This window comes from Pseudomonas sp. Z1-29 (assembly GCF_051131995.1).
Taxonomy (GTDB): Bacteria; Pseudomonadota; Gammaproteobacteria; order Pseudomonadales; family Pseudomonadaceae; genus Aquipseudomonas.
Genome location: NZ_CP071645.1, coordinates 2684446 through 2741488 on the forward strand (window position 1 = coordinate 2684446; position 57043 = coordinate 2741488).

The 57043-nt window shown below is 60.9% G+C and carries 52 protein-coding genes (2 of these 52 running past the window's edge); 23 read left to right on the top strand and 29 right to left on the bottom strand.

Annotated features, from left to right (window positions below; genetic code table 11):
* Positions 1–937, bottom strand: the 5' end (the start) of a protein-coding gene (locus J3P84_RS12370) for a methyl-accepting chemotaxis protein (protein ID WP_434630530.1). It extends 1058 nt beyond the left edge of the window; only the first 937 of its 1995 coding nucleotides appear in the window; the start codon lies at positions 935–937; its stop codon lies off the left edge, out of view.
* A 246-nt stretch (positions 938–1183) separates the two neighbouring features.
* On the opposite strand from J3P84_RS12370, the gene J3P84_RS12375 reads away from it, so the two are divergent.
* Positions 1184–1372, top strand: a complete 189-nt coding sequence (locus J3P84_RS12375; RefSeq protein ID WP_186631798.1) for a hypothetical protein — start codon at positions 1184–1186, stop codon at positions 1370–1372.
* A gap of 7 nt (positions 1373–1379) precedes the next feature.
* Here the strand turns inward: J3P84_RS12375 and J3P84_RS12380 are convergent, their stop codons facing one another.
* Complete coding sequence (locus J3P84_RS12380; protein ID WP_434630532.1) at positions 1380–1760, bottom strand: fe2+ zn2+ uptake regulation protein; 381 nt, start codon at positions 1758–1760, stop codon at positions 1380–1382.
* Between the two features lie 214 nt (positions 1761–1974).
* Here J3P84_RS12380 and pvdQ point away from each other — a divergent pair, with 214 nt between their 5' ends.
* Positions 1975–4323, top strand: coding sequence for a bifunctional acylase PvdQ (gene pvdQ, locus J3P84_RS12385; RefSeq protein ID WP_434630534.1), 2349 nt, complete (start codon positions 1975–1977; stop codon positions 4321–4323).
* 49 nt (positions 4324–4372) lie between these two features.
* Here pvdQ and J3P84_RS12390 read toward each other — a convergent pair whose 3' ends face one another.
* Both J3P84_RS12390 and J3P84_RS12395 read right to left on the bottom strand, forming a co-directional pair.
* Positions 4373–5374 carry a FecR family protein gene (locus tag J3P84_RS12390; protein ID WP_434630537.1) on the bottom strand — a complete coding sequence of 334 codons (1002 nt, stop codon included), beginning with the start codon at positions 5372–5374 and terminating at the stop codon, positions 4373–4375.
* Positions 5375–5553: 179 nt separating this feature from the next.
* A complete protein-coding gene (locus J3P84_RS12395) occupies positions 5554–10353 on the bottom strand; it encodes a dermonecrotic toxin domain-containing protein (RefSeq protein WP_434630540.1) in 4800 nt (1599 codons plus the stop codon).
* Positions 10354–10579: 226 nt separating this feature from the next.
* Between J3P84_RS12395 and J3P84_RS12400 the strand changes: the two genes are divergently transcribed.
* Positions 10580–11611, top strand: coding sequence for an Ldh family oxidoreductase (locus J3P84_RS12400; protein ID WP_434630543.1), 1032 nt, complete (start codon positions 10580–10582; stop codon positions 11609–11611).
* A gap of 17 nt (positions 11612–11628) precedes the next feature.
* Here the strand turns inward: J3P84_RS12400 and J3P84_RS12405 are convergent, their stop codons facing one another.
* Positions 11629–11946 carry a DUF883 family protein gene (locus J3P84_RS12405; protein ID WP_434573816.1) on the bottom strand — a complete coding sequence of 106 codons (318 nt, stop codon included), beginning with the start codon at positions 11944–11946 and terminating at the stop codon, positions 11629–11631.
* 161 nt (positions 11947–12107) lie between these two features.
* Between J3P84_RS12405 and J3P84_RS12410 the strand changes: the two genes are divergently transcribed.
* Positions 12108–12362 carry a hypothetical protein gene (locus tag J3P84_RS12410; protein WP_003181187.1) on the top strand — a complete coding sequence of 85 codons (255 nt, stop codon included), beginning with the start codon at positions 12108–12110 and terminating at the stop codon, positions 12360–12362.
* Between the two features lie 2 nt (positions 12363–12364).
* Here the strand turns inward: J3P84_RS12410 and J3P84_RS12415 are convergent, their stop codons facing one another.
* Complete coding sequence (locus J3P84_RS12415) at positions 12365–13273, bottom strand: LysR family transcriptional regulator (protein ID WP_434630546.1); 909 nt, start codon at positions 13271–13273, stop codon at positions 12365–12367.
* Positions 13274–13357: 84 nt separating this feature from the next.
* Between J3P84_RS12415 and J3P84_RS12420 the strand changes: the two genes are divergently transcribed.
* Complete coding sequence (locus tag J3P84_RS12420) at positions 13358–14281, top strand: carbon-nitrogen hydrolase family protein (protein ID WP_434630549.1); 924 nt, start codon at positions 13358–13360, stop codon at positions 14279–14281.
* 163 nt (positions 14282–14444) lie between these two features.
* The gene (locus J3P84_RS12425; RefSeq protein WP_434630552.1) at positions 14445–14864 is read left to right on the top strand and encodes a hypothetical protein; all 420 of its coding nucleotides are present in this window, start codon (positions 14445–14447) and stop codon (positions 14862–14864) included.
* Positions 14865–15364: 500 nt separating this feature from the next.
* On the opposite strand, the gene J3P84_RS12430 is transcribed toward J3P84_RS12425, so the two are convergent.
* A complete protein-coding gene (locus J3P84_RS12430) occupies positions 15365–15835 on the bottom strand; it encodes an LEA type 2 family protein (protein WP_434630555.1) in 471 nt (156 codons plus the stop codon).
* 247 nt (positions 15836–16082) lie between these two features.
* Between J3P84_RS12430 and J3P84_RS12435 the strand changes: the two genes are divergently transcribed.
* The 4 genes from J3P84_RS12435 (at position 16083) to J3P84_RS12450 (ending at position 19042) form a co-directional block, all read left to right on the top strand.
* On the top strand, positions 16083–16799 hold the full coding sequence (locus tag J3P84_RS12435) for a helix-turn-helix transcriptional regulator (RefSeq protein WP_434630558.1): 717 nt from the start codon (positions 16083–16085) through the stop codon (positions 16797–16799).
* Positions 16800–16851: 52 nt separating this feature from the next.
* Complete coding sequence (locus J3P84_RS12440; RefSeq protein ID WP_434573825.1) at positions 16852–17193, top strand: nuclear transport factor 2 family protein; 342 nt, start codon at positions 16852–16854, stop codon at positions 17191–17193.
* 179 nt (positions 17194–17372) lie between these two features.
* Positions 17373–18494: a cell division protein ZapE gene (gene zapE / locus J3P84_RS12445; RefSeq protein ID WP_434630562.1), complete on the top strand. Its 1122-nt coding sequence runs from the start codon at positions 17373–17375 to the stop codon at positions 18492–18494.
* Positions 18495–18547: 53 nt separating this feature from the next.
* Complete coding sequence (locus J3P84_RS12450; RefSeq protein ID WP_434573829.1) at positions 18548–19042, top strand: GNAT family N-acetyltransferase; 495 nt, start codon at positions 18548–18550, stop codon at positions 19040–19042.
* A gap of 88 nt (positions 19043–19130) precedes the next feature.
* On the opposite strand, the gene J3P84_RS12455 is transcribed toward J3P84_RS12450, so the two are convergent.
* A complete protein-coding gene (locus J3P84_RS12455; protein WP_434630566.1) occupies positions 19131–20870 on the bottom strand; it encodes a phosphoethanolamine transferase CptA in 1740 nt (579 codons plus the stop codon).
* A gap of 275 nt (positions 20871–21145) precedes the next feature.
* Positions 21146–21319, bottom strand: coding sequence for a DUF6026 family protein (locus J3P84_RS12460; RefSeq protein WP_305500661.1), 174 nt, complete (start codon positions 21317–21319; stop codon positions 21146–21148).
* Between the two features lie 273 nt (positions 21320–21592).
* Between J3P84_RS12460 and gnd the strand changes: the two genes are divergently transcribed.
* The 3 genes from gnd to J3P84_RS12475 are packed head-to-tail and all read left to right on the top strand — an operon-like array spanning position 21593 to position 24908.
* On the top strand, positions 21593–22573 hold the full coding sequence (gene gnd / locus J3P84_RS12465) for a phosphogluconate dehydrogenase (NAD(+)-dependent, decarboxylating) (RefSeq protein ID WP_434630569.1): 981 nt from the start codon (positions 21593–21595) through the stop codon (positions 22571–22573).
* On the top strand, positions 22570–24090 hold the full coding sequence (zwf, locus tag J3P84_RS12470; RefSeq protein ID WP_434630572.1) for a glucose-6-phosphate dehydrogenase: 1521 nt from the start codon (positions 22570–22572) through the stop codon (positions 24088–24090). Before gnd ends, zwf begins: the two co-directional genes overlap by 4 nt.
* A complete protein-coding gene (locus J3P84_RS12475; protein ID WP_434630574.1) occupies positions 24087–24908 on the top strand; it encodes an HAD family hydrolase in 822 nt (273 codons plus the stop codon). The genes zwf and J3P84_RS12475 overlap by 4 nt, the downstream gene beginning before the upstream one ends.
* A gap of 173 nt (positions 24909–25081) precedes the next feature.
* Here J3P84_RS12475 and nhaB read toward each other — a convergent pair whose 3' ends face one another.
* Positions 25082–26584 carry a sodium/proton antiporter NhaB gene (gene nhaB, locus J3P84_RS12480; RefSeq protein WP_434630576.1) on the bottom strand — a complete coding sequence of 501 codons (1503 nt, stop codon included), beginning with the start codon at positions 26582–26584 and terminating at the stop codon, positions 25082–25084.
* 147 nt (positions 26585–26731) lie between these two features.
* On the bottom strand, positions 26732–26998 hold the full coding sequence (locus J3P84_RS12485) for a hypothetical protein (protein ID WP_030142711.1): 267 nt from the start codon (positions 26996–26998) through the stop codon (positions 26732–26734).
* A gap of 340 nt (positions 26999–27338) precedes the next feature.
* On the opposite strand from J3P84_RS12485, the gene J3P84_RS12490 reads away from it, so the two are divergent.
* Positions 27339–28664, top strand: a complete 1326-nt coding sequence (locus J3P84_RS12490) for a sigma 54-interacting transcriptional regulator (protein ID WP_434630579.1) — start codon at positions 27339–27341, stop codon at positions 28662–28664.
* 139 nt (positions 28665–28803) lie between these two features.
* On the opposite strand, the gene J3P84_RS12495 is transcribed toward J3P84_RS12490, so the two are convergent.
* The 9 genes from J3P84_RS12495 to J3P84_RS12535 all read right to left on the bottom strand — a co-directional run bounded on the left by J3P84_RS12495 (position 28804) and on the right by J3P84_RS12535 (position 37155).
* On the bottom strand, positions 28804–30087 hold the full coding sequence (locus tag J3P84_RS12495) for a hypothetical protein (protein WP_434573842.1): 1284 nt from the start codon (positions 30085–30087) through the stop codon (positions 28804–28806).
* A 47-nt stretch (positions 30088–30134) separates the two neighbouring features.
* Positions 30135–30881, bottom strand: coding sequence for a hypothetical protein (locus J3P84_RS12500; protein ID WP_434630581.1), 747 nt, complete (start codon positions 30879–30881; stop codon positions 30135–30137).
* 56 nt (positions 30882–30937) lie between these two features.
* Entirely contained in the window at positions 30938–31618 is a 681-nt protein-coding gene (locus J3P84_RS12505; protein ID WP_434600967.1) for a C39 family peptidase, read from the bottom strand.
* A gap of 136 nt (positions 31619–31754) precedes the next feature.
* Positions 31755–32726, bottom strand: coding sequence for a heme utilization protein (locus tag J3P84_RS12510; RefSeq protein ID WP_434630584.1), 972 nt, complete (start codon positions 32724–32726; stop codon positions 31755–31757).
* Positions 32727–32786: 60 nt separating this feature from the next.
* Positions 32787–33365, bottom strand: coding sequence for an adhesin (locus J3P84_RS12515; protein ID WP_434630586.1), 579 nt, complete (start codon positions 33363–33365; stop codon positions 32787–32789).
* Between the two features lies 1 nt (position 33366).
* Positions 33367–33816 (bottom strand): hypothetical protein, encoded by a 450-nt coding sequence (locus J3P84_RS12520; protein WP_434630588.1) that lies wholly within the window; start codon positions 33814–33816, stop codon positions 33367–33369.
* Between the two features lie 308 nt (positions 33817–34124).
* Positions 34125–34649 (bottom strand): AAA family ATPase, encoded by a 525-nt coding sequence (locus J3P84_RS12525; protein ID WP_434630591.1) that lies wholly within the window; start codon positions 34647–34649, stop codon positions 34125–34127.
* Positions 34646–35209 carry a nicotinamide riboside transporter PnuC gene (gene pnuC, locus J3P84_RS12530; protein ID WP_434630594.1) on the bottom strand — a complete coding sequence of 188 codons (564 nt, stop codon included), beginning with the start codon at positions 35207–35209 and terminating at the stop codon, positions 34646–34648. The genes J3P84_RS12525 and pnuC overlap by 4 nt, the downstream gene beginning before the upstream one ends.
* 311 nt (positions 35210–35520) lie before the next feature.
* The gene (locus tag J3P84_RS12535; protein ID WP_434630597.1) at positions 35521–37155 is read right to left on the bottom strand and encodes a methyl-accepting chemotaxis protein; all 1635 of its coding nucleotides are present in this window, start codon (positions 37153–37155) and stop codon (positions 35521–35523) included.
* Positions 37156–37424: 269 nt separating this feature from the next.
* On the opposite strand from J3P84_RS12535, the gene J3P84_RS12540 reads away from it, so the two are divergent.
* A complete protein-coding gene (locus tag J3P84_RS12540; protein ID WP_305500687.1) occupies positions 37425–38255 on the top strand; it encodes an undecaprenyl-diphosphate phosphatase in 831 nt (276 codons plus the stop codon).
* Complete coding sequence (locus tag J3P84_RS12545) at positions 38252–38674, top strand: DUF1294 domain-containing protein (protein ID WP_434630601.1); 423 nt, start codon at positions 38252–38254, stop codon at positions 38672–38674. Before J3P84_RS12540 ends, J3P84_RS12545 begins: the two co-directional genes overlap by 4 nt.
* 140 nt (positions 38675–38814) lie before the next feature.
* Here the strand turns inward: J3P84_RS12545 and J3P84_RS12550 are convergent, their stop codons facing one another.
* Both J3P84_RS12550 and J3P84_RS12555 read right to left on the bottom strand, forming a co-directional pair.
* Complete coding sequence (locus J3P84_RS12550) at positions 38815–39165, bottom strand: MmcQ/YjbR family DNA-binding protein (protein ID WP_434573856.1); 351 nt, start codon at positions 39163–39165, stop codon at positions 38815–38817.
* A complete protein-coding gene (locus J3P84_RS12555) occupies positions 39162–40070 on the bottom strand; it encodes a LysR substrate-binding domain-containing protein (protein WP_434630604.1) in 909 nt (302 codons plus the stop codon). Before J3P84_RS12555 ends, J3P84_RS12550 begins: the two co-directional genes overlap by 4 nt.
* A 128-nt stretch (positions 40071–40198) precedes the next feature.
* Between J3P84_RS12555 and J3P84_RS12560 the strand changes: the two genes are divergently transcribed.
* Together J3P84_RS12560 and J3P84_RS12565 are read left to right on the top strand one after the other, a co-directional pair.
* Positions 40199–40807 carry an FMN-dependent NADH-azoreductase gene (locus J3P84_RS12560; protein WP_305500692.1) on the top strand — a complete coding sequence of 203 codons (609 nt, stop codon included), beginning with the start codon at positions 40199–40201 and terminating at the stop codon, positions 40805–40807.
* Positions 40808–40989: 182 nt separating this feature from the next.
* Complete coding sequence (locus J3P84_RS12565) at positions 40990–42027, top strand: alpha/beta hydrolase family protein (RefSeq protein WP_434573861.1); 1038 nt, start codon at positions 40990–40992, stop codon at positions 42025–42027.
* On the opposite strand, the gene J3P84_RS12570 is transcribed toward J3P84_RS12565, so the two are convergent.
* Positions 42021–43214, bottom strand: a complete 1194-nt coding sequence (locus tag J3P84_RS12570; protein WP_434630609.1) for an MFS transporter — start codon at positions 43212–43214, stop codon at positions 42021–42023. The genes J3P84_RS12565 and J3P84_RS12570 overlap by 7 nt on opposite strands.
* Before the next feature lie 306 nt (positions 43215–43520).
* Entirely contained in the window at positions 43521–45110 is a 1590-nt protein-coding gene (locus J3P84_RS12575; protein WP_215005954.1) for an ABC-F family ATPase, read from the bottom strand.
* A 407-nt stretch (positions 45111–45517) separates the two neighbouring features.
* Between J3P84_RS12575 and lpxO the strand changes: the two genes are divergently transcribed.
* Positions 45518–46417 (top strand): lipid A hydroxylase LpxO, encoded by a 900-nt coding sequence (gene lpxO / locus J3P84_RS12580; protein ID WP_434630611.1) that lies wholly within the window; start codon positions 45518–45520, stop codon positions 46415–46417.
* Between the two features lie 5 nt (positions 46418–46422).
* Here the strand turns inward: lpxO and ligD are convergent, their stop codons facing one another.
* Together ligD and J3P84_RS12590 are read right to left on the bottom strand one after the other, a co-directional pair.
* Positions 46423–48411: a DNA ligase D gene (gene ligD, locus J3P84_RS12585; protein ID WP_434630614.1), complete on the bottom strand. Its 1989-nt coding sequence runs from the start codon at positions 48409–48411 to the stop codon at positions 46423–46425.
* 33 nt (positions 48412–48444) lie between these two features.
* Complete coding sequence (locus tag J3P84_RS12590) at positions 48445–49335, bottom strand: Ku protein (RefSeq protein WP_434630617.1); 891 nt, start codon at positions 49333–49335, stop codon at positions 48445–48447.
* Positions 49336–49559: 224 nt separating this feature from the next.
* On the opposite strand from J3P84_RS12590, the gene J3P84_RS12595 reads away from it, so the two are divergent.
* The 4 genes from J3P84_RS12595 (at position 49560) to J3P84_RS12610 (ending at position 53133) form a co-directional block, all read left to right on the top strand.
* Positions 49560–49901: a hypothetical protein gene (locus J3P84_RS12595; RefSeq protein WP_434630620.1), complete on the top strand. Its 342-nt coding sequence runs from the start codon at positions 49560–49562 to the stop codon at positions 49899–49901.
* 40 nt (positions 49902–49941) lie between these two features.
* A complete protein-coding gene (locus tag J3P84_RS12600; protein ID WP_434630623.1) occupies positions 49942–51093 on the top strand; it encodes a PQQ-dependent sugar dehydrogenase in 1152 nt (383 codons plus the stop codon).
* Between the two features lie 370 nt (positions 51094–51463).
* Positions 51464–52471, top strand: coding sequence for a threonine ammonia-lyase, biosynthetic (ilvA, locus tag J3P84_RS12605; RefSeq protein WP_434630626.1), 1008 nt, complete (start codon positions 51464–51466; stop codon positions 52469–52471).
* 377 nt (positions 52472–52848) lie between these two features.
* Positions 52849–53133, top strand: coding sequence for a DUF1652 domain-containing protein (locus J3P84_RS12610; RefSeq protein ID WP_434605157.1), 285 nt, complete (start codon positions 52849–52851; stop codon positions 53131–53133).
* 75 nt (positions 53134–53208) lie between these two features.
* Here the strand turns inward: J3P84_RS12610 and J3P84_RS12615 are convergent, their stop codons facing one another.
* The 3 genes from J3P84_RS12615 to J3P84_RS12625 form a co-directional block, all read right to left on the bottom strand.
* A complete protein-coding gene (locus tag J3P84_RS12615) occupies positions 53209–54147 on the bottom strand; it encodes a carbohydrate kinase family protein (protein ID WP_434630629.1) in 939 nt (312 codons plus the stop codon).
* A 12-nt stretch (positions 54148–54159) separates the two neighbouring features.
* The gene (gene xylB / locus J3P84_RS12620; RefSeq protein ID WP_434630632.1) at positions 54160–55647 is read right to left on the bottom strand and encodes a xylulokinase; all 1488 of its coding nucleotides are present in this window, start codon (positions 55645–55647) and stop codon (positions 54160–54162) included.
* 207 nt (positions 55648–55854) lie between these two features.
* Positions 55855–57043, bottom strand: partial view of a mannitol dehydrogenase family protein gene (locus J3P84_RS12625; protein ID WP_434630635.1) — the 3' portion only. 293 nt of this gene lie beyond the right edge of the window; only the last 1189 of its 1482 coding nucleotides appear in the window; the start codon falls outside the window, past its right edge; it ends in the stop codon at positions 55855–55857.

A 57043-nucleotide genomic window follows, 5' to 3' on the forward strand; every position in this document is an offset into this window, starting at 1 on the left:
TCAGCGTGCTCAACACGTCGTCACGCTGGGCGGTGATCAGGCGGGTCGGCAGGGCAGTGGCGAGGAACCATGGGGAGCCTTCGATGGGGCGCATGAAAAACGTGCTGGCCTCACCCTTGTTGTCGAACTCGAGCCGTTGCAACGGCTGGTCACGGTTGGCCAGGCCTGCCTTGACCTGAGCGGCGAACGGCGAGGTAGCCGCCAGCTCGCTGATGTTCTTCAGCACGATCGGCCCGCTGATACGCGAGCTGTTGCTGATGATCTTGCCGTCGGCTTCGACGATCAGCATCTCGGCGCTCAGTTCCGCTTCCTTGCGCGCGATCAGATCGTTGAAAAAGCCCAGGGTCACGTCAATGGTGGAAACGCCGTAAGGCGCGCCGTTCTTCTGGATCGCCATGGCGCAGTTGGTCCGTGGCTCGGCGCTGGCGTCGTCCTTGTAGGCGGCGGCCCAGGCGCATTTGCCGGGAGGGGTGGCCATGCCGCCCTTGTGCCACGGTTGTTCGAAATAGTTCGGCGCAGCGTCGCTGTTCCAGAAGGTGTTGACCGCCAGTTTGCCGGATGCGTCGCGGTGCCAGAACGTGCTGAACTTGCTGCGACCCTCGGCGCGCTGGTTGGGCAGTGGCCAGATCCCGCCGCCGAACACCTTCAATTCGCCGTATTGATCCACCAGGCCAGGCAATACCTTGTCGATGGCGTCGCTGTCGAGCAGCGGGATGGTCTGGGTGATGCTCCGCTGCTGCGCCTGCACCTTGCTCAGCTCGCCCTGGATCTGTTCCGCGACCTCTTCGATGCGGTTCAGCGCTACTTGTTCCTCGGTCTGGCGCAGCTTTGGCGCGACCAGATAGCTGATACCGACCACCGTCAGGATGGACAGCACCAGGATGAACAGAACCAGGAACAGCGTATAGCGGGCTTGAATGGTGCGGAATGCGGGCATGTAGAGATTCCTTGCACGATGGCGGCTTTCTAGAGACAAGTGGAACGGACGTACTTGTCTTTATCGGCCTATCGCCAGCGGTCTTGAACTCCATGGCGCACTTTGTTGGTTCAGGACCCGTCGTAACTGCGCCAAAAACGCTCCGACGGCTGTACCATGGGCATCCGTTTGCGGCCTCGCCATCGCACTGGGCACGAGCCTGGCAGGCGCGCGGAAACAGCACGAATACATTCAGGAAATTGGCAAATGACTCATTCGCAACGTTTGAAATACTCGATCCTGGTGGTCCTCGTTGTCCTGGCAATCATGCTCGGGCTGTCATGGATGCAAGGTAAAGGCATGATCAGCGAGCAGCTGTTTCAATACATTGCTATTGCCGTGGCGGTCATCGTGGTGGTGATCAACGGGGTGATGAGGCGCAAGGTCAAGCCTTGAGCCCCGGCTACTGCTTGGCGTTGAGCACGGCCACCGCACTCGGGTGCAAGCTGTAGCTTTTATCCGGATGGAGGCTGACGACCCCCTCGCTGCACAGGCGCTTGAGCACCTCGCGTACACTGAGGAAGGACAACGGAATGTCCAGCCCCAGCAACTGGCTATGCACGCCCCGCACCCCCAGTTGCCGATTCTCTTCGGCGGCCTTGAGCAGCGCATCGATCACCTTCAGGCGGATCAGGCTCGTTCGCAGCCCGTAGCTCTTGAGCAGGCGCCTGATGTGGTCATTGCCGCCGCGTTCCGTTGGCTTGGCGAAAACGTTATTGGTGGTGCTCATTGACACACGTGCCGATCCTGGCTTGCCCTCCATGGGCATCGGTGCGTTATGCATGTAAAGACTCCTTAACAGCCTGATCAGAAAAGGTCATGAAATGCTCTCTTCTATAAGACGAACGAGGAGGGCGAATCATGAAGGGGGCGATGTGAAAAAAATGCCTGAAATCAGCAAAGCCCCGCAGTCAGGCGGCTGTCTGCGGTTAAATTTTTTTCATCCGGTTCGTTCCCAAGGGAGGCGTATTGGTTTTCGATCAGGAGTGAGCGTGAGAATGTCCGGGCAGTTATCGAGGTTTTGCCTTGCGGGTGCGTTGCTGGGGATGGCCCTGGGTGTCAGTACCGTTGTCAGCGCGCGAGGAGAGGTGGAGCAGGCCACCGCCGAGATTCGCCGCACCAGTTTTGGCGTGCCGCACATACGCGCCCAGGATGAGCGTGGATTGGGCTACGGCATCGGGTACGCGTATGCGCAGGATAATCTTTGCCTGCTGGCCAATGAGATCGTGACGGTCAACGGCCAGCGCTCGCGTTACTTCGGCCCCGAACAGGTCACCCTGGAGCAGCGGTCCAACCGGGCCAGCGACCTGTTCTTCAGCTGGCTCAACACGCCTCAGGCCGTATCCGGTTTCTGGCAGGCCCAGACGCCCCAGGTGCAGCAACTGGTCGAAGGCTACGTGGCCGGTTACAACCGCGCACTGGCCGAGCGCAAGGCACAGGGCTTGCCCGCACAGTGCGCCAGCGAATGGGTGCGGCCAATCACGGCGCTGGACCTGGTCAAGCTGACCCGGCGCCTGTTGGTGGAAGGTGGCGTCGGCCAGTTCGCCGAGGCCGTGGCGGGCGCGCAGCCGCCCAAGGCGACCACACAGGCCGACACCTCGATGTCCGGCTTCGAGGTCGCCGCGACCCGCCAGCAGCGCTTCGCCCTCGACCGCGGCAGCAACGCCGTGGCAATCGGCAGCGAACGTTCGTTCAACGGTCGCGGCATGTTACTCGCCAATCCCCATTTCCCCTGGGTGGGCGGCATGCGCTTTTATCAGATGCACCTGACCATTCCCGGCAAGCTGGATGTCATGGGCGCCGCGTTGCCCGGCTTGCCGATGATCAATATCGGTTTCAGCCAGCACCTGGCCTGGACCCATACCGTCGACACCTCCAAGCATTTCACCCTGTACCGCTTGCAGCTCGACCCGAAGGACCCGACCCGCTATCTGCTGGACGGCAAGTCAGTGCCGATGAGCCAACAGGTGGTCACGGTGGACGTCAAGCAGGCCGGCGGGCAGGTCAAGCCGGTTTCGCGGGTGGTGTACGGCTCGCAATTCGGGCCGGTTGTGCAATGGCCTGGCAAGCTGGACTGGGACAACCGCTTCGCCTACAGCCTGCGGGACGCGAACCTGGAGAACGATCGCGTGCTGGCGCAGTGGTACGCCATGAATCAGGCCGTCACGCTCAAGGATCTGCAGGCGTCGGTCCAGCGGATCCACGGAATTCCCTGGGTCAATACTCTGGCGGTGGACGACCAGGGACAAAGTCTCTACATGAACGTTTCGGTGGTGCCCAACGTTGACGCGGCCAAGCTGGCGCGGTGCAGTGATCCGAGGGCCGGGCTGAAACTGATCGTGCTGGATGGCTCGCGCAGCGAATGCAACTGGAGCGTGGACCCCAAGGCCGCGCAAAAGGGCATCTATGCCGCCGACAAACTGCCGCAGTTGTCGCGTCGTGATTACGTGCAGAACTCCAACGATTCGGCCTGGATGGTCAATCCCGCTCAGCCCTTGTCCGGTTATTCGCCACTGATCAGCCAGCAGGACCAACCGCTGGGGTTGCGCGCACGTTTCGCGCTGGATCGACTGGGCCAGTTTGGCAAAGACGGGCCGGTGCAAGTGGATGAGTTGCAGCGCATGGTCATGGACGACCAGGTTTACCTGGCGGAACAGTTGATGCCGGACCTGCTGGCCTTCTGCGCCGGGGACCTGAAGGCTGATGCCGCCGCTCTGACTGCAGTATGCACCCGCCTGAAGGCCTGGGATCGCACGGCGAGCCTGGACAGCGGCGTCGGCTTCGTGCATTTCCAGCAGATCATGAAAACGCTGCAAGCCGTGCCTGATACCTGGCGCGTCGCGTTCGATCCGAAAGATCCGCAACACACTCCGCGGGGCCTGGCAATCGAGCGGCCTGCGGTGGCCGAGGCGCTGCGCCAGGCCATGCTGGCTTCACGGGAGTCGGTGAAATCGGCGGGGCTGTCAGCGGACAGCCGCTGGCGGGACGTCCAGGTTGCCAGCCAGGGCGGTCGGCAGACGCCGATCCACGGCGGCCCGGCGGAGCTGGGAATCTATAACGCGATCCAGAGTGTGCCGGGGGCGAACGGCAAGCGGGAAGTGGTCAGCGGCACCAGCTATCTGCAAGTGGTGACATTCGATGGCAGCGGCCCGCAGGCCCAGGGACTGCTGGCGTTTTCCATTTCCAGTGACCCGGCCTCGCCTTACTCGGCGGACCAGACCCAGGCATTCTCGAAGCGGCAGTGGAGCACGCTGCCCTTTACCGAGCAGCAGATCAAGGCCGATCCGAACTACCAGGCCAAGGTCATCCGCGAGCGTGATGAGGCGGGCAGGGTCGCGACGCAGTAAGGCAGCTTTGTCGTGAAGAAAAGCCGCGACCCGAATGGGCGCGGCTTTTTTAATGTTTGGCCGGATGATGACCGATGGAATTGAGGACCAGGTTGCCGTCCTGGTTCTGGGTCAGATAGATCGGCAGGACCTTGGGCAGCGAGGGCACGAGGTTCTTCACTTCGTTGAGGTTGTAGATGCCGCCGACACGCAGGGTGCCGGTAGCATGGTCGGCCAGCATGACGGGACGTTCGAGGTAGCGATTGATCAATGGCAGTGCGTCGGAAAGGGCCAGGTCATTCAGCACCAGCTTGCCGTTGCGCCAGGCCAGGGAGCTGTCGCCGGGTTCGATCTCGCGTACCTGCGGCTGGTAGTCGCCCGCCTTGTAGCTTGCCTGCATTCCCGGTGACAGTTGCGAGCCGCCCGCAGTGGCGTTCATGTTGCTGGTCACCCATACCGAGCCTTCCACCAATGTGACCCGAACCTGGTCCTGATACATCCACACGTTGAAACGGGTGCCTGTCACACGCACCTGGCCCTGGCCCGCCCGAACGACGAAAGGATGCCGGGTGTCGTGACTGACATCGAAGAACGCCTCGCCTTTTTTCAGCGTGACCCGACGCTCATGCTTGTAGTTGGCGAACACCAGTTCGCTGCCAAGGTTGAGCTCCACCTGGCTGCCATCGCCCAGCGTGACATGACGTACGCTCGCGCCGGCTTCCAGGCGCTGGTACGAGTTAGGCAGCCACCCCATGTTCCAACCGGTAATCGCGGCCAAGGGCAAGCCCAGCGCGATCACCGCGGCGGCGACAGCCAGACGGCTCCAGCGCGGCCGTGGCCGCCGGGCTGGCAGGGTCGGCGCGGATTCGACACGCGGCAGATGCTCGGCCACGCCCCAGATTTCCAGCATGGCCTGGTATTCGAAAGCGTGCAGAGGGTCGGCGTCATGCCATTGCTTGAACGCCAATCGGTCGGCATCGGTGCAGTCATCAGCGTGCAAACGCATGCACCAATGCGCGGCCGCATCGCTGATGGCGTCGTATTCGGCTTCCGAGAGTATTCGTTCGGTCATTGGCTGTTCCTGGTTTGCCGCATTCTAACCTTCGACGGCAGCTGCCGAGAACAACCGACATGGCGATTAAGCATCAAATACCCTTGTTTTTCATGTGATAAAACCGGGCGTTGCCCCGTATGGCCGTACCGTCGCACAAACGGCGTGAAAAAAAGATCAAACGCGTTCCAGCGATGATGCTATGGCGTAGCCACCGGAGGCGGATCCATTTGTCGCCCCAGCTCACAAATGAGCAGCGCTATAGAGTCGGCATTTTTAAACATGACGTCGATCCGTCGATCCGCTGAGTTCAGGTCCAGAAATGCGTCGCGGGCTTGCTCCAGATTTGCAGTGCTGGTGATTTGCAGGATTTTTCTGACGGTATCTTTGTGCTTGGGCAGGAGGTCGAGGCTCTTGAACGAATGGGTTGCACGGTCCCAATCCGTGAACAGGCGTGCGCGCGGCGTGGTCCACGAAAAACCGTTGAGTTGCAGGTCCTTTTGTTCATCGGCTTTTTTTTGTGCCAGTTGAGTCACTGTTGAAATGAGGTCGTGGAATGGTAAGTAGGCGCCCAGGTAGACGATATCCAGTGTGTCGCACAGCAGATGGGACAGTTCATGAATGAAGGTTGAGCCTTGGGCGTGCGCGTCGACATTGAATGTATCGGGCACGGCACTGCTGTACCAATGCGGCACCATGGCGAAAAACTCCTGGGTGAGATAAATCCTGCCGCCCTTGCCGGCCTCGAATACGAAGGCACTCGCATCATAGTTGGCGCTTTTGGCGATGCCGATAACGATGCGACTGCCGTTTTTATGAAGCCACAACGGATCCGCCAGCGTCTGGCAGATCGGGGCGATGGCGGTGTGTATTTTTTCTACAAGGCGCGCGTCGATCACCCTGACGCCGAGAAAAGTCGTCAGGAAGGTGTCCAGTCGGGACCCGGCAGGCATGCCGCCTTTGACCTGCTCAAGATTTTGCAGCGCGTTGCGGGAGTAATGCCGTGCCGTTTCCAGGGCTTGCTCGATCATGTTCGCGCGGGAGGGGGACATCCGGCGTATCTGCTTCATACCCCGTGCTTCAATATTGATGACTTCCTTCGCGTTGAAGTCGCTATGCATATCAGTCAAGGTTGACATCACTTTTCCGTAGCGAATGTGCCGCGAGTCTGGATCGATCAACCACTGCCCGGACTCAGACGAGCGCTTGAGCACTGGCCCCTCGGCGTGGCCATGGGTGATGCGCCAGTCATGGGCAGCTTTTGCTACCTGAAAGACTTTGCCGAACACCGGTGCGTAGTGCTTGCCGGACGCCAGGGCTTCGTAGGTTCCATCGAACGGGTGTTTCTTGAGGTCGGCCAGGCTGACCTTGAGGGCTTCGAATGGCTGCAGGTCTGTACGCGCTGCGCTGGTCAGGTGCTGCCAGTGAGATGCTTTTACCGCGGGGCGAGGCAGGGCGGCGGGACCCACCGGATCGAGCAGGCCGAAGGTATCGTCCCGATTGAGCCAGCCCAGGGAGACCATTTCCGCTGCGCCACAGATGAAATCATGCAAGCCTGCCCCCCAATTGCCCTGCTGGAAATCCTCGGAAGACGCCTTGAAATCCTCATAGGCATCTTTGAGAGTCTCGATCAACGCCAGTTTGCCAGGCAGTTCCCGGCCAAGGGCCTTGATGCCGGTACTGAACAAATGCACCACGGTTTGCCAGTCGAACTGGCGCGTGCCATCGGTGTGGGTTTTCAGCATGCCTGCCAGTAATGAGGTGTTGTCGTTGAACAACGTACCGAGCAGGTTGGCAATCGGGTTCGAAGCCAGGGTTATCTCCGAGAGTTTTCCTGCCGTGGACGCGAACAGATTTCGGAACGTGGCTTGCTGGCTTTCGGGGAGCCGGTGAATCAGCATGTCCTGAAGCACCCCTGGCGCATTGACTGCAGCGATGACCTTCGTTTCGTTCTCGAACTCGGTGAAAACATTCCCTTCGTGGTAAGGGGAATACAGGATATGCGGGGCTTTTGCATCGACACTCGACCCGATCAGATAGAGCCCGGTAGCCTTGACGGCTTCGGCGCCTTGCGTCTTGATCAGTTCCATCGGGCGGATGATTGCCTCGGCCCCGTCTGCTTCCAGCCGGGCGATGCTGTCCGGCATATCGAACACTTGGCTGATCAAGCTGAAGGCAAACGGAGAGAGATTCTGTTGCAAATATCTGGCGTGGGCGTGTTGCAGCAGTTGCCAGGGTAGTTGTTGATAAAATCGACTTTTCCTTTGCTCTATGCCCTCTGCGCTGTCGGACAGCTTGTCCAGCACATGCGCCCTGTAGCGGGTTGACGTACCCAACGACAGCAACATTTGCCTGAGAGCGGCTTCGTTCAAGTGGTTGGGTAGTTTTTGCGAGAGCATCGACGAAATCGTGAAGCCGGGTCGCTGGCGACTGTCGAGATGATTCAGGGCGAAATCGGTCAGGCTGCTTGCCGGGCCTGCCAGCGCAAGATGGGGCGAAATCAGCAGTGTGGCAGGGTCAAGGCCCGTATCGGGAAAACGTGTTTCCAACAGCGCCTTCAAGGTTCTGTCGACGTAGTTACGTAGAGGTTCTATGCCGTCCAGGTAGTCTTTGTCCTCGGTTACGCTGTTTCGATATTGTTCAAGCAGTTCGATGTGCTGTCGTTGGTCCTCGAGCGAGGCGGCACCCAACCAGGCGGGAAGCTTTTGCTGGAACCGGTAGGCATGGGCGATGCGCTCGGCAACTGGCAGGTTGGTAGCGGCGCCCTTGTCCAACAGTGCTTTCAGGCTTTCGAGCATTGCCGGTTCGGTCAGTCGCCAGTCACCTATCTGTAATGCACGCAAATACGCGTGTTCGGCCGCAAAGTGTTCGCTGAACGAAGTCATCCGATTCATCAGCACATTGCCTTCGATCAGTTCAAATGCCTCGAGCTGGTAGCGGGCATGGGGATTCCGTTGCGCGGGCGTGAGATTGGTCAGCACATCGAAACGCGACCGGGAGTTGGACAGGTATTGATTCAACTGTTGGCTGGCAAGGGCGATGGATGGAAAAACCTTGAGTCCGCAAGTGGGGAACCACAGGATTGCCATGCCGGAAAAAGGCGTATCCAGCCCGCCACGCTCGGTCAGCAGGAAGCAACTGGCCGGAGAAACGACGGTCGTGGCGCCTTCCGTTGTGCAGGTCAACTTCAGCGAATATACGTCCGGGCGGAAACCTTTGACGCTGGGGCGTTGTTCGCGGTCGGGGTAGTTTGCGTCGAAGGCAAACACGCTGTTGATGAGCTTGTGGGCGTCGGTCGACAGCGTCCCGTTGAGCTGCCGCAGCTCAGCCTCCTCCCGGATGCCCAGGGAAAAAGTGCTGCATAGCTTGGGAAGCAGCTTCCTCAGCTCGCTGTCGAGGAGCTCCGATTCGCTTGAATGGGGTAACTCTGTGAACTCGCTATCGAAAGCTTTTTGCACGCTGTCATAGGTCTTGAGCTTTCTGTGCAGCACATCGGCGATGAAATTGGAGGGGCGCAGGTTTCCATAAAACGCAGCGCGCGCGCCCCAGTGTCCGTCCACCTTCTGGTCGAGCAGGCCGTTGTCGATCAGGGTGCGTATATCGAGCGCCTTGTCCAACAGCGCATGGATATCGACCTCGCCCTGGCGGGACATTTCCAGTGCGAAATGAATATTGTCCACCTGTTTGGCAATGATCGCCTGGCCCAGGGACTCGGCTACGGGCAAGCTCACCTCCTTGCCGGAGACCTGCGGAGCGTCGAAGCGCAGAATACGGTTGCGTTCCTCAAGGCTCAGCAGTCCATAAAGGGCGTCCATTTGCGGGGCCGCAGTGGGCGGGCCCAGCAACGTATCCCTGAAGCCCAGATGATGGTCAACTTGCTGAATGCCTTTGCCAGGGGTGTAAAGGTAGTGCCCATTCGCGCTGATCATCAACGAGCCCGCCAGTTCGACGCTATGGGTTTCATGTTCCCAGAGGCGAATCGTTTCGATGAACATCAGCCTCTCGTCGTGGCGAGATGGCCGGAACAGACGATGCAGCTCGCTGCTTTGTGCTTCTGTCAGTTGGCCTTTTTCGCCTTCGATAACGATCGCTGACCGTAGCTTGTCGTCGATGACACGGGACAGAAACTGTCGCCGTGAAATGTTCAGGGCACTCGCAGCGTCCCAGTAGGCCTCGAGGCGATCAGTGAGGTGGCGCACCAGATTCCTTGCGGTGAGCTTTACCATGGTCTGCCAGTGCAAGGCGTTTGCGGGCGATTCCTCGGTGGAGGGGTGAGTGAAAGCCGCCTCGTATCCGTCAGGCCAGCCCTGATGATGGAAGTAGATCAGCACTGCATCACTCAGTGGCATGTTCCGGGTCCACTGCTGTAACGGGACGTCCGCGCCCTTGATGAGACTGAGCGAGACGCGTGCCTGCTTATGATCGAAGTTGTCCAACAGCTCCTGCAATATCTGGTCAAGCATCGCTGCCAACGACGGAACCTGGAGCAACTCATGCACCATTGCCTGGGCGTTGAGTTCCTGGGCATTGCTGATCGATGCCAATCGTGTCTCGAGCGGATCTCCGTAGACTGTTCGGCGGGTTTTCTGAAAGGATGCGCCATAGAGTTCGTTGCGCTGGGAGAGCGAAAGGAGGCAAAACAGCTCATCCCGTTCCAGCGGTGTCGCCAGCATTTCATCAAGCCTGTGCTCGAGGGTCTCCGGGCTATCGAACTTTGCGATGCCGCCGTACGGTGTATAGAGGAACGCAGGGTGATCGCCCTGCGCGCTGAGCACCAGGCAACCGGCGAGCGGGATAAAGGGTTTGCCCTGGACATCCAGGGTAATTGTTTCGATCGTCATTGCGGGTGACTGCTCGCCGCGTTGCGTGTAGTTGGGCAGGGCAGCGTGATGCAGCCAGTCAAGATCTGCCTGGGTCAACCCGTGGGGCGCGGTCAATTCATTCAGGCGCCGGGCTTTGAATATTTCAGGAAATAGCAGGGGCGGGTTTGCACTAGTCATCGTTGCTTCTCGATCAGGCGCCTCAAGGCGATACGGCCATCAGTGAGGGGCCAGAGTAGGCAACGAGGAACGGGCGAAGGTGGTACATAGTTACCGCACGCAAGCTGCAGGCCTGTCGGACCACGGCGCGGGCGTTGCACGGTTGACATGGCGGCCGTGAAGCGGTAATCAGCGAGCTCGCCTCTTCACGCTGTTGCTACCTCCAATAATCATTCTGGAGCTTCAGATGCCCGCGCTACCCGATCCTGCCGGTCCTTGCACATTGTCCTATGAAGCGTTGGTGAGTTTGCTGGAGCAGATTTTCCTGCGCCATGGCACCTCGATCGATGTCGCCCGCACCCTGGCCGAGAACTGCGCCGGCGCCGAACGCGATGGCGCCCACAGCCATGGGGTGTTTCGCATGCCCGGGTATGTTTCGACGTTGAACAGCGGCTGGGTCAACGGCCAGGCCGTGCCGATCGTCGAGGATGTTGCGTCCGGGTTCGTCCGGGTCGATGCCTGCAACGGCTTTGCCCAGCCCGCCCTGGCCGCCGCCCGCCCATTGCTGGTGGACAAGGCTCGCAGCGCCGGTATCGCGGTGCTGGCGATACGCAACTCTCACCACTTCGCCGCGCTGTGGCCGGATGTCGAGCCGTTCGCCTATGAAGGCCTGGTGGCCTTGAGCGTGGTCAACAGCATGACCTGTGTGGTGCCCCATGGCGCGGATCGGCCATTGTTCGGTACCAATCCCATTGCTTTCGCCGCCCCACGCAACGGCGGCGAGCCGATTGTTTTCGACCTCGCTACCAGCGCCATCGCCCATGGCGACGTGCAGATTGCCGCGCGCAAAGGTGAGCGATTGCCTCCCGGCATGGGGGTGGACAGTCTCGGTCAGCCGACCTGTGATCCGAAGGCGATTCTGGAGGGCGGCGCGCTACTGCCGTTTGGCGGTCACAAAGGGTCGGCCTTGTCGATGATGGTGGAACTGCTGGCGGCCGCGCTGACGGGGGGCAACTTTTCGTTCGAGTTCGACTGGCACAACCATCCCGGAGCCAAGACTCCCTGGACCGGACAGTTGTTGATCGTGATCGATCCGAGCAAGGCCGCCGGCCAGGATTTCGCTTCACGCAGCGAAGAATTGGTCAGGCAGATGCACGGTGTCGGATTGCGTCGGTTGCCAGGGGATCGCCGACACCGTGAGCGCAGCAAGTCCAGCGAACAGGGGATTGTGCTGGACGAGCAGACGCTGGGCCAACTGCGCGAGTTGGCGGGGCTATAGGCTTTTTTGGCTGGGGCTTAACGGCGTCCCAGCAACAAGCCCACCACGAGCCCGAAACCCGCGGAAATCGCTACGGTCTGCCAGGGATGGCCGCCGATATAGGCTTGCGTGGCATCAACCATCGGGCGCGTGCGCTCCCGTGCGCTGGCGACCGAATCCAGGGCTTGGCGCAGTTTCTGTGAAATCTGCTCGCGCAGGTTCTCCGCGTCCTCGCCAACCAGGGCGGCACCGCTCTTGAGCAGCTTCTCCGACTCTTCAATCAATGCTTTCAGTTCGCTGAAGGCTTGATCCTTGATTTGCTCTCCGTTCGCTTGCGCGGCGCTTGTGCGAGCCATTGAAGTACTCCTTGAGGTTGATGGCAGTGAACAATGGAGTGTTGCGCTTGGGCAAAAGTTGCAGCAGTTGGCATGGCCCAGGGCCGCTGGCAAAAATCATGGTTAAGACGTTTCTGTGCAAGGTGTAAGATGGCGCCTATTTACGCAACAGGAAATTCCCCATGAGTTTCAATCTGGCTGACAAGCCCCTGGCCGAGCGTGCGGCGCTGGAAGATGAAAAATCCCGACTTTTCGAGCTGTGGCAAAACAATCTGGGCAAGGCCAAGGGTGACGCTGCGCGGTTGTTTGGCGAACGCTCCAAGCGCAAGGGCAAATGGGCCGAGTGGGTGCGCGCCGAGCTGGACGGCATGTCGCCTCCGGAGTACGCCAATATGGTGCGCAGTGAGGTCAATCGACTGATGGCCGCGAACAAATAACCTCAGTTGAAGGTCGCGACAATGGCCTCGCGCACTTTCTCCACGGCCGGATCCCGCTGCGCATGGGTCCGCCACCCTAGCTCGATCGGGTAGCGCGGCAACGCCAGCGGGCAGGGCAACAGCGACAGGCCGCTGAGCGCCGCAATGGCCGTGGCGGCATGGTCCGGAATGGTCGCCACGGCCTGGCTGCCCTTGAGCAGGAACGGCAGCGCGGCGAAGTGAGTGGTCGAGGCGCTCACCCGTCGGCGCAGGTCGAGTGCGGCCAGTCCTTCATCAGTGATGCCGATGAAACCGCCCGATGAAACCAGCAGATGCTCGCGCGCCACGAACGCTTCCAGGCTCAGGCCCTGCTGGTCCTCCGTCAGGCTGGCAGGGTCCACCAGGCAGGCGTAGCCGCCTTCGCCGAGGACTTGGCGACTGAGCAGCCGCTCGGTAAATCCTCCCGCTGTAATCGCCACGTCCAGGCTGCGCTCCATCAAGGCGCGACCGACGATCTGGCTGTGGGTCTGGCGAAAGATCAAGCGCAGGCCCGGCGCTCTTCGCGCAACTTCCTCGATCAATCGCCGGCCATAGGCAATTTCAAAATCATCCGACAGCCCGACGATGACTGAGCGGCCCTCGTAGTGGCTGGCGCCCGGATCGATCATCGCCAGGCTCTGGCGGCATTTGTCCAACGCTTCGCTGATCACCGGTTTCAGTTGGTTGGCCCGCAATGTCGGCGCCAGGCCGCGGCCGGTGCGCACGAACAACTGATCGTCGTACACGCTTCGCAGCCTGCGCAGCGCCGCGCTGATGGCCGATTGAGTGACGCCCAGGCGCAGGGCGGCGCGGCTTGCACTGGATTCGTCGTGCAGGGCTTCGAAGGTCTTCAGCAGGTTCAGGTCTACATCGGCGATATTCATTTGCTTCATATCTTTTAGCAGCGGGCAGGGCTTTATTCATGATCCGTCGGCGCCTGAGAATCAGCAACACTTGAAATCACGGAGTTGAAGACCATGCCCAAATCCATTGTGGCTGCCTTGCAGATCGGCTCGCTGCCAGGCGGCAAAGGCGAAACCCTCGCGCAGATTCTTTCCTACGAAGACGCTATTCGTGAGGCCGGTGCACGCCTGGTGGTCATGCCCGAGGCGCTGTTGGGCGGCTATCCCAAGGGCGAGACATTTGGCACCCAGCTCGGCTATCGGCTACCGGAAGGGCGCGAAGCGTTTGCCCGCTACTTTGCCAACGCCATCGACGTGCCCGGTGCGGAAACCGAGGCGCTGGCGGGTCTTTCGGCGCGAACCGGGGCAAGCCTGGTGTTGGGCGTCATCGAGCGCGCCGGCAATACGCTGTACTGCACCGCGCTGTACTTTGAACCGGACGCCGGCCTGGTCGCCAGGCATCGCAAACTGATGCCCACCGGCACTGAGCGGCTGATCTGGGGCAAGGGTGACGGTTCGACGTTACCGGTGATCGACAGCCAGGTTGGGCGCGTGGGCGCGGCGGTGTGCTGGGAAAACATGATGCCGCTGCTGCGCACCGCGATGTATGCCAAGGGCGTGGACGTCTGGTGCGCGCCGACGGTGGATGAGCGGGAAATGTGGCAGGTGAGCATGCGGCATATCGCTCATGAAGGGCGTTGCTTCGTGGTCAGTGCCTGCCAGGTCCAGGCCTCGCCGGCAGAGCTGGGTATCGAGGTGGCGAACTGGCCGGCGGAGCGGCCGTTGATCGCGGGCGGCAGCGTGATTGTCGGACCCATGGGCGACGTGCTGGCCGGGCCGTTGAGGGGCTCCGTCGGATTGCTGACTGCTGAAATCGATACCGATGAGCTGGTGCGGGCGCGTTACGACTATGACGTGGTCGGGCACTACGCCCGGCCCGATGTATTCGAGCTGGTGGTGGATGAGCGCGCCAGGCCGGGTGTGCGGTTTACTGCATGATTCACCAGGAAGGCTGCACCTTATTGCGAAAACCAGCTAGATAAAAAATTACTGATAAAAAGATATAAGCACCTGTCATTTCTTACAGGTGCGTAAGATTTTGTTTGTATCTAATCTGTAGTTGCATTAACGGAAAATCTCAACTTTAGAAAAGGATGACAAAATGAACAGTTTAAAAACGGGCGTGATCATCAGTACTGTACTGGCATCATTGGGCGCAAGCGTTTATGCTCAAGCGGCGTCCGACAGCAAATGTTACGTTGTGTATTCGTCAAAGTATAAAGAACCGGCAAAAATTACGCCTGTGGTAAAAAAACCGGTGGAAAAAGGAGTGGTGGGCAAGGAGTACATATTAGATGCCAGTAGCTCTATTACACCGAGTGGGAAGAAAGGGTACAAGTGGGCCGTGGGCACAGGGGGGTACGAGTTCGCTGGGCCAACCGATCAAGCAACAGTCAAAATCAAGTCAGACAGAAAAGAAGGGGTGGATGCGGTTTACAGTCTTACAGTAAGCGACCCAGACTGCCCAGATTCACCGGCAGGCACGCTGGGCGCGGAGGTATTTACGATTGAGAAAGGATAAGGTTAGAGGTTAATTTCCCTCCCCATAGTGGGTCTTGGGAACCTCCGGAAAAATGACATTCTGGAGAAGGTATTGAACGGGGGTCGGGTATTTCCTGACCTCTTTTTTATAAAGGGTTTTTCAGGCCGTAACTTAGATATGACAGCACAAAAAATTGTCTTGTCGTCTTAGCTTAACAAGCGCAGATTATTGCGCTTGTTCGAACGGTTGAGTTGGTTGGAGTGACCAGGTGGTGCACCTAAAAACCAATGGTTCAGACGATTCTGCGCACAAGTGCAAGAAGCGCCTATTTACGCAACTCTAAATTCACCATAAGTTCAATCTGGCTGGCAGGACCCTGTCGAGTGCGAGTGCTGAAAGGTAAAGTCTCGACTCTTCGAGCTGTGACAGGCCAACCTGTAAGACCAAGGATTACGTGGTCGGGCACTATGCCCGGCCCGATGTATTCGGGCTGGTGGTGGATGAGCGAGCCAGGCCGGTTGTGCGTTTCATTGCATGATTCACCAGGCGGCTGCGGAATTCGGTAGATCAAGGGTTCCGCGATCGACGAAGCGCAGGGTGCCGAACAAGCCGCCGGCGAGTTTGCCCTTGAGCACGTAGGGCAGGTTGTCCAGGCTCTGGGTCTGGCTCAGGCCCAGGGTCTGGCGGATCACTGAAAACGCCGAGATGCTCACCGGTATGCTCAGGATTCCTTCGGAAAAGCGTGGGATCGAGCCGCTCTGGTCACTGACGCCGGTCGCCAACGTGCGGCCGTTGACTTGCAGATCCAATGCCGCACCGCTGTAGTCGATGGCGGTTTCGTTCGGGTTCTGCAAGCGCAGTTTCACCGCGAAGCGCATCTCCAGACCCTCGCTGGGCAGTGGCTCGATACCGACCACGTTGATATTCAGCGGGTCGCGGTGCGGGAAGAGGGCGCAGGCGCTCAGGCTGAGCAGTATCAGGATGAGGGGCAAACGGAAGATTCTGCGCATGGAAATGCTCTCTCGCGTTAGAAACGTGTAGGTACCATAACTCATGGCATATCCGGAAACCGGCAATCCTGTGGCGAGGGGATTTATCCCCGTTCGGTTGCGTAGCGACCGCAAAAATGACGGGGCGCTGCGCGCCCAGCGGGGATAAATCCCCTCGCCACAATGTCTAGGTCAATGCCTTATCTACTGACAGTTTCTGACACCAGCCTCTGCTAATCTGCTTCATCTTTTCCCTGGATCCGCCATCGTGTCGCGAACCACTCGGCTGCTGACCTTGTTGCAAGTCTTGCGGGGCAAGCGCTGCCCGGTTACCGCCGCGACGCTGGCGGCCGAGCTGAGGGTGTCCGAGCGCACGCTTTATCGCGATATAGCCGAACTGACTGCCCTGGGCGCGCCGATCCAGGGCGAGGCGGGCATAGGTTATGTGCTGCGCAGCGGCCTGTTTCTCCCGCCGCTGATGTTCACCGCCGATGAAATCGAGGCCATCGTGCTGGGCTTGCGCTACGTTGACCAGCGTGGCGACGAGGTGCTGGGCAAGGCCGCCGCCGACGCTTTGGCAAAGGTCGAGGCGGTGTTGGCCCCTGGTTTGCGCGATGCCTTGCACAACCCCACGGTATTGCCCGGCCCACCGGGTTACGGTTATCCGCAGAACGCCGTGGAGCTGAATGTCTACCGCCAGGCCATTCGCACTCAAGCCAAATTGCACATCGATTACGCCGACGTCAACAAGACCCCCAGCCAGCGGTTGATATGGCCGTTGGCCCTGGGCTTTTTCAATGAGGCGCGGGTGGTGGTGGCCTGGTGCGAACTACGCGGTGCCTATCGGACGTTTCGTACCGACCGGATTGCCTCAGCCAGCGTCCAGGGCGAGCGCTACCCCGGCAGGCGCAGCGACTTGCTGCGAGCCTGGTTGGCGCTGATGAATCTCGATGAGGCGGGGCGTTTTACTCCTGACAAAAACTGACACAGCGCTGTTCTAGGATGGCTCCGGATCGATACAACAAGGAGCCCCTGACATGTCCAATCCCGTCTCTTCCCTGGCCCCGGCCATCGCCGGCTACATCGCTGCCGCGAATGCTCGCGACAGCTCGGCGGTGACGCGTTTCTTCGCCGAGGATGCCAATGTGTTCGATGAAGGCAACCACCGGGTCGGTACCCAGGCCATCGCCCAATGGATGGAAGATACCGCGCGCCGTTACCAACCGCGGGTCGAAGTCCTCAACGTGCAGCAACGCACCGGAAAGGTGCTGGTCCATAACCTGATCTCCGGAACCTTTCCCGGCAGTCCACTGGAGTTGCGCTACACCTTCCGGCTCGATGAGCAGGGGAAGATCAGTCGGTTGGATATTTCCGCCTGACTTTTGTGGCGAGGGAGCTTGCTCCCGCTCGGTTGCGCAGCGACCGCAAAGCTTGGGGCTGCTACGCAACCCAGCGGGAGCAAGCTCCCTCGCCACGGGATTTGTGGTGAATCATGAAATACTTCTCGGATCCTGCTGCATGGCATACTCCAGACCTTCGCCTTCCGGACCCGGGTCGCATGACTTTCACTTCCCCCTTGAGCGCCTGGCAGCATGCCATCGAACACCACGGCTTCGTCCAGGACGAAGCCCAGGAGCTGGCAATCCTGGCATTGGAGCAGTGCCACCAGGCGCTGCACGAAGGCCGCAAGGCAATCAAGGGTGTTTACCTGTGGGGACCGGTCGGGCGGGGCAAGACGTGGCTCATGGATCGCTTTTATGAAAGCCTCGAGGTTCCGGCCCGTCGCCAGCATTTCCATCATTTCATGGCCTGGGTGCATCAGCGCTCGTTCCAGCTCACCGGCACGCCAGATCCGTTGCAGGCCCTGGCTCGAGAGCTGAGCCGAGAGGTGCGGGTGTTGTGCTTCGACGAGTTGTTCGTGACCGACATCGGCGATGCGATCATCCTCGGCCGCCTGTTCCAGGTGATGTTCGAGCTGGGCATGGTGGTGGTCAGCACGTCCAACCTGCCGCCGGATGAGCTGTACGCCAGCGGTCACAACCGTGAGCGCTTCCTGCCGACCATAACGGCCATCAAGCAGTACATGCAGGTCGTGCCGGTGAATGGCTGGCAGGATCATCGCCAGCACCCGGGCGCCTTGCAGCAGCGTTATTGGCTGCGTGACCCGGCCCAGCCTGATCCGTTGGCGGAGGTTTTCGCCCAGTTGAGCGCCGGGCAGAAAACCCGCAACCAGGCGCTCGAGGTCGGCCATCGCCAGATCGTTCCGGTCCAGGCCAGCGATACAGTGCTGTGGAGCCGTTACCCCGATCTTTGCGAGCAACCATTCTCGGCGCTTGATTTCATGGCGCTGTGTGATCGTTTCAAGGCCATTCTTCTCAGTGACGTACCCTGCCTGAGCGCCGAACAACGCGAAGGGCGTATTGCCCGAGGCACCGAAGACGGGGTCGAGCGGGTCGAGGCCGGTGATCGCGAGCTGCCGCAGCTGTCGATTCATGACGACGGCGTACGGCGTTTCATTGCTTTGGTCGACGAATGTTATGACCGCAAAGTGCCGTTGTACCTGTCGGCCCAGGTGCCGATGGACCAGTTGTACACGCAGGGCTATCTGCAATTCCCGTTTCGCCGTACTCTCAGTCGCCTTCAGGAAATGCAACTGCAACGTTTTGGTCAGCCCGCCTGACCCGACCCTGCCGACGCTAAGCCGTCGGCCTTATCGAAACGAGATGGAAGATCATGGAAGAAGCCAAGGATATCCTTGTACTGCAAGCCAGCTACACCAACCCGGTCCACGCTGAAGCGATCTGCCATGTGCTCAACGGTTATGCCGAGGATCCGATGGGCGGTGGGCATTCGCTGCCGGCCGAGGTGTTGGCCCATCTGCCTGAAGAGCTGGCCAAGCGTTCCCACGCTTTCAGTGTGCTGGCGTTCGTCAATGGCGAGCCGGCGGGGTTGGTCAACTGTTTCGAGGGGTTTTCGACCTTCGCTTGCCGGCCTTTGGTGAATGTCCACGATGTAGCCGTAATGCCGGCGTTTCGTGGGCTTGGCCTGAGCCAGAAGATGCTGCAGAAAGTCGAAGACATCGCCCGCCAGCGCGGGTGCTGCAAGATCACCCTGGAAGTGCTGGAAGGCAACGCCGTGGCCCAGGCCAGTTATGCCAAGTTCGGCTTTGCCGCCGGCATGTTCGACCCGGCCCACGGGCGCATGCTGTTCTGGATCAAGCCCCTCTAGGGGCGTCATGAGGTTCACTTAAGCTCCCTCGCCACGGGACTACCTCAAGTGAACCGCATTACTCCAGATGCGGGCTGTGGCTTTTCGACTACTTTTGTACGACCTGGCCCGCGGGGCCCTTGGGCTGCATCAGGCTGAAATCGATCAGCCCCTTGCGCTGGTCCTGGTAGGGGTTGCCGATCAACAGCGGCCGCGACTTGAAGTCATCGCTGACCAGGCTCTTGCTGCGATCGAGCTCATCAAAGCTCAAGCCCGCCATGTCCGCCCAGGTGTGAATCAGGTGCGAGCTGCTGTACGGCCGCGACAGGTCGCCAGCGAAATTCCAGTCATGGGTTTCGCGCCACTTCGGCGAAGCCCACGCCATGAACGGGATGGTGTACATCGGCGCTGTCGGCTTGGCCTCGTTGCGGCCCAGGGTGCCATGGCCCGGTGAATCGAAGACGTCTTCGCCGTGGTCCGACAGATACAGCAGGAAGCCGTTGGGGTCGCTCTTGGCGTAGTCCTTGATCAGGCTGGACACGACGAAGTCGTTGTACAGCACCGCGTTGTCGTAACTGTTGTAGGTCGGCACCTGATCGTCACGCACCCCGGCAGGCACGCCCTGGCGGTCGGTGAATTTGTTGAAGGTCGGTGGATACCGGTACTGATAACTCATGTGGGTGCCGAGCAGGTGCACCACGATCAGCTTGCGCGGCGCGGTGTCGGCCAAGGCCTTGTTGAACGGCTCGATCACGTCGCCGTCGTACTGCGCGGCGTTCTGGTTGCGGTTGTTGTTCAGGTAGACCTGCTCATCGGCCTGTTGCGAAAACGTCGTGAGCATGGTGTTGCGCTTGGTCATGGTCTGCTGGTTGGTGATCCAGAACGTCTTGTAGCCGGCCTGTTTCATCATGCTCACCAGCGAGGGCGTGCTGAGATAAAGGTCCGGGTTCTCCTCGTCGGCGAACGTCAGTACCTGCTGCAGGGCCTCGATGGTATAGGGGCGCGGTGTAATGACATTGTCAAAGACCGAGAGCTGGTCCTTGAGCTTGTCCAGTTCTGGCGTGGTTTCTCTCGGATAGCCGTACAGGCTCATGCGCTGGCGGTTGGTCGATTCGCCGATGACCAGCACCAGGGTGGCCGGCTCATTGGCCATGGTGTCCTGAAGGTTGCGCAGGGGCGCAATCTTGCTGGTGCTGTGGAGCATGCCCTGCATGTTTTCCAGCTGTTCGGTGTAGCGGCGGTACGCTACCAGCATCTGCCAGGGCACCGCCGGCTCGACGCGGCTCTCGAACTTCTCGAAGCCCTTGGCCAGGCTGCCAGTGCGCAGGGTCTGCTTGGTCAGCGGGTAGCCGACCACGGCCACCATGATGACCAGCGCTGCCGCCCAGGCCTGGCTGCGTGGCAGGTAGACCGGGCGCAGGCGCGTCCAGAGGAAGTAGCCGACCAGGGTATGCGCCAGGAACGCCGGCACCATCCACCAGGCGAAATACTGGGTCATGTATTCGCCAGCTTCGGACACGTTCGACTCGAACATGATGAAGATGACGCTTTGGGAAAATTCCTGCTGGTAGATGAAGAAATAGCCCAGGCTGGCCATCGAGCAAGCCCAGAGCACGATCCCGATGATCGCGGCGAGCAGGCGGGTGCGGGCAGGGAAGAGCAGCAGCGGTGCCAACCACAACGCACTCATCACGAAGGCCTGGCGAAACCCGGCGAACCCGGCGGTGCCGCTCGACAGGATCAGCAGTTGGGTGATGCCGGAAAAATACCAGAAGAACAGAAACAGCCAGCCGAACCCGGCCCAATCGAAACCTTTCGCAGTCGTTTTGCTGCGTTTGAACACACTCATCAAGCGCTCCAGCGTTCACCGACGAGACTGCCGGCACCGGACTGGTGCGCACGGGCCGTCGCCGTAACTATTTGTGATTGCAGGATTATTACGGACCAGGTGTGAAAACTTCGTGAGTTTTTCAGCTACAAAAGGTCGCGCGCACCTGGGGGCGGGGTTGCAGGGGCGATTCTGTGATGGGGAACAAGCTTCCTCACCACAGGTTGTGCGGTGTTTTTGTCAGCGTGACACCGGTTTGCCCGGCGTCACCAAAGTGTCTTGCCCGGAGGACAGGATCAGCGAGCCAAAGCCTGGCCCTGGTGTGAGAGCTGTGCGTGTTGCAACTGCATGCGCAACTGCGTCACTTCATCAAGCAGCAGATCACGCTCTTCCTTCAGCAGGCGTAATTCGTCGCGACGAATGGTCACATAAAGGGTTTGTGGAGGACGTGCGGTAACGACAGGGCCCATTGCTCACCTCGCAAATGGCTACATCAACTAGAGAGATGTCGTCAGTTTCTTGGCGACAATTCTTTATCGGCACCAATTCTGAATACTTTTGCCCGTTGATGGAACTTTTTTATTTTTCATGGTCCGCGTGTCTTCGGCCGGTTTTTGAACGTTATCCTTTGTGATCGGGCGATTTACCCGGAAACTATGCGGCAATGCTCTGGACTAACCTCCACAAGTCACCTTGAGCTAAACCTTTGACACACCTTTATTTGTAGTAGGGAGCATCAGCACATGCAACTCGGGATCATTGGACTGGGCCGCATGGGCGGCAATATTACGCGGCGCCTGATGCTCAATGGGCACACCACCGTCGTCTATGACCGCAATGCCGCTTTTGTCGAAAACCTGAGCCAGGAAGGCGCGACGGGCGTCGCGGACCTGCCGGCGCTGGTCGCCGGCCTGGAGAAGCCTCGGGCTGTCTGGGTCATGCTGCCGGCCGGCGCACCCACCGAAGACACCATCAACGTGCTCAGCGACCTGCTCGAGCCGGGGGACGTCATCATTGATGGCGGCAACACGTACTACAAGGACGACATCCGGCGCGCCCAGGCGCTGTCGGAAAAAGGCTTGAACTACATCGACGTCGGTACCTCCGGCGGCGTCTGGGGGCTTGAGCGCGGCTATTGCATGATGATCGGCGGTGACGCTGAAGTCGTGCGGCGCCTGGACCCGTTGTTCGAAAGCCTCGCGCCGGGCATCGGCGATATCCCGCGTACCCGTGACCGCAAGTCTGACGACGACCGCGCCGAGCGTGGCTACATCCATGCGGGCCCGGCCGGTTCCGGTCATTTCGTCAAGATGATCCACAACGGCATCGAATACGGAATGATGCAGGCCTTCGCCGAGGGCTTCGACATCCTCAAGACCAAATCCAGCGAAAGCCTGCCACCGGAGCAGCGTTTCGACCTCAACCTGGCCGATATCGCCGAGGTCTGGCGGCGTGGCAGCGTGGTTTCGTCCTGGCTGCTGGACCTGACCGCTGATGCGCTGGCCAGCGATCCGAAGCTCGATGGCTTCTCCGGCGAGGTTGCCGACAGCGGGGAAGGCCGTTGGACCATCGAAGCGGCCATCGAGCAAGCGGTGCCGGTACCGGTGCTGTCCAGTTCGCTGTTCGCCCGTTTCCGTTCCCGCCAGCAAGCCACCTATGGCGACAAGATGCTCTCGGCCATGCGCTTCGGCTTTGGCGGCCATGTGGAGACGCCGAAAAAATGACCTCGATCGGCAGGAAATCCAAGGCTGAACCGGCACCACCGAGCACGTTGTTCCTGTTCGGTGCTCATGGAGACCTGGTCAAGCGTTTGCTCATGCCGGCGCTCTACCACCTGAGTCGTGACGGGTTGTTGGGGGATGGCCTGCAGATCATTGGTGTCGACCACAACGCTATCAGCGATGTGGATTTTGCAAAAAAACTCGAGGATTTCATCCGTAACGAAGCGGCGAGCAAGGGAGGCGACCCCGACCAGGCGCTCGATCCGGTGCTTTGGGCCAGCCTGGCCCGGGGCATCAGTTACGTCCAGGGTGATTTTCTCGATGACAGTACCTACGAAGCGCTGGCGGCGAAGATCGCCGCCAGCGGCACCGGCAATGCGGTCTTCTACCTGGCGACCGCGCCACGCTTTTTCAGTGAAGTGGTCCGCCGCCTTGGCGCGGCGGGGCTGCTTCAAGAGCAGGATGACGCCTTCCGGCGCGTGGTGATCGAGAAGCCGTTCGGCTCCGACCTGCAAACCGCCGAGGCGCTCAACGCCTGCCTGCTCAAGGTAATGAGTGAAAAGCAGATCTACCGGATCGACCATTACCTGGGCAAGGAAACGGTGCAGAACATTCTCGTCAGCCGTTTCTCCAACAGCCTGTTCGAGGCGTTCTGGAACAATCACTACATCGACCACGTGCAGATTACCGCCGCCGAGACCGTCGGCGTGGAAACCCGTGGCAGCTTTTATGAACATACCGGTGCCCTGCGGGACATGGTGCCCAATCACCTGTTCCAGTTGCTGGCGATGGTTGCGATGGAGCCGCCGGCCGCGTTCGGCGCCGACGCGGTGCGAGGCGAAAAGGCCAAGGTGGTGGGCGCAATCCGGCCCTGGTCGGTCGAGCAGGCGCGGGCCAACTCGGTGCGCGGCCAGTACACGGCGGGTGAGATCAACGGCAACCCTGTCAGCGGTTACCGCGAGGAAACCAACGTCGCGCCCGACAGCAGCACCGAAACCTACGTTGCGCTCAAGGTCATGATCGATAACTGGCGGTGGGTAGGCGTGCCGTTCTATCTGCGCACCGGCAAGCGCATGAGCGTGCGCGACACGGAAATCGTCATTTGCTTCAAGCCGGCACCGTATGCGCAGTTTCGTGACACCGAGGTCGACGAACTGCAACCTACGTACCTGAGAATCCAGATTCAGCCCAACGAAGGCATGTGGTTCGACCTGCTGGCCAAGCGGCCCGGGCCGGCACTCGACATGGCGAATATCGAGCTGGGCTTTGCCTACAAGGACTTCTTTGAAATGCAGCCATCAACGGGTTACGAGACCCTGATCTATGATTGCCTGACGGGCGACCAGACGCTGTTCCAGCGCGCCGACAACATTGAAAACGGCTGGCGCGCGGTGCAACCCTTCCTCGATGCCTGGCGCGAGGATGCAAGCGTCCAGCCTTACCAGGCTGGCGAGGATGGCCCAGCGGCGGCACAAGATCTGTTGACTCGCGATGATCGCGTCTGGCATGGCCTCGGATGACTGATCAGTTGAGACGTCCTATCCGCTTCCTGCTCAGTGACATGGACGGCACTTTGTTGCTTCCTGACCACAGCCTCAACCAGCGCACCATCGAAGCCGTCCGCTCCTTGCGTGAGGCCGGCGTGCTGTTCAGTCTCGCTACCGGGCGTCCGCCCCGGGCGATGTTGCAGCAGATCGAAGCCCTGGGTGTCGACCTGCCCACGGCGGCGTTCAACGGCGGTACGCTGGTGCACCCCGATGGCAGTTTTCTCGCCGTTCATTACTTGCCGCCTGAAGCGGCGTTGAGCACCCTGGCCCTGTACGCCGACCAACCGGGCATCGAGGTCTGGGTGTTCGCCGATGGCGAGTGGCTGGTGCGCGATGCCCATGGGCCAATGGTGCCGGTTGAAACCCGTGGCCTGGGTTATCCGCCCTTGGAGGTAGAAAGCTTCGAGCCTTACCTTGAACGCATCGACAAGATCGTTGCGACCAGCGCCAATACCGATCTGCTGGTCGAACTGGAGGCTCGCTTGCATCCGCTGCTCAAGGGCCAGGCCCAGGTGTCGCGTTCGCAACCGATCTACCTGGACGTGACGGCGATGAAGGCGAACAAAGGGGAGGCGCTGTCAACGCTGGCGGACTACCTCGGCGTGCCGCTGGAGCAGACCGCCGCCATGGGGGACGGTGGCAACGACCCGGCGATGTTCCATCGCGCGGGGCTGTCGATTGCCATGGGGCAGGCGGAAGAGGCGATCAAGCGTCAGGCGGATGTCGTTACCGCAGCCAACACCGAGGACGGTGCTGCATTGGCTATCGAGCGGTACATCCTGCCGCGCTAGACAGCCAAATAGTGTTGTGGCGAGGGGATTTATCCCCACTGGCTGCGTAGCAGCCCCTAAACCAGCGAACTCAATCTTTTTGATACACCGAGTTGACTGGTTTGGGGCTGCTGCGCAGCCCAACGGGGATAAATCCCCTCGCCACAGAGAGTCACGCCCCTTCAGTCATGGCGTTACAGCCAGTAAGTCACCGCATACCAGCCAAGGCCGCCCATCACCACCGTATACGGCACGGCCATCCAGACCATCCGACCGTAGGACAAGCGGATCAGCGGAGCGATCGCCGACGTCAGCAGAAACAGGAACGCTGCCTGGCCGTTGGGCGTGGCGACGCTGGGCAGGTTGGTGCCGGTGTTGATGGCGACCGCCAGGGTCTCGAACTGCTCGCGGCTCATGTGGCCGGCAACAAAGGCCTGTTTCACTTCGGTGATATAGATGGTGGCGACGAAGACGTTGTCGCTGATGGCTGACAACAGGCCATTGGCGATGAACAGCATGCCGGGCTGCTGATCGGCCGGCAGGGCCAGGACCCATTGGATCAGCGGTGTAAACAGCTGCTGGTCATGAATGACCGCGACCACCGCAAAGAACACCACCAGCAGCGCAGTGAACGGCATGGCGTCCTTGAATGCGCTGCCGAGTCGGTGCTCGTCAGTGATTCCGGTAAAGGCGGTGATCAGGACGATCACTGCCAGGCCGATCAGGCCGACCTCGGCAATGTGCAGGGCCAGGGCGACGATCAGGAGCAGCGCCGCGAGACCCTGGACGATGAGTGCCGCGCGTTGGCGTGCGGTGCGATCGAGATTGTCCTGTTCGGCGTAATCGGCCAGAACCGCTCGCACATTCTCCGGCAGCAGCGTGCCATAGCCGAACCAGCGCAGCTTCTCCAGCGCCACGCAGGTCACCAGTCCGGCTACCAGAACCGGCAGCGACACCGGCGCGACCTTGAGGAAGAATTCCGCGAAATGCCAACCCATCTCATGGCCGATCAGCAGGTTCTGCGGTTCGCCCACCAAAGTACAGACACCACCCAACGCGGTGCCCACGGCGCCATGCATCAGCAGGCTGCGCAGGAACGCGCGGAACTGGTCCAGATCTTCATGGTGCAGGGAAGGCAGGTCATGGTCTTCATCAACGCTGCTGTCCTGGCGCGGGTCATTGCCGGACGCAACGCGGTGATACACCGAATAGAACCCGACGGCGGCACTGATGATCACCGCGGTGACCGTCAGTGCATCGAGAAACGCTGACAGGAATGCCGAGAGAAAGCAGAACATCAAGGAAAGCAGCGCCTTGGAGCGCACGCCCAACAGCAGGCGCGAGAACAGAAACAGCAGCAGATCCTTCATGAAATAGATGCCCGCCACCATGAACATCAGCAGCAGGATGACCGGGAAGTTGTGAAGCAGTTCGTCATACAGGGCCTTGGGCGTGGTCATGCCCATGGCCAGGGCTTCGATCATCAACAGTCCGCCCGGCATCAGCGGGTAGCATTTCAGCGCCATGGCGAGGGTGAAGATGAACTCCACAACCAACAGCCAGCCGGTAACGACCGGGCCGAGTGTGAACAGCACCACGGCGTTGAGAATCAGGAAGGTGATGATGCACGCCTTGTACCAGCGCGGAGAATGCCCCAGAAAGTTGTGCGCGAACGCTTGAGCCATTGGGCCGGACATTGGCTGCTCCTTTTAATTAGAAGCGCGCAAATTGCCGTAACAAAAGAGGAATATCAAGCGTGGGGCCGGATAAATCCGGCCTCAGTGCCGATTAAGGCTTTCGATCCGATGCCAGGCCCGGCAAACAACCACCGGCTGGTCATGGATTTATTCAGGCATGGACCACGATTGCAGTTTGTAACCTTCCTGGCTCAACTCGGCACGGGCCTGCTTCAACAGGTCGGCAAGTTGCGCCGGGTCCGTATAGGCACTGCTGGGGATCTGGGTACGGCCAATGTGGGTGTTGGTGCGGTCGATGACGGTCAGGCTGAGTTCGCCGTTACCGTCTTGTGGGGCCCAGGCCACGCATTGGAAAGGACGGAATGCGCGGTCGGCAATCAAAAGAGCTTCGTTGATACGGAGCGGGGCGTTCATGGCGTTATCTCTCAATAGTGCCCAATCAAATGATCTGCCGTCGGTTGGGCGTACCGTGCGGCTGGTTACTTGTACTGATGTCCCGAACCCGGGAGCAGGTCACACAATCGATGAATAAATTTCGATTTTCTTTCAGACCAGGCTTTCGGATTTTTGTTTGAAAGGGGATGAAAGATTCGCAGCGAGGTGAACTAACGAAACGCCCGCTTATAACCGGTTCTCTGATGTCCTGATAACTAATCGATACAAGCAAGTGTCAAGTTCTTGCTACTGTTACATGCAGGTTCGCCAAACGCCTGTTTCTAATCATATTTCCTTATTTTGGCGCCAAGGATCAGTCGTGATTGAAACCAGTGCGTTGCGTCGTCTGCTCGTGGTCGATCCTTGCGATGATTGCTATCGCCTGTTACCGGGCCTGCGCGACATCGGTTGGGACGTCGACAGCTGCTCCCTGGAACACGCCAGCGACCGGACGTGTGACGTCGGCTTGTTGCGCCTGCAGCCTTTTCACCTGGAGCGTCCCGAGGCCGTCAAGGAATTGATTCGCCGCAGCGGCGCCGAGTGGATCGCCGTGCTCAGTCAGGAAGTGCTGCGCCTGCAAAACGTCGGCGATTTTGTCTGCGAATGGTTTTTTGACTTCCATACCTTGCCGTTCGATGTCTCCCGCGTCCAGGTGACATTGGGCCGGGCGTTCGGCATGGCGCGGTTGAGGGGCCGGGGCGCGGTTCACATCAATCAGCCTGAACATGAGCTGCTGGGCGACAGCAAGCCGATTCGCGAGCTGCGCAAATTATTGGGCAAGCTGGCCCCCGCCGAGTCGCCGGTATTGATTCGTGGTGAAAGCGGCACGGGCAAGGAGCTGGTCGCGCGCACCCTGCATTGCCAATCGCACCGGCGTAACAAGCCGTTCATTGCCATAAATTGTGGCGCGATCCCCGAGCACCTGATCCAGTCCGAGCTGTTCGGCCACGAGAAGGGCGCTTTCACCGGCGCTCATCAACGCAAGATCGGACGGATCGAAGCCGCTCATGGCGGCACGTTGTTTCTCGATGAGATCGGCGATCTGCCGTTGGAGCTGCAGGCCAACCTGCTGCGTTTTTTGCAGGAAAAGCACATCGAGCGTGTAGGCGGCAGCCAACCGATTGCCGTCGATGTGAGGGTGCTGGCGGCGACGCATGTCGACCTGGAGGCGGCCATCGAGCATAGGCGTTTTCGTGAGGACCTGTATTACCGCCTCAACGTCTTGCAGGTGGTCATGGCACCGCTGCGCGAACGCCATGGCGACCTGTCGATGCTGGCCAGCCACTTTGCCCATTTCTACAGCCACGAAACCGGTCGCCGGCCGCGCAGTTTCAGCGAGGACGCGCTGGTGGCGATGGGCATGCACGACTGGCCCGGCAATGTGCGGGAGCTGGCCAACCGCGTCCGTCGCGGCCTGGTGCTGGCCGAAGGACGGCAGATCGAGGCTCGCGACCTTGGCCTTGTCGGCCAGCAGGGCGTCGCCGCACCGATGGGTACCCTGGAAGACTACAAGACCCGCGCCGAGCGCCAGGCGTTGAGCGATGTGCTCAACCGCCACAGCGATAACCTCAGCGTGGCGGCCCGCGTGCTGGGCGTTTCGCGGCCGACGTTCTATCGGTTGTTGCACAAGCATCAGATTCGCTGAGCAGCCCAACGACCAGTCAAAAAGTGGGAGCGAGCCTGCTCGCGAAGGCGGCGGAACAGCCACAATCATGTCGACTGACACACCGTCTTCGCGAGCAGGCTCGCTCCCACCCTGGAATGCCGTGGGGCGTCATCCGGCCTTAGAAGTAATACGGCAATTTCAGGCTGAAGGTGAAGTCCGGCGCATCGTCGGTCAGCCCGATGGACAGGTTGGGCACGATGGTCAGGTTGTCGCTGGCGGCCACCGTCATGCCGATGTTGAAGTAACCGGCGTTGGCGTCGCTGGAGACCACCGATTCCCAGTCCCCGCCGTCCTGCTTGAGCTTGCTTTTTTTCTGGATCAGGTCCGAGACCGAGAACGACATGCTCATCTTCTCGTTCAGGGCAAAGGCGATGCCCGCGCCGATCTGGAAGCTGTCGCCGATGCGCACCTTGCCTGGCACTTCCTGGTTGACGGTGGAACTGATGTCGTCGAACGACTCTTCGAAGTTGTGGGTGTAGGACAGGCTGCCGAACAGTACTGCCGGGTCGAAGGTCTTGACCAGGGATATCCCGGGCGTGATCGACCACACGCCGTTACCGGTGGGCAGGTCTTCCGGCACGAACAGGTTGGTATTGGCCTGGGACTGGCGCAGCTTGATGCCGAACGGATCCTTGCCGGTGGGTGCCTTGACGCGCAGAGTCACCACCGCGTCCGGGCTGTTGACCGATTCATCCATGAACTTGTACGCAATGCCGAAATTGACGTCGCCGATGGTGGGGTCGCGGGTCACCGTTTCTTCGCTGGTGACGCCGGCCGCGCCCTGGTTGGCGCCACCGGACTGGTAGGTGGACTCGCGGTAGATCACCGGCACGTTGAGGTCGAACTGCCAGCGATTGTCGAAGTTGTAGCGACCGGTAAGGTCCAGGGTCCAGGTGTCCGCCTTGATCCGGTCCAGGTTGATGTTGCCAAGGAAAATCGAATCCAGGGCCAGGAAGCCGTTGAGGATCAGTTGCCGGGTGTCGTACCGCGAGTAGGTCACGCCGGTTTCGAAGCTGAATTTGCCGCCGCCGAAAAAGCCGCTGGCTTCGTCATACAGGTTGGAGACGCTCTGGGCCGGTTGCGAGTCGTCGGCCAGGGACTGCCCGTAGCCGCTGCCACCCGCCGTTGCCGCGCCGCTGCCGGCCACGCCTTGGTTGCCTTTCATGTCGGCGGGAGATTTGGCCAGGCGCTTGGGCGGCGGGGCGGCGGGTTGATCCTCGACCTGGCGGACTCGCTGTTCGAGTACCGCCAGGGCTTTTTGCTGGACCTCGTAGCGTTGCTTGAGCTCGAGAAGTTCTTGCTTCAGGGCCTCGATGTCCGCGTCGGGTGCCGCTTGCAGCACGGTCGCCGGAAACATCGTGCTTAAACACATCACAGCGCGCAACGATACGGATCGATACATGAAATATGCCGTCCCTAGTTAGCCCAATGATCGGAGATCAGCGTAGTTCAATATCCGAGGTTTCGAAGGCCGCGCAGCTGCGTCAGGTTGCAGTCCAATGCCCCGGCGCTGGGGCCGTTGCTGTTCAGCACCACGTTGAGCTGGGTCATGTTGTTGACCAGGTTGCCGTTGCCCAGCAGGCGGGTGTTTTGCAGCAAGCCGCCCTGGGCCACCTGTTGCAGGGTGCTGCCCTGGTTGTGGTTGGCCTGGATTGCCATCTGCACGCCGCTGCCGGTGGCGGTGACCGCCACGCTGCCGGCGGCGTTGCTGCCGCTGATGGTCTGGCCCTTGTCGAGCAATTGGCCTTGGGCGGGCGCCAGGGCAGGTGCCTGGCTGCTTTCTTTTACGTTGATGCTGACATTGTTGTACGCGCTGTTGCTGTCGCCGGCGGCGCGCACGCTCTGGGTTACGCCCTGGCCCGAGCCGAGACCGGCGCCGCCGGTGATTGTGCCGCCACCCTGTTCCGGGGCGCTGCCGTTGCCGGTCTGCTTGATCGTGGAGACGTAGAACTGCGGTTTGACCGTTGCAGCCTGGATCTGCATGGAACTGGAAGCGCCGATCAGGTCGCCACTGGCGTTGCGCCAGGTGCTGCTCATGACGATGCCAAAACTGATGACTCGTCCGGGCATGACGTAGCGACCGCGCAGCTCGGCGAGCTCCTGGTCCTGGACTTCGATCGGTTTGAAACCGGCGTGGGCAAGACCCGACGTCGTTGCGGCCAGGCAGGCCAGCGTGAGCCAGTATGAGCGTTTCATCTGTTGCTCCCGGAGCGTCCTGCTCCTTTTGTTTTTTATTGGCAGTTGTTCGGCGATTAGAAAAAGTCGCTCTGGATGAAGCCGAAATCCATCAGTTCCGCGTCCTTGACCGGATTAAAACCGTCCAGCTTGTTGCGCGCTGTCAGAGGTTGCGGAGGGCTGCGCAAGGCGTTGGTCTTGTCATAGCCGGGGCCGACGATGGCGAAGACAATGCCGTTCCAGCCTTTAACGAATTCGTCATGGGCGTAGCGTTTGTGGCCAAGCACCGGGTCGGCGATATACACCCATCGCTTGTCCGCTCGCTGCAATACCACGAAGTGCTTGTAGCCGCGAATTTCCATCAGGACCACGACCGGGATCGTCACCGCGGCGAGTTTTTCCGGTGGTATCCGATAGCCGCGGGCGCGCATGCCGATGGTTTCCACGTAGCGCTTCATGTCCAGCATGGAGAAACCCTGGGTGCGGACCAGATCCTGGTCGGCATTGACCAGCATGCCCTTGATGACATGCTCTTCGTCGACGTCCAGCCAATAGGCCTGGCGCAACACAGTGGCCAGCGCCGCGGCGCCACAACTGAAATCGGTCTTCTGCTCGACGATGTCGCTGAACTTGCGCTCGCGTACGCTTTGCACGGGTTTGTAGACCAACATGCCGCCAGGCAGGGCGGCGACCGGCATCTGCGCGGCTTCGGTCAAGCCGGCAAGCAAAACCAACAGGCAAAGGGCAGTCGCACGCATGGTCGATACGCCTAGTGATACCCGGGGAAAAGCCCCTGTGGGAGCGAGCCTGCTCGCGATAGCAATGTGTCAGGAACACCAAGGTCACTGATCCAATGCCTTCGCGAGCAGGGCTCGCTCCCACAGTGGTACTTTTTTACATGCAAGCCTTGCAGCCGGCAGCAATCGACAGCGAGTTGCTTTGCTGGTTGCCCACGCCCGCCGACACGTTGGCGCCGCCGTTACCGGAGAAGCCGTTCATGGAGTTGGTCATGGTGGCGTTGTTGTAGACCGGATTTTTCCAGCCGTCGCGAGTCAGCACCTGTTGGGTATTGCTGCCGGCAAGTTCGAAGGTGCCCACGGCGGAGAACTTGAACTTGTCGTCATCGTGACCACCACCGTAGCCGCCCTTGTTGCCCCAGCCGCCGTCATCCTCGACGGTACCGGTGCCTTTGGCCTTGAAGGTGCCGGAAGCCTCGGAGGTGCTGGTGAGGGTGTCGGTCTTGTAGGTCCGCACGCCTTTGTTGTCGACGACAAGGCCGGTGGACGACTGGTCGGCCGCGGCGGAAGCCTGGGCGACGCGGCCGCCCGATACGGCGATGGCCAGGTTGTTTTTCTGCTGGTTGAAGTTGCCGGCGGTCACGTTGATGCCGATGTTGCCGGAGCCGTTGTTGCCCGCGCTGGTGAGCGAGGCGTTGTTCTGCGTCGAGTTGTTCTTCACATAGTTGTTGTTATTGACTTGTGTGGCGCTGGACGCTGCGACAGCCGCGCCGAAGATGAAGCTCTCGTCGGCGGTGGCCAGGGCGGCGGCATTGTCTTGCTGGTTGCCGTCGCCGGCGGCGATGTTGGCGCCCATGTTGCCGTTGCTGCCGTTGAGCGAATCAGTGGCTTCAGCGGTGTTGCGGGTGGCCTGGTTGGTCACCACGTTGCCATCGCTGTTCTGCTCGTCCAGCACCGTGGCCCCTGCGCCGGCGCTGATGGAAAGCAACTGATCCAGCGTTGGCCCTTGAGGGCCGTGGTTGCCATGACCGTTGCCGTGGCCGTTACCGTTTCCGCCGGCCTGCGCAGCCATTGCCATGACAGCGGCGAGAGCGAAAACCAATGGTTTGAGCGCCATTGTAGGTTTCATGGTGTTTCTCCTTGCGTGTCGTTGGTTAAGTGTCGGTACGTTCTTATCCACTGCGCCGGGTCAGTCTGCGACCCGGATGCTCAGGGTGTTGGCCATGCGGTTCCCCACCCCGGCACTCTGGTTCACCTGGATCACCCCTCGGCTGCCGGTGAAGGCCTGGTCGCTGGTGGCGACCTGGCGACTGCCGGTTGGGGTGTCAGTTGCTCCCGAGTTCGGTACCAGCGCCACGTTCTGTTGGGAAAGGGCACTCTCGTCCATGCTCTGCGGGTGGGCGCTGATGCCCACTCGCATGACATTGGCCATCTGGTTGTTGGCCCCGGCGGACTGGTTGACGCCCAGCACGCCTTTGCCATTGGTGAAAGAATTGCCGCCGATACGCGCGCTCGCGTTCATCGCCGGGTTGGCCGGCGTATCGAGGCGCTGGTGCACGACGGTGCTTGCGTGGGCATCGGTGCCGATGGCGATGGCGCGGGTGTTGGTCTGCTGGGTCTGGTCGCCGGCCGCCTGGTTGACGTTGAAATTACCGGTGTAACGACCGCCGGAATTTTCCAGGTCGGCCTGGTTGACCACCGCAACGCCCGGGGCGGCGAGCACGGTTGAGCTGCCGAGCAGGGCAACCATGAGCCAGGTTGGATTCATCTCACTGGCCTCCCGCCAACCGACCCAGAGGGGCCAGGCCGGAACTCAGCGAGCGGTTGATGGTGCCCGAGATGGCGCCACCGCTGCCGCCACCGTGGCCGGCACTCATGCCCGGCATGCCGTTGGGGTTGGTCACGACATTGACGCCCTGCACGCCGGTGTTCGCAGTGATGGTGTTGCGGATTGTCGAGCCGCTGGCGACACCGGCAAATTCGCCGTCGCTGAGCTCGGTACTGGCGGTCGCCTGGTTGATCCGGACGGACGGATTGGCATTGACGGTGGTCGGGTAGGGGTCTTTGCCGCCATTGCGACCGAAATGAACCGGTTGCACGTCACGGTCGAGTACGATGACACCGTTACCCTCGGCCTGGGCCGGCAGGCTGAGCGTCGTCGCACCGACGGCGCAGCCGATCAACAACAGACAGGTCAGATTTCTGTTGGAAGTCCCCATGACATCGATTCCTTCTTCGCTGGACGCTGGCCCTAGTCAGCGCTGCGAAGGGAAGAGCAGGTGTTGTGCCGTGTTTGGAAAAGACTTCGGATTCAATGGCTTGTGAGAAGGGCGCAGATCCGTTGGCGGAACCTGTTTCATCGCTGAGACAGGCTCGCGGCCCGCAACGGCCCGCCGCTGCCGCAGGGCTCCGGATCCAGGCGTTGGGGGGCGGTGTATCAGTGACTTTACAGTCAGGGTCGTAACGGATCGGAGTGGCTTTGAATCCGGGCTCGGCGCATCAATGATGTTTCAACGATGAAACAACCTCAGGCCTGAAGGAGCCGCGCAACGGCCGCGAACACTTGCTCGCGCCGTTGCTCCCAGTCGCCTTCAATCAACAGGAACGGTTGTTGGTGGCAAACCAGCCAGTCCCTGATGGTTTCGAAAAACCTCACCCGTTCTGCCAGCTCCGGCTGGCAGCGCAAACCGTCGCCGACCCATTCGACCTGCTCGGGGCTGAGCAGCAGATGCAAATCGTAATGGCGCGCCAGCAAGGCGGGTTCGAGCCAATCCGGGCAATCATCGAACAGGGTCTGGCTCCAGAGGATATTGCTCAACAGATGGGTATCGAGGATCAGCAGCGCCGGCTGCCGGGCGCGAGCCGCGTCTTCCCAGGCGAGTTGCCCGGTGGCTATATCGGTGATGTCGGCCAGGCAGGTATCACGCTGGGTTTGCTCCATGAAGTGGCGCACGTATTCGTCCACCCGCAAACCACCGAAATGCGCCTGCAGTTGCCCGGCCAGCCAGCTTTTGCCGCTGGATTCCGGGCCGGTCAGTACCACTACTTTCATGTGCGCAGGGCCGGGTCGGCGCGCCATTCCCGCCAGCCTTGCACCGCCAGCAGAGTGAACAGCGCATAAAGCGCGGCGGTCAGGTACAGACCCTTGTAGACGAACAGGCCGACGAAAATCACATCGAGGACGATCCACAGCGGCCAGCACTGCACACGCTTTTGCGCCATCCACCACTGGGCCACCAGGCTGAAACCGGTCAGCGCCGCATCGAGCCAGGGCTGGGCGGCGTCGGTCCAATGCGCCATGGCCGCCCCGAGCATCAGGCTGCCCGTCGCACCGAGGGCGAGGCTGAGCAACACTGACGGCGTACCCAGATACGTCACCTGCCGACCATGGTGATTGTGTCCGGCGCGGGTCCACTGCCACCAGCCATACAGTTGCAGGACGGCGTAGACCATCTGCAAGAGCATGTCGGAGTACAACTTCACGTCGAAGAAGAACCAGCTGTACAGCAGCACCATGACCAGGCCGATCGGCCAGCACCAGGGATTCTGCTTGACGGTCAACCAGACAGCGATCACGCCGAGGGCTGCGGCAAACAGTTCAAGCCCGGACATGGCGGTTCCTTGGGGAAGACGAAGAGGGCGGGGATTGTAAACGTTATGGCGGGCGGAGCTCCAATCCAGGTGCTGGCTGTGCTATCGCCTTCGCGAGCAGGCTCGCTCCCACAGGGGATTTGCGCTGGGCACTAAATCCAGGGCCAACACAAAAACCAATGTGGGAGCGAGCCTGCTCGCGAAGGCGGCGGGTCAGCTTGCATCAATGCTGAATGTGCTATTGCATTCGCGAGCAGGCTCGCTCCCACAGGGAGTTTTGTGGTGGGCACCAAATCTGGGGCCAACACAAAACCACTGTGGGACTACCGGCCTCAGACTCGAAACTGCTTGAGCAGGCCGTTCAGTTGTTCGCTCAGGCCTTTGAGGCGGGCGCTTGCCACGCTGGACTGTTCCGCAGCCATGGCGGTGCTGTGAGAAAGGCCGGCGGCCTGGGTGACGTTCTGGTTGATGTCTTCCACCACATGCGCCTGTTGCAGGGTGGCGCTGGCGATGGAGGCGTTCAGGCTGTTGAGGTTGCGCAGGGCCTGGCCGATGGCGTTGAGGCTGGCGCCGGCCAGCCCGGCTTGTTCGATGGTCAGCTGCGAGGCACGGCTGCTGTCGCTGATGACTTTCACAGCGGCTTCGGAATGATTTTGCAGGCGTTCGATCATCGCCTGGATTTCAGCGGTGGACTTCTGGGTGCGCTGGGCCAGCAAGCGCACTTCATCAGCCACCACGGCAAAACCGCGGCCTTGCTCGCCGGCGCGGGCGGCTTCAATGGCGGCGTTGAGCGCCAGCAGGTTGGTCTGCTCGGCAATCGAGCGGATCACTTCCAGCACGCTGCCGATCTGGGTGCTTTCGCTGGCCAGGGTGCGGATCACTTCCACGGCCTGGTCGATGGTCTGGGAGAGCCGGTCGATCTGCTGCAGGCTGCCGTCGATGTTTACCTGGCCCTGCTGGGCCTGGGATTCGGCGTCGCGCATTTCGCTGGCGGCGTGTTCGGCATTCTTCGCCACATCCTGCACGCCATAAGTCACTTCGTTGATGGCGGTCGCTACCAGCTCCATCTGTTGCGATTGCTGCTGGCTGCGCTGCTGGGCCTGGGCGGCGTCGTTGCCCAGGTCGCTGGACGATTGCCCCAACTCACTGGCTGAGACCTGCAACTGACCCACCACCTGGCGCAGCTTGGCGGTGAAGGCATTGAAGTGCCTGGCCAATTGCGTGACTTCGTCCTGGCCATGGGTATCGAGGGTGCGGGTCAGGTCACTCTCGCCGCTGGCGATGTTGGCCATGGCATTGACTGTCTCCTGCAAGGGCCGGACGATGCTGCGTACGATCAGGGTCAACAGCAGGCCCATGAACAAGGTGATCGCCAAGCCGATCAAGGAAGCCTTGATCAACTGGGACTGGAATTCCGCCTGTACATCATCCACGTACACGCCCGAACCGATGATCCAGCCCCAAGGCTCGAACAATTTCACATAGGACGTTTTCCCCACCGGTGCCTCGGCGCCCGGCTTGGGCCAAAGGTAATCGACCATGCCGGCGCCCTTGGCCTTGGCGATGGCGACCATTTCGTTGAACAGGGCAAAACCGTTCGGATCGCGGATGGCCGAAAGGTTCTGCCCTTCAAGTTTCGGGTTGGTCGGGTGCATGACCATGACCGGCGCCAGGTCATTGATCCAGAAGTAGTCATTGTGGTCATAACGCAGGCCGCGCACCGCGCTGAGCGCCTGCTTCTGCGCCGCCTCGCGCGTCAGGGTACCGGCGGTCTCCAGGCCATGGTAATAGCTCAGTACGCCGCTGGCGGTCTGCACTACATGTTGGGTTTTCTGCACCTTGGCCTGATACAGATCGATGTGGATCTGCTTTAGCATGAACGCGCCCAGCGTGAACAACATCACGATGGCCACGACCAGGATGAGCCACAGGCGTCGGCTGATCGATACACTGCGCAAGCTATTCATACGCTGTCACTCCGGTTTTTATTCTTGTCATTAACGACGGCGGCACTTTAACGCTCGACGTCTACGCGCGATTGACCTGGGTCATAACGCGGCAGCGTTATCAGGGCTTGTCTGATAGGATTTCGGCCCCGCAGCGCAAAACCTGAGTCGCTTCTGATTTTTCATTGGTTTTTTTTGCAAGGTCGCGGTTATCGTGCAGCCGCTGCGTGCACCTGCGTAACATTTGAATAGCGACAAGGCCTGAAACGACAGGCTTTTCTGGGGGATGAATGGATTTGTGGACGGCCTTTTCGGCATTGATTCTCGGCGTGGTAGAAGGGCTGACGGAGTTCCTGCCGATTTCCAGTACGGGGCACCAGATCGTCGTCGCCGACTTGCTCGAATTCGGTGGGGAGCGCTCGATGGCGTTCAACATCATCATCCAGCTCGGTGCGATCCTGGCGGTGGTCTGGGAGTTTCGGCGCAAGATCTTCGACGTGGTGCTGGGCCTGCCGACCCAGCCCGGCGCTCGCCGCTTCACCGCCAATCTGCTGATCGCGTTTTTTCCCGCGGTGATACTGGGCGTACTGCTTGCCGACTGGATCCACCATTACTTGTTCAACCCGATCACGGTCGCCACGGCGCTGGTATTGGGTGGTCTGGTGATGCTCTGGGCCGAGAGGCGCCAGCACACGGTGCACGCCGAAACCGTGGATGACATGACCTGGAAGGATGCGCTGAAAGTCGGCCTGGCCCAGTGCATCGCGATGATTCCCGGCACCTCTCGCTCCGGCGCGACCATCATTGGCGGCCTGCTGTTCGGCCTGTCGCGCAAGACCGCCACCGAATTCTCGTTCTTCCTGGCCATGCCAACCATGGTCGGCGCGGCGGTCTACTCGGGTTATAAATACCGCGAGCTGTTTGTCCCGGCGGATTTCCCGGTGTTTGCCATCGGTTTCATCACCGCGTTCATCTTCGCCATGATCGCGGTCAAGGGCCTGCTGCGCTTCATCGCCAGCCACAGTTATGCGGTGTTCGCCTGGTACCGGATTGCGTTCGGCCTGTTGATCCTGGCGACCTGGCAATTCGGTTGGGTCGACTGGACGGCTGCCCAGCCTTGAACGAATCGGCCAGGCGAGTCGCACGTAACACCGGTGGGGCGGTGCAGAACCTGCGCCTCAAGTTGACGGTATTTGCGATTCTTTGCGCGTTGCCGCTTTTTGGCTCGCTGCTGCTAGGATTGCGGGGCGAGTCGTGGGTGCCCATGACGGCTTACGGAGTCGTCAGTGCCGTGGCGTTCCTGCTTTACTGGAGCGACAAGCGCAAGGCACGCGCCGATGCCTGGCGCACGCCGGAGAACGTTCTGCACGCGGTCGAACTCGCCGGTGGCTGGCCGGGTGCATTGCTGGCCCAGCAGGTGTTTCGCCACAAGACCCGCAAAGTGTCGTTTCAAGTGGTGTTCTGGTTCATCGTGGTGTTGCACCAGGGATTCTGGATCGACCAGTTGTTCCTGGGCGGCCATCTGTTGGCGTTGTTCTGATGCCTGGCTGGAGACTGCCTTCGCGAGCAGGCTCGCTCCCACAATAAATCTGTGCGCGCTGATGCTCAAATGTGGGAGCGAGCCTGCTCGCGAAGGCGGCAGCAAAGCCACCTTTCATATAACTGGACAACCACATCGCGCTAAAGCAACAACCCAACCTGCGTGCGCTTGGGCAACTTGCTGACCACCAACTGATGGGAACGTCGCAACAAACTGCGCAGCTCCTCATCGCCCAGCGGGTAGGGGACTTGCATGATGATCCATTGGGCCCTGGCCAGGTACGGCGCCGGATGAATGCCGGGGCGGTCGCAATGGCCGAGAAACAGGTCCTTGTCGACCTTGAACGCCAACGAATCCCCCCGCAGGTTCTGCAAGGCGAACATCTTGTTGCCGGCGATCGAGAATACTCGCACGCCGCCCCATTTATAGTCTTCCCGGGCGCCCGGCAAGCCCAGGCAGAATTGCGCGACGTCCTCTTCGCTCAAGCTCATATCGTCCTGTCTCCACACTGTGCAAAAGCTTCCACCAGATGATCGATCCACGCGCGCACCGCCGGCAGCATGCCGCGCCGGTGAGGATAGACCGCCTGGAGCCAGCCATCCGGTGATGACCATCCAGGCAACAGCTCCACCAGTCGACCGTCGCGCAGTTCTTCTTCGCAATACATGCTCGGCAGCAGGGTAAAGCCCAGACCCGTCAGGGTGCAGGCGCGCCGCACGATAAAGTCGTCGATGCCCAGGCGCGCCTCCAGGGTCAGCTCGACGCTTTGCCCTGCGGTACTGAGCAAGCGCACATGCACCAGACGGTCCGCCTCCAGCGCTCCCAGCACCGGCAATTGCCTGAGGTCGTCCGGAGTCTCGATCTGCCGCCCTTCAATGAGCACCGGGCTGGCAACCAGGGTCAGGCGGGCCTGGCGCAAGCGCCGGGTCATCAGCAGCGGGTCTTCGTCGCCCAGGTCACGGACGCGCAACGCCACGTCGATGCCCTCGCTGATCAGATCCACGCGCCGGTTGAGCAGGATCATTTCCAACTGCACCTGGGGGTATTTCGCCAGGAAGCTTTCGATGATCAGCGGCAGGAACTGGTGCGCCAGGCCCACCGGGCTCGACACCCGCAAACGCCCACGGGGCTCGCTGGACATGCTCGCCACCGCTTCGTCGGCCATCTCCGCTTCCAGCAACATGGCCTGGCAATGACGCAGGTAACGTTCACCCACGGCGGTCAGCTTCAACTGGCGGGTGGTGCGTTGCAGCAGACGGGCGTCAAGGCGCTCTTCGAGCTCGGCGATTCGCCGTGACAAGCGTGACTTGGGGATGCCCAGCAAGCGCCCGGCGGCCGCGAAGCCACCGGCTTCAACCACCTTGGCAAAGTAATACAAGTCATTAAGGTCTTGCATGGAGAATCGATTGTCCTGTCAGTGGAACGAACCATCACATTCTTGCAGACTTATCTCGGATTGGCTTCATCGATAGGATTGTTCTCAATTGATCGCCTGGTTGCGATCCTCACTTGGAGAGCATTCACATGAAACTGTTGCACATCGATTCGAGCATCCTCGGCGACAACTCCGCTTCGCGCCAACTGAGCCGTGAACTGGTGCAAGCCTGGAAAGCCGCCGAGCCCGCTATCAACGTCACCTATCGTGACCTGGCCGCTGACGCCATCAGCCACTTTTCCGCGCAGACCCTAGTCGCTGCCGGCACCAGCGCCGAATTGCGCGATGCCGCTCAACAGCACGAAGCTGACCTCAGCGCGTCGACCCTGGCCGAGTTCCTCGCCGCCGACGCGGTGGTGATCGCAGCACCGATGTACAACTTCAGCATCCCGACCCAACTCAAGGCCTGGATCGACCGTATCGCCGTGGCCGGCCAGACCTTCCGCTACACCGAAGCCGGCCCGGAAGGCCTGTGTGGCGACAAGAAGCTGGTCATCGTTTCCACTTCGGGCGGCCTGCACGCCGGTCAACCGAGCAGCGTGGGGCATGAACAATACCTGAGGTTGATGTTCGGTTTCCTCGGCATCACCGACATCGAATTTGTTCGCGCAGAAGGCCTGGCCTACGGTGACGACATGCGCACCAAGGCCATCAGCGAGGCCAAGCTGCAGATCAGCCAGCAGTTCGCCGCTGCGTAAGGTTTGCGTAGAGGCATCAAGCTCTGCGGGCAACCTTCGGAAACCCTGTATTCTCGTCGTCATCGGATGGCTGGGGTGCAGGGTTTTCCTGCATTTGGCGCTGGGAAACATGGCGCAGGTCGTGCATGGCCGGAGCGGCGAGCGACGTGGCTCCTGGTGGGTGGGTGAAGGTGGACTATTCGATGATGCGTCTTGGTGCGCTGCTGCTGTTTTGCTGGGTGAGCGGTCTCGGTTCGGTGCAGGCCGCGCCGGCGCCACATCCGCATTGGAGCGCGGGCTTTCATGAGCTGGATTTTCCTGATCCGCTGGACCACCAGCCGATGCATGCCATCGCGTTTTACCCCTCCACCGCGAAGGAGCAATCCAGTCTGTTGGGCGGCTACCAGATCGATGCGGCGGCGGATGCACAGATCGCCATCGGGCGGTTTCCGCTGCTGATGCTGTCCCATGGCAATACCGGCACGCCGCTGGCCCTGCATGATCTGGCCACGTCGCTGGCCCGCAAGGGCTTCGTCGTGGTGGCGGTGATTCATCCCGGCGATAACGCCCAGGATCACAGCCGACTCGGTACGCTGAGTAACTTGTACGGGCGGCCGATCCAGATCTCCGAAGCCATCACCGCGACGCTGAACGACCCGATGCTGGCGCCCTTCGTCAACGCCGGGCAGGTCGGCGTGATCGGCTATTCGGCCGGTGGCGAAACCGCGCTGATCCTGTCTGGCGCCACGCCGGACCTCAATCGCCTGCGCCGTTATTGCCAGGAGCGACCGGATGACCGTGACGCCTGCAATACCCAGGGTGAGCTGATTGCCGACCGCGATGACCTGTATCCAGTGGCCGATCCCAGGGTCCGCGCGCTGTTGCTGATGGCGCCGTTGAGTTTGAAGTTCGGTCGGCACACGTTGGCCGATGTCCATGTGCCGGTGCTGCTCTATAGCGGCGACGGCGACAAACTGGTGGCTTTCGACAAGAACGCCGCGGCCCTGGCGCGCAAGCTGCCTACCGCGCCGGATTTCAAGACGTTGGCCGGGGCCGGGCACTTTGTTTTCATGGCGCCCTGTACGGACGAGCAGATCGCGGCGATGCCAGCGCTGTGTACCGATGCCGACGGCGTTGATCGCAAGGACATCCACCGCACGATGATCACCGAAGCCAGTCGCTTCTTCAGCCAGGCACTGGGAAAGCCGACCCGTGCGGGCCTGCGAACTGCCGATCAGTGATGCGGGCTTTCGGCTCGCCGACGCAACACGAGCGTCAGGCCCAGGCCGATGATCGACAGCAAGGCGGCGAAGAAAAATATCGACGAGTAGCCCAGGCTCAATGCCACCGCGCCCATCAACGGTCCGGCAATCGCCAGTGCCAGGTCAAAGAACACCGCATAGGCACTCAAGCCGGCGCCGCGGCTGCTGTTGGGCACCTGCTTGATGGCCTCCACGCCCAGCGCCGGGTACACCAGGGACAACCCGAAGCCCGCCAGCCCCGCGCCGACCAAGGCGAATGCGGTGGACGGCGCCAGCCACAGCAGCACCAGGCCCAGGGTCTCGATGCTCATGCAGACAATGGCCGAACTGAAGCCACCGAAGCGGGCGATGCTGGAGATGAACAGCAACCGTGACAGGATGAAGCAGACGCCGAAAACGGTCAGGCACCAGGCGGCGCCGGTCCAGCCTCGGCTGAGGTAGAACAGGGTGATGAAGGTGGTCAGCGTGCCATAGCCGATCGAGGCCAGGCACAGGCTTGTCCCGAACGGTGCAATGCGTCCGAACACGGCCCAGAAGGGCAGGCGCTCGCCGCGAACGACCGGCACCGAGGGTTTGTTGCGAATCAGCAGCAATGCGCCGCCGGCCAATAACGACAAGGCGATGCCCAGGCTGGCGAAGCCCAGGCCGCCGACCATGACCACGCCCAGCGGTGCGCCGATGGCGATGGCGCCATAGGAAGCGATGCCGTTCCAGGAGATCGAACGGGCAGTGTGCTCCACGCCGACCTGTCCCATGCACCAGCTGATGGTACCGACGCCGATCAGGCCTTGGGCGACCCCGAGCAGCAAACGCCCGGCAATCAGGATCAACAGGCTGGGCAACGGAAAGCTTTGCAGCAGCGTCGACAACAGCGTCAGCACGCCACTGAGCAGGATGCCCACCAGGCCGTAGACGATCGCCCGCTTGGTGCCGACATTGTCCGACAGTCGCCCGGCCATGGGCCGGCTGAGCAAGGTCGCCAGATACTGCGAGCCAATGGTCAGCCCGGCCACCACTGCGCTGAAGCCCAGTTGCTCATGGACATACCCAGGCAACACGGCAATCGGCAGGCCGATGCAGAGGAAGGCGATGAAGGTATAAAAAACGATGGAGACGATCTGCAAGGTGATCGACAGGGAACTGGGGGCGGGCTGGGGCGTTGGCATGGCGGCTCGTTCGCGGGCAGCGGTAAGAGTGCTTCATCATGGCGCGTGCGGGGGAGAAAAGGAAGCAGGCTAACGGTTCGCCATCAGTGATAGCCTCATAGTCAGCTGAAGTCACCCACTTATATTTGGGAACAGGGCCATTGTGGGAGCGAGCCTGCTCGCGAAGGCGGTGGTGTGAGGCAGTCAGATGCCGACAGCGATGGCCTCTTCGCGAGCAGGCTCGCTCCCACAGGGTGTTGTGTTTGCTGTAGGAATGAAAAAGCCCCATCACATGGACAGGGCTTTTACTTTCAGCTTGCAGTTGTTTTAGAACAACACGCCCTGGCTGCGCAGGTAGTCGTCATAGGTGCCGCTGAAGTCGACCACGCCGTCGGCGCTGAGCTCGATGATGCGGGTTGCCAGGGACGATACGAACTCACGGTCGTGGCTGACGAAGATCAACGTGCCCGGATAGTTTTCCAGCGCCAGGTTCAGCGCTTCGATGGATTCCATGTCCAGGTGGTTGGTCGGTTCGTCCATCACCAGCACGTTCGGCTTTTGCAGGATCAGCTTGCCGAACAGCATGCGGCCTTGTTCACCACCGGAGATGACCTTGACCGACTTGAGGATCTCGTCGTTGGAAAACAGCATGCGGCCCAAGGTGCCACGAACCAACTGCTCGCCACCCTGGGTCCACTGGCCCATCCAGTCGAACAGGTTGACGTCATCTTCGAAGTCATGGGCGTGGTCCTGGGCGTAGTAGCCCAGTTCCGCGGCGTCGGTCCATTTCACGGTACCGGCATCCGGTTCCAGTTCATTGACCAGGGTGCGCAGCAGGGTGGTCTTGCCGATGCCGTTCGGGCCAATGATCGCCACGCGCTCACCGGCTTCGACGGTGAAGCTGAAATCCTTGAACAGCGGCTTGCCGTCGAAGCCCTTGGCCATGCGTTCGACGATGACCGCTTGGCGGTGCAGCTTCTTGGTCTGCTCGAAACGGATGAACGGACTGACGCGGCTCGATGGCTTGACCTCGGCCAGCTGGATCTTGTCGATCTGCTTGGCGCGGGAGGTGGCCTGCTTGGCTTTCGAGGCGTTGGCCGAGAAACGGCTGACGAACGATTGCAGTTCGGAAATCTGTGCTTTCTTCTTGGCGTTGTCCGACAGCAGTTGCTCGCGGGACTGGGTCGCCACGGTCATGTACTCGTCGTAGTTGCCCGGGAACAGGCGCAGCTCGCCGTAGTCCAGGTCCGCCATGTGGGTGCAGACACTGTTCAGGAAGTGACGGTCGTGGGAGATGATGATCATCAGGCTCGAACGCTGGGTCAGCACGTTTTCCAGCCAGCGGATGGTGTTGATATCCAGGTGGTTGGTCGGCTCGTCGAGCAGCAGCACTTCCGGGTCGGAAAACAGCGCCTGGGCCAGCAGCACACGCAGTTTCCAGCCTGGCGACACTTCGCTCATCGGACCGAAATGCTGCTCGATGCCAATCCCCAGGCCCAACAGCAGTTCACCGGCGCGAGATTCGGCGGTGTAGCCGTCCATCTCGGCAAATTCGGTTTCCAGCTCAGCCACGGCCATGCCGTCTTCTTCGGTCATTTCCGGCAGCGAATAGATGCGGTCGCGCTCGGCCTTGACCTTCCACAGCTCTTCGTGACCCATGATCACGGTGTCGATCACGGTGAATTCTTCGTAGGCGAACTGATCCTGGCGAAGTTTACCCAGGCGCACGTTCGGCTCGAGCATCACCTGGCCGCCGGACGGCTCGAGGTCGCCGCCGAGGATTTTCATGAAGGTCGACTTGCCGCAACCGTTGGCGCCGATCAGGCCGTAGCGGTTACCCGCGCCAAATTTGACAGAGACGTTTTCGAACAGTGGCTTGGCGCCGAACTGCATCGTGATGTTAGCTGTAGAGATCAAAGGTTTATCCTGCGGAACATTCAGAGTAGCTAAGGGTGCGGCAGTACCTGTTCAGTACCTGTTTGCGCAAGTCCCGACCGCGCAAGCGGCTTGGCGGTCACTGGCGCAAGGGTCCATCCGGCATATAGAGGACAGCTGCATACGGAGCGCCTGGCCCGAGTGGATATGCGCCGAAGCCGGGATCGCCGGTGTCAGCCAGAGGGGGCGCTTGATAGTTGGCGGCGATTGTACTGATCTGGCCGCGTTAACGATAGGGTGTAACCCAGGCAAGACGGTTTTTCACAACGCAGGGATAACTTTAAATCGCCAACTGTGGCTAAAATGCCATCTCACTCGACGCCATCTCCCTTGCCGCTTGGCTGGCCCCGGAGAAGCAGCCTGTTCACTTCTGGACCCTGACCGAATCCGTGAAGCTCATTATTGTCGCAATCTACGTACTTTCCATTGGCTATGTGCACCTGCGCGGGCGCGTGCGGCATAAACTCGGGCGCCAGTTGAGCGATCACTCATCCTTCCTTGCGCCGATCAATTGCCTGCTCTACCTGTGTTCGAAACTGCCCAACAGGCCTTTCCTGAGCCCGGCCCAGTTTCCCGACCTGAGCCCCTTGCAGGCCCATTGGGAAGAGATCCTCGCCGAAGGCCAGAGCCTGCTGCAAGCGGGGGAGATCAAGCGCTCCGATCAATATGACGACGTGGGCTTCAACTCGTTTTTCAAGACTGGCTGGAAGCGCTTCTACCTGAAGTGGTATGGCGACAGCCATCCCTCGGCGATGAAGCTGTGCCCGCGCACCACCGAACTGGTGCAGAGCATCGGCTCGATCAAGGCCGCGATGTTCGCCGAGCTGCCGCCGGGTTCGAAGCTGGTGCGTCATCGCGATCCGTATGCCGGGTCTTATCGCTACCACTTGGGGCTGCAGACACCCAACGACGCCGGCTGCTACATCAATGTCGACGGTGAGGCTTATCACTGGCGCGACGGCGAGGCGGTGGTGTTCGACGAAACATTCATTCATTACGCCGAGAACACCACGGCGCAGAACCGCATCATCCTGTTCTGCGACGTGGAGCGGCCGATGAGATTTCGTTGGGCCACCGCGTTCAATCGCTGGTTCAGTCGTACCGTGATGGCCGCCGCTGGCGCGCCGAATGACGCCGGGGACCGGACCGGTGGCCTGAACCGGGCGTTTTCCCGGCTGTACAAGATCCGCCTGCAAGGCAAAGCGCTGAAAAAGCGCAATCGCAAGCTGTATTACCTGCAGAAATGGGCGTTCTTTGGCGGCCTGCTGGCGATCTTCATCTGGATCTGAACGGTTCAGCCGCCCGGTTTCTCAGCCTCCAACTGTTCCCACATCTTCGCCGTGATCCGTTGGCGATGGTTGTAGCCTTCCCACGGATCGGCGCCCAGGCCCTTGGCCCGTTCCAGCGCGGTATGGATATCCCATTGCTGCGCGTTGCGCAGGCCGGCGAGTTCGTCCCGGGCGATCGGTACCGAAACCGGCAGGCCCGGCCGGGCACGCACCGAATAAGCGGCGACGGTACTGGCACCACGGGCGTTGCGCAGGTAGTCGATAAAGACCTTGCCCACGCGGTTTTTCGGGCCCATGGTCGCGGTGATTCGTTGCGGCATCTGCCGGGTCAGGAACTGCGATATGGCCTTGGCAAAGGCCTTGGTGACGTCCCACCCCTCGCTTCGCGCCAGTGGCACGATGACGTGCATGCCTTTTCCGCCGCTGGTCTTGAGAAACCCCTGCAAACCCAGTTCGTCGAGTACTGACAGGGTCATGCGCGTCGCGTCGAGCATGGCGTTCCAGGGCAACGATGGATCCGGGTCCAGGTCCAGCACAAACAGATCGGGCGTCTCGATCCGGTCATGGGTCGCCGTCCAGGTGTGCAGTTCCACCGCGCCCATCTGCGCCGCGCCGACCAGGGCATGGATGCTGTCGATTTCCATCAAAGCCGCATGGCCCGGGTCCAGCGCCGGATCGAGTTGCCTGATATGGGGGATTTCCAGGCGATCGGCGTGTTTCTGAAAAAACAGCTCCTCGCCAATCCCTTCCGGCGCCCGTACAAGGGAGACCGGCCGCAACTTGAGATGCGGCAGGATCCAGGGGGCGATGTCCAGGTAATACTGGGCCAGTTCGGCTTTCTGCACACCGCTGACGCTGTCGACGACGCGGTCCGGGTGGGTGATGACCACGCCGTCGACTTTCGCGGTGTCGGCCTTGCCGCGGCGTTTGGGCTTGGCGGGCGTGGCTTTGATGGGCATGGGTTGTTCACGCGTCACCCGACTGACCTGCCGGTCGCCGGGCAGATCGAGGAACACCGCCTGGCGCACCAGCCCGTCGCGGGTCCATTCGGCAAATTCGATTTCGCAGACCTGCGTCGGCTCGACCCAATGCACGCCGCGCGCCGGTGCGCCTTTGAGCAGCTGGTCGAGTGGCGACGTTTCACGTTCCAAGGCACATAGCTGTTCATGCAGTTGTTTGAGTTGGGATTGGCTGAAGCCCGTGCCGACCCGGCCGGCATAGACCAGCCCCGACGGCCCGTTGACCGCTAGCAACAGTGCGCCGAAGCCGTTGCGCGTGCCTTGCGGGCGGGTGAACCCGACGATGACGAAGCATTGGCGCAGCCGACATCTGAGTTTGACCCAATCGGCGTTCCGTCCCGAGGCATAAGGGCTGCCCAGACGCTTGCCAACCACGCTGTCCAGTGACAGGGCGCTGGCGCTTTCGAAGATGTCATGCTGGCTGGCGGAAAACGCCTCGGAGAACCGCAGGCGCTTGCTGGCGTTGCTCTTGAGCGCATTTTTCAAGGCTGCGCGGCGTTCTTCAACCGGTTTGTCGCGCAGGTCGACGCCATTGAGAAACGGTGCGTCGAAAAGGAAATACAGCATGTCGACGCTGCGGCCGATCTCGAAGGCCTGGCGCAGGGCAGGGAAGTCGGAGTGCCCGGTTTCATCGAGCAGCACCAGTTCGCCGTCGAGCCAGCTGTCGCCCAGATTCAACTGGGCCAGGGCGTCGGCGTGCAGCGTGAGGCGATCGGTCCAGTCCGCATGGTGGCGATTGAACAGCCGGACCTCGCCGTTCTGGATGCGCGTCATCAACCGGTAGCCATGAAACTGCACTTCATAGCGCCACTCACCGGCCGGCGGTTGCTCCACCGGTGTCGCCAATTGCGGCGACAGACGTTCGGGGATTCGGCCCGTGTCGGTCTGCGCATTCCGGCGAGTGCGGCTACGAGTCGTTGGTTCATCCGCCTCCACGGCGGACAGGCGGGCATATTCACTCTCGGCCTTGGCCATGACAGATTCCCTTGTATTACAGGCGCCCGGGGGTTAGCCCCGGGAGGCCTTGGTGGCTTTTTTAGCAGGAGCGGATTTGCGCGTCTTGGTCGATTTTGCCGCAGGCTTTTCGGCAGGCTTTTCCGCCGTCTTGCCTTTGCCGCCGAGGCTGCGCTTGAGCAGTTCGGTGAGGTCGATAACGTCGGCGGTTTTGCGCTGTTCTTCGCCGGGGTCGGTTTCCACCGCTTCGAGCCGGCCTTCGGTGGCTTTTTTCTCCACCAGTTCCATGATCTTTTCCTGGAAGCTGTCGCGATAGTCCTGGGGTTCCCAGTCGCCACTCATGTCTTCCACCAGCCGTTTGGCCATGTCCAGTTCGCCCTTCGCCAGCGTCGGGTTGGTGACTTCGTCGCCCAGTTCCAGGACGTCGAGTTCGCGGACTTCGGCGGGCCAGCGCAGCAGCACCAGCACCAGGGCCGATTCCAGGGGCATCAGCGCGGCCAGGTGCTGGCGGGTATGCATCACCACATTCGCCAGCGCGACCTTGTTGGTCTTGAGCAGGGTTTCGCGCAGCAGGGCGTAGACCTTGCCACCACGTTTGTCAGGCGCGAGGAAATACGGCTTTTCGATGTTCTGCAGCGGGATCTTCTCGCTGTCGACGAAGGAAAAGATGTCGATGGTCTGGGTGGACTTGGGGTGGGCGGCGCGAATCTCCTCTTCGCTGATCAGCACGTATTGGCCTTTCTGGTATTCCACGCCTTTGACGATGTCGTCCTTGGTCACCTCCTTGCCGGTAACCTTGTTGACCCGCTTGTAGCCCACCGGGTCCATGCTGCGTTTGTCCAGCCAGTCGAAATCCACGCCTTGGGACGCGGTGGCTGACACCAGGGCCACGGGAATGTGGACCAGCCCGAAACTGATTGCGCCTTTCCAGATAGCCCGTGCCATGGTGGAGTTTTCCTTGCCGGTGAATAGTCTCTCTGGTGACCCTTGGGTCTCTGGAAAAGTTTCCACCGGGCGCCGGCTGGCTGCGGTTGGGGTGCTCCAGGGGCGCTGAGTTGGAGACGCCTGGTTACATCTTCATGAGGATATTTTGCTTAACAACGGCGAACCTGCGGCGTAGCGTGTTTTCGAAATGCGGGTGCCGTACCCATGAAATCAGGAAGGTCTCGATGAACAGACTGATACTCGCCACCCTGGTGCTGCTGACGGCAGCCACTGCCCAGGCGGCTACGCCCGGCGCCGATCCAGTACTCGTGGCGCAGAACCTGCCGGGCAACAACAATCCCTACAACAGTCCGATTCGCCGGGCCAACCCGAACAGCATGCAGGGCACCCAGCCCAACGTGCCAGGCATACGGAACAACCCGACGGTTCCGGTTCCCCGACCGCCGACCCTGGAGAATGGCGGCATCGGCAACGGCTACCCGCGTTCCGGACCGCCATCGGGGTCGCCACGCCCCACCATCGAGTCGCCGACGCCTCCCCGGCACACCAATAACGGCAATCGTTGAGACACCGTGCCGATCAACACCACCACAGAAGGAAGTGTGCATGTTGCGTAAAACATTCCTGGCAACACTTTGCGCCAGCGCTGTCCTGGCCCTTTCAGCGCCGGCCTCTGCCGCGCCAGTCCAGCAATTCAAGGCCGAGGACGGCACCGTCGAAGTCACCACGGTCACCCGGGGGCTGGAGCGGCCCTGGTCCGTGGCGTTCCTGCCGGAGCAGCAGGGCATGCTGGTCACGGAGCGTCCCGGTAACCTGCGATGGGTGAAGGCCGACGGGAAATTGTCTGCGCCGTTGAGCGGTGTTCCCGAGGTCTGGGCCAAGGGGCAGGGTGGTTTGCTGGATGTTGTGCTGTCTCCGGACTTCAAACAGGATCGCACCGTCTACCTGTCGTATGCCGAGGCGGGCGAGGATGGCAAGGCCGGCACGGCGGTGGGCCGTGGGCAGTTGTCCAGCGACATGACGCGCCTGGACAACTTCGATGTAATTTTCCGCCAGCAACCCAAGCTCTCGACGGGCAACCATTTCGGTTCGCGCCTGGTATTCGACCGGGACGGCTATCTGTTCATCACCCTGGGCGAAAACAACGACCGTCCGACCGCGCAGGACCTGGACAAGCTGCAAGGCAAGATCGTGCGGATCTATCCCGACGGCAAGGTGCCGGACGACAACCCTTTCGTGGGGCAGAAAAACGTCCGTCCCGAGATCTGGTCCTACGGCTTGCGCAATCCCCAAGGCGCCGCGCTCAATCCCTGGAATGGCACGCTCTGGGAGAATGAGCATGGCCCCAAGGGCGGTGACGAGCTGAACATCATCGAGCGCGGCAAGAACTATGGCTGGCCGTTGGCGACTCATGGCGACAACTATTCCGGCGCGCCGATTCCCGAGGCCCAAGGCAAGACCGCGAAGGGTACCGTCGGTCCCCATCACGTCTGGCAGGTATCGCCAGGGCTCAGCGGCATGGCGTTCTACGACAATGACCGGTTCAAGGCCTGGCAACGCAACGCGTTTGTCGGGGCGCTGGTTTCCAAGGACCTGATTCGCCTGGAGTTCGACGGCGACAAGGTTGTCCATGAAGAACGCTTGCTCGGCGAGCTCAAGGAGCGGATCCGCGATGTTCGCCAGGGGCCGGATGGTTTCCTCTATGTGCTGACAGACGACGATGATGGTGCGCTGTACAAGGTCGGGCTGAAGCAATAAGCATGTCATGAAGCTTTTTGTGGCGAGGGAGCTTGCTCCCGCTGGGCTGCGTGGCAGCCCCATGCAGGCAACGCGATGAGCCTGACACACCGAGTGTCCAATCTTGGGGTTGCTTCGCAACCCAGCGGGAGCAAGCTCCCTCGCCACAGGATCAAAAGCGTCAAAGGATCACGGAGGCCGGGGATTTCCATTGACTTCCCGGCCCCTCGCGGCTAGTTTTCAGCCATGACTTCCACCGTACTGCGCAGCCAGCCAAGCATTATTACCGCCATTCCTTATCTGGCGGGCTAGCTGACGACTGCACCCAACCCGCCCTAGAGGCGGGTTTTTTCTTTCTGTCTCCAGGGCTTTACCCGACCAGGAGACAGCCATGACCCCAACCAGCCCCGAGCAGACGCTGCTGGAGCACTACGTCAAGAAGATCCTTGCCGCTGCGGTGTACGAACTGGCGGTGCCCACGCCGCTGCAAGCGGCTGCGGCGCTGTCCCAGGCCTTGGGCAATCGAATTCTGCTCAAGCGCGAGGACCTGCAACCGACGTTCTCGTTCAAGATCCGCGGCGCTTATAACAAGCTCGTGCAACTGACCCCCGAGCAACGCAGCCGTGGCGTGATCACCGCATCGGCGGGCAACCACGCCCAAGGCGTGGCGCTGGCGGCTCAAGCGTTGGGTATCTCGGCGTGCATCGTCATGCCGCGCACGACGCCCCAACTGAAAGTACTGGGCGTGCGCAGTCGCGGGGCCGAAGCGTTGCTGCATGGTGAGAGTTTTCCATTCGCCCTGGAATTCGCCCTGGACCTGGCCCGGCAGACCGGGCGGGAATTCGTCTCGCCGTTCGATGACCCGCAAGTCATCGCCGGGCAGGGAACCGTCGCGATGGAGATCCTGCGCCAGCATCCAGGTCAGCTGGATGCCATCTTTGTTCCGGTCGGCGGTGGCGGCTTGATTGCCGGGGTGGCGGCTTACGTCAAATACCTGCGTCCGGAGGTGCGCATCATTGGCGTCGAGTCGGAACACTCCGCATGCCTCCAGGCCGCACTGGCAGCAGGGGAGCGGGTGACGCTAGCGAGCGTCGGCACGTTCGCCGACGGCGTGGCCGTCGCGCAGATCGGCGCCCATGGCTTCGATATCTGTCGTTTCTGCGTCGATGAAGTGATCACCGTCAGCAACGACCAACTCTGCGCCGCGATCCGGGATATCTATGACGACACCCGCGCGATCACCGAGCCGTCCGGCGCCCTGGCGGTGGCGGGGATCAAGCGCTACGTGACGGACAGCGGAGCGCAGGGCCAGACACTGGTGGCGATCAACTCTGGCGCAAACATCAACTTCGACAGCTTGGGCCACGTGGCAGAGCGCGCGGCAGTGGCTGCGTCTTGAGGTGCTCCCGCGCATCATGTTTTTTGAAGTAGCCGACGGGTGCCCGCCCGTGAAGTCGAAATAGTGGCTAATCTCCAGCCTGGCAAGTTGAACGGCGCGATGCAGTTTGCATGGATAAAACACCGTTTCCTTGCATTTTGCATGGCCGTTGCGTTGGACCTGACTGCTAAGTAATTGATTTGTAACAGTGTCGCTGTACTGATTTACGGGCATATTTTTTGCGAGTTGATACCCGAGTCCGATGACGGGCTCCAACACCAGAAAACGCCAAAATGAACGAACGGCACGGCATTCGAAGTCCTGTCCGCAGGGAAGAATCGGACGAAAATACCGCCGTCGTGAACATGAATTGGCTGCCTCAAAAGGAGAGAGTTGCCATGTTTTTATCTGCCCTCGAAATGCGAAACATCATTGAAAGCAGCCTGCTGCCCAAACGCTCGCAATGCACCTTGTCACCTGATCTGTCCATGACCGTTAAAATCTACGACGACCACCAGACCGACCGCGTGGCGTTGGTCAAGAGCGATATTGACGCCACCAAGCTCACCGGCTGCCGGGCCATCAACGATCTGATTGCGGAACTGCGTACCGAACTCGACCGTGGCCAGGGTCACGGCCACGGGAACTATTTCCACCAGCAACACCGGATGAGCGGGCGTTAAGCACCGCCCGACCTTTGCAAACCTGACGACCGGGTCCGATATTGTTCGAACCCGGCGTCCAGCTTTCGATTTTTCCTAGACCAATTGCTGCCGATAGGGCAGGTCTGGCCCGACTTTGCCGCACGTCAGTGCCGCGGCGCGCATGGCGAAATGGAGCATTTCCCCGATCTGCTCCGCGCTCAGCGAATGCAAACCCTGCACATCATCCAACTGCTGCTCTGTCAGCCAAGCGATCAGCGCAGCCTGGAACGTGTCGCCCGCGCCCACCGTATCGGCGATCTGGACCGGGCAGGCGGGAAGCGACCATACGCCATGCTGACGGCTGAACACCGTTGCGCCCTGGCCGCCACGGGTGAGGAAGGCCAACTGACAGCGGTGCTCCAGCCAGCCCCCAATTACTTCATGTGGGTCCCGGTCAGGGTAGAGCAGGCTCAGGTCCTCATCGCTGACCTTGATCAGGTCGGCGTATTCCACCAGCGTCGCGATCCGTGAACGCCACAACTCGATGTCTGGCTGCGGATTGAGCCGCACGTTCGGGTCGAGGCTGATAAGGCGTCGGCCGCTTTCGCGTTGTACCAGTGCCAGCAGCGTATCGCCCACCGGTTGCACCACCAATGAGAACGAACCCACATGCAGGCCGCGCACTTGCGGGCCCAGCGTCGGCAAATGCTCCGCGCGCAATTGCCGGTCTGCGCAGCCTTCGCCACGGAAGCTGTAGTGGGGCGAGCCGTTGGCGCCGACAGCGACCATGGCCAGGGTGGTGGGGGCCTCGAAGTCCTGGGCAAATTGAGTGCTGACGCCTTCGTCCACCAGCACCTGTTTCAAGCGCCGGCCCAGATAGTCGGTGGACAGCCCGGTGAATAGTGCCGACTCGATCCCCAGTCGACGCAAACCCACCGCCACGTTGAACGGTGAACCACCGGCGAGCGCCTTGAAGTTCACTTGCGAAGCCGGAGTCTGCGCTTCGTTTGCGCTGAAAAAATCAAACAGCGCTTCACCACATACCAGATACATAATTGCCTGCTCTCAAAGGGTTGCGACGTGTTGCCGGTAACGTTCGTAGGCTTGTTGTGACGCCGCGACGTGCGCGGCGACGGGCCGGATTTCGCTGGCCGGGTCGAGTTTGACGCAGCGCTCGCACAGGTCGGCCAGGGATGTTTGCCCGGCGCCATGACACCACGCCGCCTGGATCGCCCCGCCCAGGGCAGCGGCTTCGCTCTGTTCGGTGCAAATGACGGTAGTGTCCATGATGTCGGCGACGATCTGTCGCCAGACCGGGCTCTTCGAGCCGCCGCCGATCAGGCGAATGCTCTGGGCCTTGAGCCCGTTGGCACGGAGCAGGTCGAGGCCATAGCGCAGGCCGAAGGTCGTGCCTTCGACCACCGCGCGGCAGAGGTTGGCCCGGGTCAGGTTGGTGGTCGTCAGGCCCAGCAGGCTGCCGGTGGCATGGGGCAGGGCGGGGACGCGTTCGCCATTGAGGAACGGCAGCATGCACACGCCCTCGGCACCGATCGGCGCCTGGGTCACGAGGGTATTGAACGTATCGATGTCCAGTTCCAGCAGCTCGCGCAGCGCTCCGGTGGCGTTGGTCAGGTTCATGGTGCAGATCAACGGCAGCCAGCCGCCGCTCGACGAACAGAACGTCGCCACGGATGCTTGCGGGCTGACCACGGGCTCGGCGGCATACGCATACACCGTGCCGGAGGAACCGAGGCTCATGGTGATCACGCCGGGCTGGATGTTGCCGGTGCCGATGGCGCCCATCATGTTGTCGCCGCCGCCACTGGCGACCACCGCGTCGGGGTTGAGGCCCAGGTGTGCGGCGATCTCGGGCAGGATCCTGCCGACTGGCTGATGGGCCTCGATCAGCTCGGGCAAGGCCGATTCCAGCCGGCCGCTGGGGTCGATATGGCGCAGCAGCGCGCGATCCCACTGGCGGGTACGGACGTTGAAGTAACCGGTGCCCGAGGCATCGCCATACTCGCTGCAATGGCGCCCGGTAAGCCAGTAATTGAGGAAGTCGTGGGGCAGCAGGATGCTGGCGGTCCGCTCGAAAATCTGCGGGTGCTGTTCCCGGGTCCAGAGCAGTTTGGACACCGTGTAGCCCGGCGCAATCACCACGCCGAGGCGCTCCAGGCTGCCTTCTTCACCGCCGAGATGCGCCAGGAGACGATCGTTTTCCGCGGTCGTCTCGGTATCGCACCACAGTTTTGCCGGGCGCAGGACCTGGCCCTGCTCATCGAGCAATACCAGGCCGTGCTGCTGGCCAGAGACGCCGATGCCGAGAATCGACTGGCCATCGACCTTTGCATCCGCCAGCGCTTGCCGAGTGGCCTGGGTGAACGCGTCAAGCCATTGCCGGGTGTCTTGTTCCCGGCGGCCGTTGGCACCGCTGATCATGTCGTGGGCGGCGGCGCCCTGGCCAAGTACCTGGCCGCTGATCGAATCGAGGATCAGCGCCTTGGTGCCTTGGGTGCCGCAGTCGATGCCCAGGAACAGTTGTTGGTTTGCCATGGAAATCCTCGGGTCAGCAGCTCGATTACATTATGGTCAGGGACATGCAATATGGTCAGGATCATGGAATACCTGTGGCGAGGGAGCTTGCTCCCGCTGGGCTGCGCAGCAGCCCCACCCAGGCAACGCGGTGAACCTGACAAACCCAGGGGGTCGCTTCGCAACCCAGCGGGAGCAAGCTCCCTCGCCACGAAAAGCGGATCGTATCTAGCCTTGATCAGCCAGTACCCGCTCAAGCGTCTTGGTCACCCCTTGCTCGCGCAAGCTGTTGCAGCACCATTCGAATGCTGCCACGAACTCGGGCGAACGGGGGATGGCCGTGCCAAAAATTTCTTCCACTGCAAGCATTCTCTGGGCCACCAGCGCGTCGTCGGCCACCAGCGCCTGGCAGAACGCCGCGCGTGGGTCGGGGATCGAATAGGTCGTGCCATTTTCATCTGCCCCTTTGAGGTAAACAGCCCAGGCCGCCACCACCAGCGCCGCGCGGCGGGTCTGGCCGCCGTCGGCGATCAGGCGGTTGATGGTCGGCACGGTGAATTTGGGAAATTTCGACGAGCCATCCGAACACACCCGTTCCAACTGGTCGGCGATGGCCTGGTTGGAGAAGCGCTCCACCAGGGTGTCCTTGTATTCCGTCAGGTCGATGCCCGGCACGGGCGCCAGTTGTGGCGTCACGTCCAGGTCCATGTAGGCGCGGATGTAACGCACGAACAACGGGTCGTTCATGGTTTCGTGGACGAAACGATACCCCTTGAGGAAACCCAGGTACGTCAACGCGAGATGGCTGCCGTTGAGCAGCTTGATCTTCATCTCTTCATAGGGCGAAACGTCATCGGTAAACTGCACACCGACCTTCTCCCAGGCCGGGCGACCATTGACAAACTTGTCCTCCAGCACCCATTGCACAAAGGGTTCGCACACCACTGGCCAAGCGTCGTCGATGCCATGCTCGTCGTGCAGCTGCAAGCGGTGGGCGCTGCTGGTCATCGGGGTAATGCGATCGACCATGGCGTTGGGGAAGCTCACGTTCTGCTCGATCCATTGTCTCAGTTTGGGGTCTCGCAATGCGGCAAACGCCAGCAGCGCCTTGCGCGTGACGGCGCCGTTGTGGGGCAGGTTATCGCAGGACATCAGGGTGAACGCCGGCGTCCCCGTAGCCCGGCGTTTGGCCAGCGCGGCGCAGAGGAAGCCGAACACGGTCTGAGGTTCGTCCGGATGGGCCAGGTCGTGCTGGATCTGCGGCAGATGGGCCATGAACTCGCCGTTGCTGTCGTCAATGCAATAACCACCCTCGGTGATCGTCAGCGAGACGATGCGGATCTGCGGGTCGGCCAGTTTGTCGATCAGCGCCTGGGCGCCATCCTCGGCCAACAGCATGTCGGCGATCGCGCCAATG

Coding starts and splice junctions, on each gene's coding strand:
- J3P84_RS12375 (WP_186631798.1), top strand. CDS start 1,184: ATGACTCATTCGCAACGTTTGAAATACTCGATCCTGGTGGTCCTCGTT.
- J3P84_RS12380 (WP_434630532.1), bottom strand. CDS start 1,760: ATGCATAACGCACCGATGCCCATGGAGGGCAAGCCAGGATCGGCACGT.
- pvdQ (WP_434630534.1), top strand. CDS start 1,975: ATGTCCGGGCAGTTATCGAGGTTTTGCCTTGCGGGTGCGTTGCTGGGG.
- J3P84_RS12390 (WP_434630537.1), bottom strand. CDS start 5,374: ATGACCGAACGAATACTCTCGGAAGCCGAATACGACGCCATCAGCGAT.
- J3P84_RS12395 (WP_434630540.1), bottom strand. CDS start 10,353: ATGACTAGTGCAAACCCGCCCCTGCTATTTCCTGAAATATTCAAAGCC.
- J3P84_RS12400 (WP_434630543.1), top strand. CDS start 10,580: ATGCCCGCGCTACCCGATCCTGCCGGTCCTTGCACATTGTCCTATGAA.
- J3P84_RS12405 (WP_434573816.1), bottom strand. CDS start 11,946: ATGGCTCGCACAAGCGCCGCGCAAGCGAACGGAGAGCAAATCAAGGAT.
- J3P84_RS12410 (WP_003181187.1), top strand. CDS start 12,108: ATGAGTTTCAATCTGGCTGACAAGCCCCTGGCCGAGCGTGCGGCGCTG.
- J3P84_RS12415 (WP_434630546.1), bottom strand. CDS start 13,273: ATGAAGCAAATGAATATCGCCGATGTAGACCTGAACCTGCTGAAGACC.
- J3P84_RS12420 (WP_434630549.1), top strand. CDS start 13,358: ATGCCCAAATCCATTGTGGCTGCCTTGCAGATCGGCTCGCTGCCAGGC.
- J3P84_RS12425 (WP_434630552.1), top strand. CDS start 14,445: ATGAACAGTTTAAAAACGGGCGTGATCATCAGTACTGTACTGGCATCA.
- J3P84_RS12430 (WP_434630555.1), bottom strand. CDS start 15,835: ATGCGCAGAATCTTCCGTTTGCCCCTCATCCTGATACTGCTCAGCCTG.
- J3P84_RS12440 (WP_434573825.1), top strand. CDS start 16,852: ATGTCCAATCCCGTCTCTTCCCTGGCCCCGGCCATCGCCGGCTACATC.
- zapE (WP_434630562.1), top strand. CDS start 17,373: ATGACTTTCACTTCCCCCTTGAGCGCCTGGCAGCATGCCATCGAACAC.
- J3P84_RS12450 (WP_434573829.1), top strand. CDS start 18,548: ATGGAAGAAGCCAAGGATATCCTTGTACTGCAAGCCAGCTACACCAAC.
- J3P84_RS12455 (WP_434630566.1), bottom strand. CDS start 20,870: ATGAGTGTGTTCAAACGCAGCAAAACGACTGCGAAAGGTTTCGATTGG.
- J3P84_RS12460 (WP_305500661.1), bottom strand. CDS start 21,319: ATGGGCCCTGTCGTTACCGCACGTCCTCCACAAACCCTTTATGTGACC.
- gnd (WP_434630569.1), top strand. CDS start 21,593: ATGCAACTCGGGATCATTGGACTGGGCCGCATGGGCGGCAATATTACG.
- zwf (WP_434630572.1), top strand. CDS start 22,570: ATGACCTCGATCGGCAGGAAATCCAAGGCTGAACCGGCACCACCGAGC.
- J3P84_RS12475 (WP_434630574.1), top strand. CDS start 24,087: ATGACTGATCAGTTGAGACGTCCTATCCGCTTCCTGCTCAGTGACATG.
- nhaB (WP_434630576.1), bottom strand. CDS start 26,584: ATGTCCGGCCCAATGGCTCAAGCGTTCGCGCACAACTTTCTGGGGCAT.
- J3P84_RS12485 (WP_030142711.1), bottom strand. CDS start 26,998: ATGAACGCCCCGCTCCGTATCAACGAAGCTCTTTTGATTGCCGACCGC.
- J3P84_RS12495 (WP_434573842.1), bottom strand. CDS start 30,087: ATGTATCGATCCGTATCGTTGCGCGCTGTGATGTGTTTAAGCACGATG.
- J3P84_RS12500 (WP_434630581.1), bottom strand. CDS start 30,881: ATGAAACGCTCATACTGGCTCACGCTGGCCTGCCTGGCCGCAACGACG.
- J3P84_RS12505 (WP_434600967.1), bottom strand. CDS start 31,618: ATGCGTGCGACTGCCCTTTGCCTGTTGGTTTTGCTTGCCGGCTTGACC.
- J3P84_RS12510 (WP_434630584.1), bottom strand. CDS start 32,726: ATGAAACCTACAATGGCGCTCAAACCATTGGTTTTCGCTCTCGCCGCT.
- J3P84_RS12515 (WP_434630586.1), bottom strand. CDS start 33,365: ATGAATCCAACCTGGCTCATGGTTGCCCTGCTCGGCAGCTCAACCGTG.
- J3P84_RS12520 (WP_434630588.1), bottom strand. CDS start 33,816: ATGGGGACTTCCAACAGAAATCTGACCTGTCTGTTGTTGATCGGCTGC.
- J3P84_RS12525 (WP_434630591.1), bottom strand. CDS start 34,649: ATGAAAGTAGTGGTACTGACCGGCCCGGAATCCAGCGGCAAAAGCTGG.
- pnuC (WP_434630594.1), bottom strand. CDS start 35,209: ATGTCCGGGCTTGAACTGTTTGCCGCAGCCCTCGGCGTGATCGCTGTC.
- J3P84_RS12535 (WP_434630597.1), bottom strand. CDS start 37,155: ATGAATAGCTTGCGCAGTGTATCGATCAGCCGACGCCTGTGGCTCATC.
- J3P84_RS12540 (WP_305500687.1), top strand. CDS start 37,425: ATGGATTTGTGGACGGCCTTTTCGGCATTGATTCTCGGCGTGGTAGAA.
- J3P84_RS12550 (WP_434573856.1), bottom strand. CDS start 39,165: ATGAGCTTGAGCGAAGAGGACGTCGCGCAATTCTGCCTGGGCTTGCCG.
- J3P84_RS12555 (WP_434630604.1), bottom strand. CDS start 40,070: ATGCAAGACCTTAATGACTTGTATTACTTTGCCAAGGTGGTTGAAGCC.
- J3P84_RS12560 (WP_305500692.1), top strand. CDS start 40,199: ATGAAACTGTTGCACATCGATTCGAGCATCCTCGGCGACAACTCCGCT.
- J3P84_RS12565 (WP_434573861.1), top strand. CDS start 40,990: ATGATGCGTCTTGGTGCGCTGCTGCTGTTTTGCTGGGTGAGCGGTCTC.
- J3P84_RS12570 (WP_434630609.1), bottom strand. CDS start 43,214: ATGCCAACGCCCCAGCCCGCCCCCAGTTCCCTGTCGATCACCTTGCAG.
- ligD (WP_434630614.1), bottom strand. CDS start 48,411: ATGGCCAAGGCCGAGAGTGAATATGCCCGCCTGTCCGCCGTGGAGGCG.
- J3P84_RS12590 (WP_434630617.1), bottom strand. CDS start 49,335: ATGGCACGGGCTATCTGGAAAGGCGCAATCAGTTTCGGGCTGGTCCAC.
- J3P84_RS12595 (WP_434630620.1), top strand. CDS start 49,560: ATGAACAGACTGATACTCGCCACCCTGGTGCTGCTGACGGCAGCCACT.
- J3P84_RS12600 (WP_434630623.1), top strand. CDS start 49,942: ATGTTGCGTAAAACATTCCTGGCAACACTTTGCGCCAGCGCTGTCCTG.
- ilvA (WP_434630626.1), top strand. CDS start 51,464: ATGACCCCAACCAGCCCCGAGCAGACGCTGCTGGAGCACTACGTCAAG.
- J3P84_RS12610 (WP_434605157.1), top strand. CDS start 52,849: ATGTTTTTATCTGCCCTCGAAATGCGAAACATCATTGAAAGCAGCCTG.
- J3P84_RS12615 (WP_434630629.1), bottom strand. CDS start 54,147: ATGTATCTGGTATGTGGTGAAGCGCTGTTTGATTTTTTCAGCGCAAAC.
- xylB (WP_434630632.1), bottom strand. CDS start 55,647: ATGGCAAACCAACAACTGTTCCTGGGCATCGACTGCGGCACCCAAGGC.